Raw genomic sequence first — 57,671 nt, 5'->3', positions numbered from 1 at the left:
CCGTTGTCGGGATGCTCGACAGTCTCGGAGTGGATGGCGAGGCCATAATGTATGATAATTTCGGAGGATAACGGCTGACCGCCATACATACCGCCCGAACGGGACAAAGCCGCTGAATTTCAGCGGCTTTGTCCCGTTCGGGCGGTAATGGTATGCTGTTTTGGGATTACAGCCCATCTATTGTGCGGAAAGTAATAATAAAGTCATGAATTTAACACTTTGTTTTTTCTCGTTCCACGTCGGCTACACGATATACATCGCTATATGCAATGCGGCGGCAGGACTGTCGTGACATGGAATTTTTACATTTTTCTTGCAACGGGACGCTCGTTGGAGTGCGTTCGGCAGCTAATTGGTCTGCGTTTAGACACCCGTTGCGTCCCAACGGGCATCTAAACGCGTCCCAACGAGTATCTTATTGTGAGAAAAGAGACGCTTATGGAATTGTGGATGCTGCGTGCTTCAAGGCACACCGATGTATTTGGCTGGCAGGCAGGTCTTTACGAAAACAGTGAAATACGACGATATTTTCGGTCTTGTGACTTTAATTTCCGGAATAATCGGAATATGGAAACACTTTTGTAATATTATTTCACAACAAACATTGCCGTTCGGATAAAAACCGGCAAACAGATTAAAGGTTGTTAAAATAATATTGTCTTTCGGCCAAAGATTAGTATCTTTGTCGATAAAAATGTACGGTGTATGACGTTGGTGATAGTAATAATACTGTTGTTGGGCTACTTCCTGATAGCCACGGGGCACCTGACAAATATAAACAAGGCGGCAATAGCCATGTTTGTCGGCACGGTCGGGTGGATACTCTACATCTCCTATGGCACGGATTTTGTCATGGAGCGTCATCCGCATGAATATATGGAGTTTCTGGCGGGTAGGTCGCCATCAAGCGAGACCGTCAAGTATTATATCTATGACCATATATTTTTGATGTATCTTGGCAAGACTGCGTCTATCGTATTGTTTCTGCTTGCCACGATGTCCATAATAGAGATATTGAACAACAACGGCTGTTTCGATTTCATAAGCGAATGGGTGCGCACGAGAAACTCCAGGCGTTTCATATGGACGATAACATTGTTCACATTCGTGATTTCCGCCAATCTCGACAATCTGACCACATCGACCATGATGCTTACCATCATGCACAACATCGTGCAGGGCAGGCGTCAGCGCCTCATAATAGGCTGCGCCATTGTGCTTGCGGCGAATACGGGAGGGTGTTTCACGGTAATCGGCGACCCCGCCGGTGTTGCCCTTTGGACAAACGGAGCCGTCACGGCGACCAACTTCTCGGCATATCTTGTGTTGCCGGCAATGGCGGCCTGGGGGTTGCCCACGTATCTGCTTAGCCGCGGTCTTCCCGAACGTCTCGATGTGGAGTGGCCGGCGGCCCGGTACCGGGGCGATGACACCAACCTCACGCGGTGGCAGCGGCTTGTGATGCTGGTGGTGGGCATAGGCGGACTGTGGTTTATTCCAACATTCCATAACATCACCAAGCTCAGTCCTTTTCTCGGGGCGCTTTGCGTCCTGTCTGTGTTGTGGGTCGTAGACGAGGTTATCAACCGTAAGCTTCTTGATGCCGACAGGATGATACAGCGCCGCATGCCGCAGGCATTGCGGTACGACAATATACAGTCCATACTTTTTATCATCGGCATAATGCTCGGAATGGGAGCTGCCTCTGAGACGGGAGTGTTCAGCACTCTGTCCGGATGGATAGACTACAATGTGCATAATGTGTGGTTCTATGGGGTGGTGGCCGGTCTGTTGAGCGGAATGGTAGACATGTTTACCATCGCCATGACCGGCATATCGATGTATCCGGTGCTCGATGGCGGCAATATCGGCATGTGGAGCGATGCCGCTTATATGTCCGACTTTGTGGTCAACGGTGCCTACTGGAAGATCATTGCCTACTCGACAGCCGTTGGAGGATGCCTTGTATGCTTTGCCAATGTGAGCGGTCTGGCACTTATGAAGATCGAGCGTATGCGGATCGGATGGTATGTCAAGCACTGCACGGCCAAGATCATGGTTGGATGGCTTGCCGGGTTGGCCATATTATGGGCTGAGATCACTTTTATGCGGTAGATGTGAGTTTTTTTTAGTAAAAAGATTAAGTATATGGCAAAGATAAAGACAATAGGTGTGCTCACCTCGGGAGGCGACGCTCCGGGAATGAACGCCGCAATCAGAGCCGTCACACGTGCCGGTATATGCAACGGGTTTAACATCAAAGGAATATATCGCGGATATGAAGGGCTGATACATGGAGAGATCAAGCCGTTCACGACTGAAAACGTGAGCGGGATAATCATGCACGGCGGCACGATATTGAAGACTGCCCGCAGCAAGGAGTTCATGACTCCGGAGGGCATGGCAAAGGCCTATGAGACGATGAAAAGGGAGGAGATAGACGCTCTTGTGGTAATCGGAGGAAACGGCTCGCTCACCGGAGCGAGAATTTTCGCGGCCGAGTATGATGTGTGTTGCGTCGGCCTGCCAGGCACGATAGACAATGACCTTTACGGCACGGATTCTACAATAGGATACGACACGACGATGAACACCATCGTGGACTGTGTGGACAGGATACGTGACACGGCGCAGAGCCATGAGCGGATATTCTTCGTTGAGGTCATGGGACGGGACGCGGGCTTTCTTGCGCAGAACAGTGCCATAGCCAGCGGGGCCGAGGCAGCCATCATTCCCGAAGACTCGACAGACGTGGACCAGTTGGTAAGATTTATGGAGCGGGGCATACGCAAGTCAAAGAAAAGCTGCATAGTGATTGTTTCTGAAAGTCCCAAGTGCGGTGCTTTGTATTATGCCGATCGCGTGCGAAACGAATATCCCGATTATGATGTGCGCGTGTCTATTCTCGGACACCTCCAACGAGGCGGGCGTCCAACCGCCCACGACCGTATACTGGCCAGTCGCACCGGTGTGGGCGCGATAGAGGCCATATTGCAGGGACAGCGCAATGTTATGGTAGGCGTGCGCAACAATGAGGTGGTTTACGTGCCTTTTGCCGACGCTGTCAGGACAGACAAGCCGCTCGACATGAAACTGATAAAAGTTCTTGACGAGTTGAGTATCTGACAGAGGGCGTACATGGTGTGTGCCGCCTTATGGAAAGGGTTGTTTCCGTTTTGTTCTGATTTGCGGAAAATGCCGTATTTACCTTGCATATATTTATCGATTTATAAAAAGAGTAAAATGTGCTTGGTTGTGAAAAAAAATAGCTACCTTTGCCATAATATTACTGGAGAGAAAACAAATATCTAAATATAATTAAGCTTATGTCACAAATTATCGGACATATTTCTCAGATAATAGGACCGGTTATCGACGTTTATTTCGATACGAAAGGTCTGGACGCGGAGAAAGTGTTACCTAAAATTCACGAGGCATTGAAAGTAAAGCGTCCCGACGGACGTGACCTTATAGTTGAGGTACAGCAGCATATAGGTGAGGATACCGTGCGCTGTGTGGCAATGGACAATACGGACGGTTTGCAGCGCGGGCTTGACGCCGTGCCTACCGGATCGCCTATCGTGATGCCGGCTGGAGAGCAAATCAAGGGACGCATGATGAACGTAATCGGAGAACCGATAGACGGTATGGCTCCCCTAAGCATGGACGGAGCATACCCCATTCACCGTGAGCCGCCTAAGTTTGAGGAACTCTCGACAAGGAAAGAGATGCTCGCTACGGGTATCAAGGTTATCGACCTGCTCGAGCCTTACATGAAAGGTGGCAAGATCGGACTGTTCGGAGGTGCCGGCGTGGGCAAGACAGTGCTTATCATGGAGCTTATAAACAATATAGCCAAGGGACATAACGGATATTCGGTTTTTGCGGGAGTGGGAGAGCGCACCCGTGAAGGTAACGACCTGATACGAGATATGATAGAGTCTGGCGTTATCCGATATGGCGATAAGTTCAGGAAGGCCATGGATGAAGGAAAATGGGACTTGTCTCTCATCGACCCGGAAGAATTGAAGAAATCGCAGGCTACACTGGTATACGGACAGATGAACGAACCGCCGGGAGCGCGTGCGTCGGTGGCGTTGTCGGGGCTGACCGTGGCCGAGGAATTCCGTGACCATGGAGGAAAAGACGGTGAGGCGGCGGACATCATGTTCTTCATCGACAATATATTCCGTTTCACGCAGGCCGGTTCGGAAGTGTCGGCGCTGCTCGGCCGTATGCCTTCGGCTGTGGGTTATCAGCCTACTCTGGCCAGTGAGATGGGAACGATGCAGGAGCGAATAACGTCCACGAAGCGCGGTTCAATCACGTCCGTGCAGGCAGTCTATGTGCCGGCCGATGACCTGACAGACCCGGCTCCGGCGACGACATTCACCCACCTTGACGCCACGACAGAGCTTAGCCGTAAGATAGCCGAGCTGGGTATCTATCCTGCGGTAGACCCACTGGGCAGTACTTCGCGTATTCTTGACCCTCTGATTGTGGGCAAGGAGCATTATGAGTGTGCACAGCGAGTGAAAGAGATATTGCAACGGTACAAGGAATTGCAGGATATTATTGCTATTTTGGGCATGGACGAACTTTCGGATGAGGATAAGCTGACCGTAAACCGCGCGCGTCGTGTACAGCGCTTCCTTTCCCAGCCGTTTGCCGTTGCCGAGCAGTTTACCGGTCTTCCCGGCGTGATGGTACCGATAGAAGACACAATCAAAGGTTTCAACGCAATCCTCGACGGTGAGGTGGACGACCTGCCTGAGCAGGCTTTCCTTAACGTGGGTACGATAGAAGACGCCAAGGCTAAGGCCAAGGTTCTGTTGGAAGCGGCACAAGGATAATCTTAATAGCGCAAGGATATGAGTTTGAGACTGAAAATCGTATCACCGGAAAAAGTGGAGTTTGACGGAGATGTGGAGAGTGTTACCGTGCCCGGACAGTTGGGACGGTTTGAGGTGTTATCCAATCATGCTCCCATAATATCTTCACTTTTGGACGGTATGGTGGAATACAAGACCCTCTCCGGTACATATCAACTGAATATATCCGGAGGATTTATAGAGGTGCAGAAGAACAACGTGAATATCTGTGTGGAGATCGCGGCAAGTTAGAGGCATCATAGTATCGCAATGTTATCTTGAAGTATGGGTGATATAGACAGGTTAAGCAGAAATTACGCGTTTGGGAGTGCGGCCATTTTTTGTATGTTGTTTCCGGTGGGAGTGTTGCTGATGAATATTTGTGACATTCCCGGAATGATGGCACCTCTGATTGTCAGTGCCGTATTCATGCTTGTGGTAGACATGGCGGATGTGGCGGTATGGCGGTTGATTGCCAAAAGAGCGCCATCGTATCTTCCTACTTTCTACACGTCAGTGTCTGCTTTCAGGATGTTGCTGGCCTTGGCGGCGATGTTTGTCTATTATCTTATAGCGGGACGTGGCGCGATGCTTGTCTTCTTCTTGACTTTCATGGTATTTTATTTGGCATCATTGATACATCATGCGGTTTTCTTTGCTAAAGTGTCTAATAAGTCTTAGTGGAATACGCACAAGATAAAATAAATAAAAAAGAATAATGAAGCAGTTAAAGGTAACTATACTATTGGTTCTGTTAATGCTCTTTCCGGTATTGTCAAATGCGGAAGAAACAAAGAGCGATGGCGGGAAGATAGACATTCCTCACATTGTGCTTGAACACCTTTCGGATTCTTACGAATGGCATATAGCCACTTATGAGGGCAAGCACATTGGCATACCTCTTCCGGTAATCGTGCGTAGCGATAATACCGGTGAGTGGTATTTCGGTACTGCTCATAACTTGCCGGAGCGTTTCTTCTTCAACGAGGAGCATCACGGTAAGATTTATGAAAGGCTGGCGGACGGAAGTGTTGTCAGGCCGATAGATTTGAGTATAACCAAGGCTGTTGCCCAGATCTGGATCGTTGTGGCCGTGCTGGTTATTGTATTTTTGTCATGTGCCCGTTGGTATAAGAGGCATGACGAGAAGAGTGCGGCTCCTTCCGGTTTTGTCGGAATGATGGAAATGCTCGTGATGACCATTCACGATGATTTGGTAAAGTCGTCAATAGGAGAGAAGCATTACAAGCCCTATGCTCCTTACTTGCTGACAGTATTCTTTTTTATATTCACATCCAATCTTGTGGGGCTTATCCCTGTATTCCCGGGAGGTGCGAACGTTACAGGAAATATAAACGTGACGTTGTTTCTGGCAGTATGTACTATGCTCGTTGTCAACCTGTTTGGCAATAAGGAGTATTGGAAGGAGATTTTCTGGCCGGAAGTGCCGTTGTTTTTGAAAGCGTATCCCGTACCATTGATACCTGTGATAGAGTTCTTCGGCTTGTTTACAAAGCCTTTTGCGCTGATGGTACGTCTGTTTGCCAATATGATGGCAGGTCATGCTGTGATACTCAGTTTCACGTGCGTGATATTCCTCGGGTGGTCAATGGGAGTTGGTTATGGTGTCGGATTGAATACGTTCAGTGTCGTGATGCTTCTTTTCATGAACTGTCTTGAACTGCTGGTGGCGTTTGTCCAGGCATACGTCTTCACGTTGCTGAGCGCCGTCTTTATCGGATTGGCGCACCAGGAGCATAGTCATTGACGAGAATAAAGGATTTGTAAACGCATGGTTTGGCTTGTCGGGGCAATGTTATAGCTTGTTAATGGTGTGTCACCGCCTGTTTTAAGGTGAGGCAATGGGGGATTCGAAGCGGACCCGACTGTTAGGCAAGGTGTCAACGGTTAAAAAAGACAGGGTACAGAACTCTAATTATTAAAGGACAGATAGAGAATATAAACAGTATAGATTAATAAATTAAAAGATTAGATTATGATTATTTCAACATTATTGGCTGCGGAAGGTCTGGCACAGCTGGGCTGCGGTCTCGGAGCAGGTATCGCTACAATTGGAGCAGGTTTGGGTATTGGTAAGATTGGCGGTAGCGCAATGGATGCTATTGCACGTCAGCCGGAGGCAACCGGTAAGATCCAGACAAACATGATTCTTACATCTGCTTTTGTCGAGGGTTGTGCTCTTTTTGCCATTGCGGCTTGCGCATTCCTTATATAATAGCAGAACCATAAATATAAATATAACAAAAATAAATGGGATCACTTAATTTGCCATCAATACTAACACCCGACATCGGGTTGTTATTTTGGATGTCCGTAGCGTTTTTAGTGGTCTTTATAGTGCTTGCAAAGTTTGGATTTCCGGCCATTGTCAATATGGTGGAAAATCGAAAGAGATATATAGACGAAAGTCTTCAGAAAGCACATGAGGCGAACGAGAAATTAGCTAATATTCAAAAAGAAGCCGAATCGATATTGCGCGAGGCCCGTGAAAAGCAGGCGCAGATATTGAAAGAAGCTGCTGAGACGCGTGATGCTATCGTGGAGAAAGCCCAGGAGAAAGCACGCGAGGAGGGTGTGCGCCTTATTAACGATGCAAGGCTCGAGATTGAGAATGAGAAACAGGTTGCAATCAACGACATTCGTAATCAAGTGGCTACTCTCAGTGTAGAGATTGCCGAGAGGGTGTTGCGTGAAAATCTTGGCAACGACAAGGCACAGATGGATTTGATAGATCGCATGTTGGATGGTGTATCTTCTTCCTATTCTGATAATTAAGTAAAGACTGATTGATATGGGAGTAATATCGGTAAGATATGCGCGTGCACTGCTCAAAAGTGCCACAGACGCAAAACAGGAGGATAAGGTATATTCGGAAATGCTTACTTTGTCCGATAGTTATGTTAAGGTACCGGAATTGAGACTTACGATCGAGAATCCGATGCTTCCGCAAGAGACCAAGGAGGCGTTGCTGGTTACGGCCGTAGGCGATAATCCTACAGCATTGACAAAGTCGTTCATACGTTTAGTGTTAAGGAATGACCGTGAGAATGTGATGCAGTTAATGGCGAACTCTTATATAACCCTTTACAGGAGACAGAAGAATATCATTCGTGGAAAACTTACGACCGCTGTGCCGGTATCCTCAGAAACAGAGAATAAGATGCGCGCCATGGTGGAAAGTAAGGCTAAAGGAGCTGTGGAGTTTGAGACAGACGTGGATCCGGATATAATCGGCGGATTTATCTTGGAATATGACACGTTTAGAATGGATGCGAGTGTGAAATCAAAGCTTAACGCCATTCTCACAGCATTAAAGAAATAAAACCAAACCATGATGTGTGCCTGCATGCGTCATGAAGTGTAATAAAGATTTTAAGTTTATGTCAGATAAAATTAAACCAAGCGAAGTTTCCCAGGTGTTGCTTGAGCAGCTTAATGGTGTCAGCAGTAGCGAGAAGTTTGACGAGGTAGGTACCGTGCTTCAGGTGAGTGACGGAGTGGCTCGTATTTACGGACTGCGCAATGCCGAGGCCAATGAGCTTCTTGAGTTTGAAAATGGCACGATGGCAATCGTGATGAACCTTGAAGAAGACAATGTCGGTTGCGTGCTTCTTGGTACTACGTCGGGCATTAAAGAAGGAATGGTTGTCAAGCGTACAAAGCGCATTGCCTCAATACGTGTGAATGATAATATGCTTGGGCGTGTTATCAATCCTTTGGGTGAGGCAATAGACGGAAGAGGTGACATTGATCTGACCGAGTCTTTCGAAATGCCGCTTGACCGTAAGGCTCCGGGTGTTATCTATCGCCAGCCTGTCAAGGAACCGCTGCAAACGGGATTGAAAGCCGTTGACTCCATGATACCTATCGGGCGCGGTCAGCGCGAGCTTATCATCGGCGACCGTCAGACAGGTAAAACCGCCATTGCGGTAGACGCGATAATAAACCAGAAGAGCTTTTATGACGCGGGCAAGCCTGTATATTGCATCTATGTGGCAATAGGACAGAAGGCCAGTACGGTGGCGGCTCTTGTATCTACGCTTAAAGAGCATGGTGCGATGCCATATACAATAATCGTGGCTGCGACAGCTGCTGATCCGGCAGCCATGCAGTATTATGCACCGTTTGCCGGAGCTGCAATCGGTGAGTATTTCCGCGATAGAGGCCATTCGGCGCTCGTAGTATATGACGACTTGTCCAAACAGGCTGTCGCTTATCGTGAGGTCTCATTGATTTTGCGCCGTCCTTCAGGCCGTGAGGCATATCCCGGTGATGTGTTCTATCTGCACAGCCGTCTTTTGGAGCGTGCCGCGCGTATTAATGACCAGCAGGAAGTGGCGGAGAAGATGAACGATCTGCCCGAGTGCATGAAAGGTCATGTAAGGGGAGGCGGTTCGCTTACGGCGCTACCCATTATCGAAACCCAGGCTGGAGATGTATCGGCTTATATCCCTACAAATGTGATTTCAATCACCGACGGACAGATTTATTTGGAGACAGACCTGTTCAATCAAGGTTTCCGACCGGCCATCAATGTTGGTATATCAGTATCCCGTGTGGGCGGTTCGGCTCAGATAAAGAGTATGAAGAAAGTTGCGGGAACATTGAAGATCGATCAGGCCCAATACCGTGAACTTGAAAGTTTCTCCAAGTTCTCAAGCGATATGGACTCTGTGACAGCGATGATGCTTGACCGCGGCCGAAAGAACAATCAGCTATTGATACAGCAGCAGTACGCTCCTATGCCGGTAGGGGAGCAAGTCGCTATAATCTACTGCGGTACGAACGGTCTTATGCATGATGTGCCGATAGAGGATGTTCGTGAGTGCCAGGATGCGTTCCTCGACAAGTTGCGTTCCACCCATCCGGAGGTAATAGAGGCTCTGGCATCAGGAAAGATAGACGATGATATTACTGCGGTGATAAAGTCTGTGATGGCAGATATTGCCGGTCAGTATAAAAGCTAACAGCCTATGCCGTCATTGAAGGAAATAAAGACCCGTATAGCCAGTGTCAACAGTACCCGTAAGATTACGAGTGCGATGAAGATGGTTGCGTCCTCGAAGTTGCACCATGCCCAGATACTGATAGAGAATATGCTTCCCTATGAGACAATGCTCGAGCATATTCTTAAAACATTCCTCGCATCAGAGGCCGATGCAACGACGGTATTCAGTATAGAGAGACCCGTCAAGCGTGTGGCACTGATTGTATATGCTTCGAACAGCAGTTTATGTGGCGGATTTAACGCAAATATATTGAAGATGATGCAGCAGGCTGTTGATGAATATGCCGATTTGGGAAAAGAGAACATCATAATCTATCCTATCGGGCGTAAGGTAGCAGAGAGGGTGGCTAAGCTCGGGTTGAAGTCGGCAGGTGATTTCACTGGCCTGGCCGACAGTCCGAATGTGGGTCAATGTATTGAGTTGGCGAGGGAACTTGGGCGTAAATTCATGAGCGGTGAGGTTGACCGTGTAGAGATGATATATCATCATTTCAAAAGTGCCGGTTCGCAGATACTTACCCGCAAACCTTTCCTGCCGATAGACTTGACAAGTGAGCTGGCTCGTGACCGTGAGCGTGACCTGTCTGTCAATATTGTTACTCGACAGACTCAGGAGTATCTTCGCAAGAAGCAGCAGGAGGCTGTGCGCGATACCGAGAGGGCCAAACCGCTCAATGACAATTTTATCGTGGAGCCTGACATGAATACAGTGCTCGGCCTGCTGATACCCAAATTGGCGCATCTGATGCTCTACACGGCCCTGCTCGACAGTAACGCAAGTGAGCATGCGGCCCGTATGGTGGCAATGCAGACGGCTACAGACAATGCCGATGAATTGCTCCGAGAGTTGAATTTGCAGTATAACAAGAGCAGGCAGCAAGCCATTACGAGCGAGCTTCTCGACATCGTCGGAGGGTCAGTCAATAAATAAGATACATTCACGGTATAAATACTATTGTGTATCAAGGCCGCCCGGTGCGGTAAAGATATTTACGAGGAGGGGTTTGCCAAAAAGCAAATCTCTCCTTTTAATTTGCTTTCGACATTCTTGTTTGCCAAATAAATGTGCTAATTTTGTAGTTTCAAACGTATATTGAAATGACAGAAGAGACATTATTGGAGCGGTTGAACGACGGTCAGCGTGCTGCGGTTGAGTATTGCGATGGCGCTTCCCTTGTGATTGCCGGCGCAGGTTCTGGCAAGACACGTGTGTTGACATATAAAATAGCTTATCTTTTGAAGAAAGGTATGCACCCGTGGAACATACTGGCACTTACTTTTACCAACAAAGCGGCTCGCGAGATGAAAGAGCGCATAGGTAAGCTTGTAGGTGCGGACGACGCACGTCGACTGAACATGGGAACGTTTCACTCCGTTTTTTCTCGTATACTGCGTGCGGAGGCAGACATAATCGGCTATAACCGGAATTTCACCATATACGATCAGAATGATTCCCGCTCTTTGATAAAGACCATAATCAAAGAGATGGCACTTGATGATAAAGTGTATAAAGCCTCGACCGTGGCCGACAGGATTAGCATGGCCAAGAACCGTTTGCTGCTGCCGATGGCGTATGCCAATAATACTTTGGAAGTGGCGGCAGACAGGGAAAGGAAGCAGCCGGCCATAAAAGATATTTATATACGTTATGCCGAGAGGTGCAGGCAGGCCAACGCTATGGATTTCGATGATTTACTGGTGAATACTTATGTACTTTTCGATACCAATGAGGATGTGCGTCGGAAGTATTCCGGGCTTTTCATGTATGTTCTTGTGGATGAGTATCAGGATACAAACTATGTCCAGCAGGCCATAGTTATGCAGTTGACAAAAGAGCATCGCCGTATATGCGTTGTTGGGGACGATGCCCAAAGTATCTATGGTTTCCGCGGAGCAAATATTGATAATATTCTTGGTTTTACCGACTCTTATGATGGAGCTAAATTATTTAAGCTCGAACAAAACTATCGTTCTACGCAGGCGATAGTGGAAGCGGCCAATAGTCTGATAAAGAAAAACTCACGTCAGATACCTAAAAATGTATTCAGTGAGAATGCTCAGGGTGACCGTTTGGTTTTCAAGCAGGCATATAGCGACAAGGAAGAGGCTATCATTGTATGCAATGACATACAGCGGATAAAATCGGTGACGCACTGCGGATATTCGTCTTTTGTCATTCTTTACCGCACAAATGCCCAAAGCCGGAGTTTTGAGGAGAGCATGCGTAAGATGAACATCCCGTATAGGATATACGGCGGATTAAGTTTCTATCAGCGAAAAGAGATAAAAGACATTGTGGCATATTTCCGTATGGTTGTCAATCCTGATGATGAGGAAGCGTTGCGCAGGATAATCAATTATCCTACCCGTGGCATTGGCGACACTACAGTGAAGAAAATAATGAATGCCGCCAATGAGGCCGGAGTAGGTCCGTGGGCGGTTATCTGTGAGCCGGACAACTATCCTACAGGTTTGAACAATGGAACATTGAGAAAGCTGGCGGACTTTCGTGCGTTGGTAGACGAATGGAGGGAGCGGTCAGCGACAGACGATGCATATCATTTAGGACACGATATAATCCAAGGCAGCGGAATAAGCAAGGATATTTATGGCGGACGTGAGCCGGAAGACATGTCAAGACAGGAAAATGTAGACGAGTTCTTGTCCGGTATGCAGGATTTTGTGGAGAGTAGAATGGAGGAGGGTATGATAAACCATGTATCGCTTGGTGACTTCTTGCAGGAGATAGCTTTGCTTACAGACCTTGACAGCGATGATGGGGATAATGACGATAAGGTATCGCTCATGACTATTCATAGTGCCAAGGGACTTGAATTTCCGAATGTCTTTATAGTGGGATTGGAAGAGAATATATTTCCTTCTCCTGCCAGTTGTGACAATCCGAGAGAGCTTGAAGAGGAGCGTAGATTACTTTATGTGGCAGTGACAAGGGCAGAGAAAAGATGTGTTATGACATGTGCGAAAAGTCGTTTCAGATATGGGCACATGGAGTTCAGTTCTCCGTCACGCTTCATACGTGATTTCGCTCCCGGTCTGATACGAATAGACTCGGGAAATAAATTTGATGACTCCGAGTATACCGTACCTCAATACAGTCACAGGCATAATTATGACGTTCGACGTCCACAACCGCAAGCGCGACCGGCAGCTACGCGACCGGTGCCTTCGAGATTGAAACCGATAACAGCCACTTCTTCTACTGTCACGGCAAAGCCTTTCGGGCAGGTAGGCGAAGGTTCTGTAATAGAGCATCAGCGTTTTGGAGTAGGACGTATTGTGAAAATAGAAGGAACCGGTGAGAACACAAAGGCGACGGTTGAGTTCAAAAATGCAGGAACTAAACAGTTGCTTTTGAAATTCGCAAGATATAATATCATTGAATGAAAGTTGTCCTAAATCTTTATTATATAGTGACTATTACTTTGTTTTTTAGGTTTATGTGTTTTGGTTGTTAAGTGTATTCACATGTTTCAGCCGAAGTGTATTGGAGTGTTTCGTCAATAATATACCAGTGTCCGGAAGCCACGGTGCATAGACCGTACCCCCCCCCCACCACACACGGTACATAAACGGTAACCACATGTCACATAACGATAAAAACAACACATAATAGTCCACGATATTAAAAACAAGTAAAACAACACACATAAACGGTAAATCACAGTATGGAATTCATAAAGACATGGGAGTTTTGTGTGAGAAACCGCATGGCCTGGATTTTATGGAAAGCCGTGATTAAGAACTTTACGTGTAAATAAGAAAGTCTCAATAATCGGCCGATGAATGCAAAAAAATATCATCTTCCTTATTTATCGGAAGATGATATTTTACTCTTTGGCAGATGTGATCTTTTCTTTTTCAGATATGCGGCCTTTCTGGCTTCGTATTCTTCCCGATGTTTTTCAAGATAGTTGTCTGCCATTATTCCTTTATAAACCTGTTGTATATCACGCTTATCTTTATTGGGTTTCTCGGGTTGTCCTTTCCGCCTACGAGTCGTGTGCTTTTCAGCGACATCTCGTTCGATACGTTGGTCACAGACGATGCCGTTGACGATGAATTGCGTGTTATCGAGATAGGTACAAGTACTACCTTGTTCCAGTCTTCTGATGCTTTCCCACTCATTCTGGCTTCATACATTGCCGAAATAAGCGTTGATATGTTGTTGAAAGTGTATGTGTTGTACGAACTGTTGTAAGAGGCCACGAACGATGTCTTGTAGTTCGGCAGTTCTTTTCTCTCGAAAAATTCGTACAGGCTGTCTTTGTGTACCATAAGCAGGTTCTGCGGTTTTCCGAAGGCGTAGTCTTCATCCGTGGCGTCGTTCATGGCGTTGAACACAATTTTTGCCGAGCTGATGGTGTCTTTATCGTGGTTGAGCTTTATCTCTTCCACGGGAATGGTCACTTCCGTGAATATTCCTGCCGGCGCTTTGATATATGTGCATGTGTTGTCTGCCGCAAGCCGATCTATGGTTTTCCTGTCGTTGACTATGTTTGTTGTCTGCATCACTTCTTCTGTGCCTGATAATAGCAATGTACCATTATATGTACTGTCATTCAAGTATTTGTAATATAGCGCCAGTTCTGTGAGATATACTTCCGACATCACGCCCAATCCGTCTGTAGACTTGATGTAAAAGCCAGGACATACGTTGTGAATGAAGTTGTATGAGTTTTTGAAATCATCGGGATTATCGAAATATTTCCTCATGATGTACGTTCCGTAGTTCTCATATTGGTTTCCGGCCGCGTCAATATACGGCTCGTTCAGCGGTATGCTCACAGACTCCATGTTTGTCTTGTCCACGATTTTGTAGCGTACGCTGTCGCTGAGATTAAGATCTACCGGTGTATATGTCTTGCTTTTCTTTATGGCGTTGGCATCGGTTCTGAGAAGGCCTGCCGTTTCCGGATTATAATTGGTATAGTAGGGGATGCCTTCTTTAATCGGTTGTGCCATTTCGTGTACGGTCAGACGCATGGGGTTCAGCGAGTCGCCGATAGACGAATAGAAATATATATTCAGTTTGCAAGAGTCGGCTATGATGTCATTGTTTTCATTACGGCTTACTATGCTGTCCTGTTCCGGAAGCAGTTTGCTGTCGTCAAACGATTCCAATACGGCGAATTGGGTAGTATAATTGCTCGTGACGTATGTTTTTGTCTCCGGGTCTTTGATGTGTCCCAAATAACTGTATTGGCTACTCGACAAAACGGAATCAATGATTATGGATTTTGTTGTGACGTTGAATGTGTCTGGGATGATGTCGAATTTGTCAACGTCGTTCGTAAGTGAGTTTCCTAATGTATCGGTAGTGTCATCGCATGCGGAAAAGCATACTGCCGCAATGGCAATACAGAATAATTGTTTTATGTTCATCATTATTGAAGTCTTGTGATTCTTAATGATTTAAATTTCTTTCTTTGTTGTCGTTTATTCTCCGCAGATACTGTTATAGAAAGATTCATATTGCTCTGCGAAATCTTCTCCCGGGTATTTGAGCAACGGTATATTGCTGTTTTCCGTATATTTTATCAGTTCACTGTCAACATTACCGTCAGCTTCTATCACGCCGTCTGAATAGTCTATCGCAAGTTTACCAAGCTCCCTGAAATCAAACGGGTCGTTGTATTTGGTAAACAAATCAGCTTTTGCATCCCTGAATTCGAGACATTTTTTGATGTTGCTTCCCAAATCGTTTTTCAGCTCGTTTGTGAAAAGTGAGGTAACAACCTTTGCGTTGGTAAACGACGGCTCGTCGTGGTATGCCGTCTTTACGTATAGTGGAATTACCGAGCTCATCCACCCTTGGCAGTGGATTATATCCGGAACCCAGCGTAGTTTCTTCACGGTCTCCAATACGCCGCGTGCAAAAAATATGGCTCTTTCACCGTTGTCGGTATAGTCATTTCCGTTTTCATCGGCCGCCATGAGGCGCTTTGCGAAGTAATCGTCGTTGTCGATGAAGTAAACCTGTATGCGGGAAGCCTGTATCGAAGCTACTTTTATAATCAGCGGATGATCAGTGTCGTCGATGATAAGATTCATTCCGGAGAGTCTTATGACCTCATGCAGTTGGCCGCGGCGTTCGTTTATGTTTCCCCATTTAGGCATGAACGTGCGGATTTCGTGTCCTTTTTCCTGTATTGCTTGGGGCAGATTACGTCCCATGGTCGAAAGGCCGCTTTCCGGGACGTAAGGAGAAATCTCCTGGTTAATGAATAATACTTTCTTTGTCATGACTTTGTTTTTAATCAAATGCAAAGTTACTAAAATATTTGGCAATTTCGAAATATAATATGTGATTTTAAGCGAATAGGCTTTTTATTTGGCATATTTTTACTCTATTCTTTCCTTTATTTGGCAAAAAAGTTGTTATTTTGCACCCGATTTAAATAAAAGCGTAAAAGCGTTGTTATTGCAATGAAAGTATTTAGTAGGATTGTTGATGTCCAGAACGAGCTTTTTGCTTATCGCAAACAAGCAAAGACGGTGGGACTTGTGCCTACGATGGGTGCCCTCCATGAGGGGCACGCCTCGCTTGTCAGGCGTAGTGTGGCGGAAAACGATGTGACTGTGGTTTCCGTGTTTGTCAATCCGACACAGTTTAACGACAAGAATGATTTGCGTAATTATCCGCGGACACTTGATGCCGATTGTGCTTTGCTTTCCGAGTGTGGCGCCGATATAGTTTTCGCCCCATCAGTGGAGGAGATGTATCCGCAGCCCGACAACCGTTATTTTGAGTTCCCTCCCGTATCTACCGTGATGGAAGGTGCTCATCGTCCCGGCCATTTTAATGGTGTTTGCCAGGTCGTGAGCCGCCTTTTTTATATCGTGAGGCCTGATAATGCATATTTCGGAGAGAAAGATTGGCAGCAGATAGCCGTGATAAAGGCGATGGTTTCCAGTCTCGGGTTAAGAGTGAACATAGTAGAGTGTCCTATAATACGTGACGAGGACGGTCTTGCCCGTTCAAGCCGTAATACGTTGCTGTCTCCGGATGAGCGTCTGATCGCTCCTGAGATATACAAGGTTTTGAGCGGGAGCATATCATATTCGGCAACCCACACTGTTGCCGATACGCACGATTTTGTGGTAGAAAAGATAAACTCCGTTGATGGTTTGGAGGTGGAGTATTTCTCAATCGTTGACGGAGACACTCTGCAGGATGTTCTTTCTTGGGATGAATCGGAACATGTCGTGGGCTGCATAACTGTATATTGCGGTAAAACTCCCATCCGTCTTATAGATCATATAAAGTATAAGTGACTATGATGATAAATGTGTTGAAGTCAAAATTGCATTGTGTCACTGTGACAGAGGCAAATCTTAATTATATGGGAAGTATCACCATTGATGAGGATTTGATGGATGCGGCAGGCATGATAGCTGGTGAGAAAGTGCAGATAGTTAACAATAATAATGGTGAGCGTTTTGAAACATATATAATAAAAGGCGAGAGAGGCTCTGGCTGCATCTGCCTTAACGGAGCCGCCGCACGTAAGGTGCAGGTAGGTGACGTGTGCATTATCATATCGTATGCGCTCATGGACTTTGAAGAGGCAAAGGCATTCAAGCCTACAGTTGTCTTTCCGAAAGAGGGCAATATGTTGTGATAAGGATTGGTTTCATCCTTGTCATTAGACAGTATCGGAACCATTTGAAAACCATTGTCGGAAATAGCTTTTATAGCAACCGATAGTTTGCCGATAAGTCATGATTAATGTTCGATATAGTCGGAATATAAATGTTCGATAAATCATAATTGTAAATGAAAATCCCGGTAAAAGAGCCTTTTACCGGGATTTTCATTTATAATTATAACGCTGTATTGATTATTCCATTATCACGAGATCATCCCCTTCCATAACGCTTTGTCCCGGTTGCACGCATATTGCTTTCACCTTTCCGGACTTTTCCGCATCGAGATTGTTCGCCATTTTCATGGCTTCCAGTACAACAAGGGTATCTCCTTCCTTTATTTCATCCCCTACGTTCACTTTCACGTCCTTTATCACTCCCGGCAGCGGAGCTTTCAAGGCATCCTGGTTGATTATCCTGCGGTTGCCCGACGGACTCGGCTGTTGTACAACCGGACGAACGACAACTTTCGGCTTCTCCGGCTTCACTTCCGGTTCAATCTCTACCTTATAGTCTTCCCCGTTAACCTTTATGCTGGCTATGTTGTCAACGATTTCGTCTATTGTTATTTCGTATTTATTTCCGTTTATCGTATATTTATATTCTTTCATATTACATTCTCCTATGTATCTTTATGGATGTTCGGTCATTGAAAAGGCGTGTCCGTTCCATTGGGTATCATGTTTCAAAATCGTTATCTTGCCCGATTCGTCATCGTGCACATTGTTTCCTTGATACTCATGAATGGCCAGTGCAATGGCTGCGAAAACTTCATTTTGTTGTTTCATGATTCATTTGTTTTATTCTTTAAAAAGAACTGAGAGAACGATATACACGCATTCTCCCAGTTCTTGCTGAAATCTCTGAAATTACATAGGGATGTTTCCGTGCTTCTTGGCGGGCAGGCTCTCGCGTTTTGTGGCGAGTTGAGCCAGTGCGCGGCAGATGCGGAAACGTGTGTTGCGCGGTTCTATCACATCGTCAATGTAGCCATACTTGGCCGCTTGATAAGGATTGGCGAACATCTCTGTGTATTCTTCTTCTTTTTCCGCAAGGAAAGCGTTGGCGTCTTCGCCTGCGTCTTTCTTTGCTTTTGCTTCTTTTGCGCAGAGGACGGCAACAGCTCCCGATGCTCCCATCACGGCAATCTCGGCCGAGGGCCATGCATAGTTGAGGTCGGCACGCAATTGTTTGCAACCCATCACGATGTGACTTCCGCCATAGCTCTTGCGCAGTGTGACCGTAATCTTTGGAACGGTGGCTTCTCCGTATGCGTAAAGCAGTTTCGCACCGTGCAGTATGACAGCGTTGTACTCCTGTCCCGTGCCGGGCAGGAATCCGGGAACGTCTACGAGTGACACGATAGGAATATTGAATGCGTCGCAGAATCTCACGAAGCGTGCGCCTTTACGGCTTGCGTTAACATCGAGAACACCTGCATAGCATGAGGGCTGGTTGGCGACAATACCGACGCTCTGGCCGTTGAAACGTGCGAAGCCGACAATGATGTTCTTGGCGAATTTGGGTTGTACTTCGAAAAACTCACCGTTGTCAACGATAGAGCCGATCACCTTGTACATATCGTATGCCTCGTTGGGGCTCTCGGGAATGATCTCGTTCAGTGTGTCTTCCAGGCGGTCGATCGGGTCGTCGCAGTTCTTTCTCGGAGCCGTCTCCATATTGTTGGAAGGTATGTAGCTGAGCAGGGTTTTAATCATCTGGATACCCTCTTCCTCTGTCGACGCGGTGAAATGGGTCACGCCGCTCTTGGTTGCGTGAACGCTCGCGCCGCCGAGATGTTCCTGGTCGATATCCTCTCCTGTCACGGTCTTCACCACTTTCGGACCCGTGAGGAACATATATGAGGTGTTCTCCATCATAAGCGTGAAGTCTGTGAGTGCCGGAGAGTAAACCGCTCCGCCAGCACACGGGCCGAAAATACCGCTTATCTGTGGGATGACACCGGATGCGAGGATGTTACGCTCGAAGATCTCTCCATATCCGGCCAGGGCGCATATTCCTTCCTGGATACGTGCGCCGCCCGAGTCGTTGATGCCTATCACCGGCGCGCCCATCTTCATGGCCATGTCCATTACCTTGCAGATCTTTTGCGACATGGTTTCCGAAAGCGAACCTCCGTTTACGGTAAAGTCCTGGGCAAAAATGAAAACAAGACGACCGTCGATTGTTCCCGAACCAGTCACCACGCCATCTCCGAGATACAGTTTCTTCTCCATTCCGAAGTTGGTGCAACGGTGCAGTTTGAACATGTCATACTCTTCGAAGCTGCCTTCGTCGAGCAGCATGTCTATACGCTCGCGTGCTGTGTACTTGCCGCGTGCGTGCTGTTTTTCTATTGCTTTCTCACCACCGCCGATACGGGCCTGTTCGCGCTTTTCGATGAGTTGCTTGATTTTTTCTAATTGTTTGCTCATTATTCTTTATTTTTAGTGTTCGCAAAGTTCTGTAAGAATGCCGACAGTAGATTTCGGATGCAGGAACGCGATGTTCAGGTTTTCCGCACCTTTGCGCGGAGCCTTGTCTATCAGCTTAATTCCTTTCTCGTCGCACTCGGCCAAAGCGTTTGCCACACCGTCTTCGATGCAGAATGCCACGTGGTGTACACCGTGGTTGCCTTTGTCAAGCCATTTCTGTATAGTACTGTCGGGTGATGTCGGTTCGAGAAGTTCGAGCTTGACCTCGCCGCATTTCAGGAAGGCTGTTTTCACTTTCTGGTCTGCCACTTCTTCGATATTATAACACTTCAATCCAAGTACGTTCTCGAAATAAGGAAGAGACTCCTCTATGCTCTGCACCGCGATACCGAGGTGCTCAATGTGTGAAATCTTCATAACTTTATTTTTAATTATGTTATCTTTTAAATTCCTGCAAAGTTAATGATTATTATTAATAATTATGTATGTATTTACGAAAATATTGTTAAGCCGTCAGAACTCAAACAGTACCTTTCCGTTTATCTGTCGGCCGGTGAGATAGTTGGGCACGGCATACTGTTGGTTGGTGACATCCGTCACCCAATAGTACGAGTTGACGTTGCTTATGCCGAAAAGGTTCAGGCAGTCTATGCCGAGCCATATATTCTTGAATACGCTTTTTTTCTTTTTGTCTTCATTGTCGTATGCCTTGTAGCTCATGCCCACGTCGGCACGCTTGTATGCCGGAGCGCGAAAATGCTGATATTCCAGTCCTTTGTGCGGTGCTCCGAACGGCAGACCGTCTGCGAAAGCCAGTTTCAGTGTCATTTTCCAGCGTTCCGTTCCGGGGAAATAGTCCGTGAAGTGCAGGTTGACGCCGTATCTCTGGTCGGTAGGCATTGGAACCCACATACCGTTCATTTTCAGTTTTGTGCTCATCAGTGAGAATGTCACCCATGAGTCTGTGCCCGGCACAAACTCACCGTATAGCTTGATATCTATGCCTGCCGAGTATCCGCTGCACTGGTTGCCGTTGTAGTATGTTATTTTCACGTTGTTCACGTTGTAGGGGATTATGTTTCCCAATGCCTTGTAATAAGCCTCGGCCGTGAACTTGTACGGTCTTTCCTTCATTTTGAATTTATAGTCGAATGCCGCCACGAAGTGTATCGAACGTTGGCTTTTGATTTTCTCGTTGAGCGTGACCGTCGTGGCTCCGTTTGCCATCGTGGTGTCTCGCAGTTCTTTGAAAAACGGTGTCTGATAGTAAATACCGGTAGCCAACCTGAATGTTATGTCCTGGTTGAATGCCGGTATGATGGCGAGCGACATTCGAGGCGACACCACCGTCTCCTTGTTGAACGACCAGTGGCTGAACCTCACGCCGAAGTTGAGTGTGTACAGTGTCTGCCGTTCCGTGCCTGTCGAGAATCTGTAAGTGTCTTGTACATATCCTTCGAGACGGTTGCTGCTCAGCGTGTTTTGTGATTTCATGGAATATATCATGTCGAGCCGGTCTGGAGAGTGGGGGATGGAGTATCCGCTGGAATCCCTCATCTCGTATTCGCGTGAGTTCTCTTTTACTTTTTCAATCTTGTATGTCAGTCCTGCTTCGAGGTCGTGCCGTTTCATCTTGTGCTTCATCATCAGTTTGAAGTTCTGTACATCGGCTGTCAGGTAGTTGCGCGCGTGCTCCATATATGTGCCCACTCCGAGATTGGTGCTCGTCTGCGTGTCGTCGAGCCAGTACTGGCCTTGCGTGTCATAAGTTTCCTGCTCTTTTGTGTGAAATGCCGATGCAAGCAGCGACAGGGATGTGTTCGACCCGAAATGGCGCGATATGCTGAGCGTGCCGAACAGGGTCCTGAATATGTCTTTCTCGCGTCCGTCGAAATATACGCGGAACGATTTTACGTTTTCCAGTGTTCCGAACGATGTCTCACGGTCTGTGGGAGTGAAGTTGTAGTGGTTTTCCGATATGTTGCCTATCAGGTCGATCGTCCACCGTTGGTTTGGCCTGTAACTTATGTAAGTCTGATAATCGAGGAAGTTCGGGTCATACTCTCCTTTGGTGTCGAGCGAGCCGAGCAGATACCTGTTTGTCTTGTATCTGACACTGTGGCTCATGGAGAACTTCTTATTGCCGAAACCTATGTATGCCCCGGCGCCGAGCAGCGATGCCGAGACGCTCGCTTCGAACTTCTTCGGACGCCTGTATGTTATGTCGAGAGCCGACGACATCTTGTCGCCATACTTCGCCTCAAATCCGCCCGACGAGAAAGCTATCGACTCTACCATGTCCGGATTGATGACGCTGAGACCCTCCTGCTGTCCGCTTCGTATCAGAAGCGGGCGGTATATCTCCACGTTGTTGATGTACACGGAGTTCTCGTCGAAACTTCCGCCCCTGACATTATACTGCGACGACATCTCATTGTGGGTCGACACTCCCGCCTGCTGCTGTATCAGTTCCTCCACGGCGTTGCCTGTAGCCGTTGGCACTCCTTTGATGTCTTTTATGTCCAGCCGTTCGGTTCCGGTCGTCTGGCGGCGTTTCTCGCTGATTACCACCTCCCCGAGAGCGGCCATCGACGGTAGTGTCACCTCGATGTTGAGTTTTCCTTTCGGCCTGCGGAACACTCTTTTGCGGGCGTTGTAGCCGATCATGGAAAACTTGACTACCACGCTGTCGGCCGAGCTCAGCGTTATGCTGAACTCTCCTTTCAGATTGGTTGCCGTCACCTTGCCCTGTTCAAGACAGGACACTGTTGCCAGTTCTATCGGGTTGTGCTCCTCGTCCACTACCTTGCCGGTAAGAGTGAAGTTGTCTGCAAGGGTTTGCGTGCATGCCGCCATGAGGATGATGAGCGTTATGACATATCTCGGATAAATCTTTTCCATCAAATTAAATAACGCATAATTTCGTTTATTATTGCGTGGTACGGATATTAGCGGTACATCCAGCAGGCCATGGCGTTCAGCCACCTTACCGATATGCGGAACCATCTGAACGTGCTTGCCGGTTTGCCGCCGAAACGCAGGATGAACTCCCTGAACGGGTTTTTGCTGAACGGCAGTCCCACGTCCATGAAAAATATATGGCCGTACCCGTTGTCGTACGCATGTCTGATGGCGTGCCATATCGTCATCGTGTCGGGATGTAGTCTGATGAAGCTCTTTCTCCTGAAAGCCGCATACCACAGGTAAGCATTGCCGTCCGAGTATACGCAGGCGCAGCATCCGATGGTCATGCCTTTGTATTTGGTGATGAAGAGCTTGCCGGAGCCGCTGTCTTTAAGACCTCTGAAAAATATATCGCCGGGTATGTAGCGTTTGGGTTTCAGGATGTTGTGCCTGTGCATCAGTTCCGAGAACGCGGCAAACTCTTCGTCTCCTTCTACCTCCTTTGTCTCCACTCCCTTTTTATATCCGTCTTCTATGTATCGCTTTGTCTTACGGCCGAGCCGTTCTTCCGGTGCTTTGCTGTGCAGTGAGTTGTGTATGCTCATCCAGTGTACGGGGAAATAGCCGGCCGTCCTGAACTGCTTATATCCGAACATCTTTGTACTTATGTGGCTGAACTCGAAATAAAGAACCTTTCCCTGCAACTCTTTTGTCAGCCTGCTTAGCACCAGGCCGAACAGTTCACCTTTCGGATAGCCGGCCTCTTCGGTGCGCTTGTCATTATGGTGGTAGTCGCCCTCTCCGTGTATGCGGCAGTGGCGGTATATGTATGGAGGAAATACTGAAAACCTATGCCGCACAACGGCAAGCATGTTGCATAGCACTTTGCCGTCGGCATCTGTCGCTACGGCCATGTATGGCACATGGCGGGGTGTCTGTTCGTATAGCGCGAACAGTGATTTGCCGTGAAAGAAACTCTTGTATTCCATTGTTGGCAGATCTTCGCTGCGTCGGTATATGGTGACTGCGACATCCTTCATAGTGCAAAAATACGAAAACTTTTGATAAAAACGCTATTATTCAGACATTTAATGCGGATTGGCGCTGTAAACGGTCGTGGGGTGCCTGGCGGGTTTGCGGATGTGGGGATAATGTTTTTATGCCGGTGTGTTTGCTGCCTGTTTCGGATTGTTTTTCCTTCACATAGAGTATGGTTGCGTAAATTCGGAATTATGTTTACAAACAGCCTCTCATATTTCGTTTTTTTTAAAATTAAAGTCAGGGCATTGAAAATAAGCGGATTTTGAGCTGTTTTTATAAAGTATTGATATGTAGTCGGTTACGTGGATGGCGCGGATTCTCCTTATGAAATATGCCGGTTTTCTGTTGTCTTGTTCATTTATATTTTGCAACGGGTGTCCCGTTGGCCCGCATTCGGTATCCCGTTGTATTGTGACGGGACGCTAAACGCAGCGCAACGGAGTGCTAAACGTGAGGCAACGAGCCGCTCGTTGCGAAAAAACTTGTTTCTGGGCGCAGTGTGGTATATGGATGTATATCGTGTTGCCGTTCCGGTTTGAGAAAAAGCATAGTCGTTTTTTTATGATAATATTATTACATGACGTATTATGCGGGCGTTAAAAAAATGCGGTACACACACGTAACAGAAAAAAAACGATTATCTTTGCATACAGGTGTATAAATCATATATATTGTTATGACAGACTTTAAAGAACTTGTGAAACTGCGTCGCAGTCACAGACAATTTGACGGAAACGAGATTGATGCGGATGACTTGAAGACAATAATCCGTGCCGGACTGATGTCGCCAACCTCAAAAGGACAGCGTGGCTGGCATTTCATAGTGGTCGACGATAAGGAAGACATAAACAAGCTGGCCGATGCCAAGGACATGGGGTCGCAGTTTCTCAAAGGCGCTCCGTTGGCGATAGTGGTGCTTGGCGATGCCATGCGGAACGACTGCTGGGTGGAAGACGGTTCGATAGCGGCCATATCCATGCAGTATCAGGCAGAGGAACTCGGACTGGGCACATGCTGGATACAGATGCGAGGCAGGGGGCTGAGCGACGGGATGGATGCCGACTCCATAATACGTGGCATACTCGGCATTCCCGACAATTACAGCGTGCTGTGCGTGCTGGCGGTAGGCAGGAAGGCTGATGAGCGCAAACCGCAGAACGAGGATAAGTTGAAGTGGGAGAATGTGCACATAAACAAGTTCTGACAATGAGGGTCGTCTTAATCGGTGCCGGTCGGCTGGCTCACAATCTGGGGCAGGCGTTGCTATGTGCCGGACATGATATCGTGCAGGTGTTCAGCCGCACCCGTGAGTCTGCCGCAGCACTGGCAGAGAAGGTAGGAGCCTCTTCGGTTACCGATGTCGAGGCCGTGATAAGTGATGCCGACATATATATAATATGTGTCAGCGACTCGGCGTTGCGCGATGTGGCTTCCAGTGTATGTCGCGGGCGGGAGCACAGGCTCTTTGTCCATACGGCGGGTAGCATGCCTGTCGACGTGTTCAAGGGCTTGGCGGAGCGCTACGGGGTGCTTTACCCTATGCAGACGTTCTCCAAAGAGAAAACGGCTGATTTCAGCGTGATACCGTTTTTCATTGAGGCGTCTGACGAGATTACGGCAGGTGAGATAGCGGGATTGGCCGGAACGGTTGGCGGTAGTGTCACAAAGCTGTCGTCGGCTTCCCGCCGCACGCTTCATCTCGCGGCCGTATTCGCTTGCAACTTCGTGAACCATTGCTACGCGTTGTCGGCCGACATTCTTGCCTCTGAGGGAATACCGTTTGATGTTATGCTGCCGCTGATAGACGAGACGGCGCGCAAGGTGCACGGTATGTCGCCGGCATCGGCGCAGACGGGGCCTGCCGTCAGGTACGATGTGAATGTCATCCGCCGTCAGAGCGGCATGCTTGCCGACAGGCCGCTGATGAAAGATATATATGAACTGATGAGTAAAAGTATTCACAGAAAAGAGTTGGACAATGATAAACTATGATTTGAAGAAAGTGCGTGCCGTGATATTCGATGTTGACGGAGTGCTGAGCATGCAGACAGTGACGCTGCATCCGAACGGAGAGCCTATGCGCACCGTCAACATAAAAGACGGTTATGCGATACAGCTGGCACAGAAATCGGGCTTGCGCATCGTTATTCTCACGGGAGGAAAGACTGAGAGCATACGCAAGCGTTACGAGGGACTTGGCGTCGAGGATATATACATGGGATGCTCCGTGAAGTTGAAAACATACGAGGAGTTCCTCGCCAAGTACGGGCTTGGCGACGACGAGGTCATATATATGGGCGACGACATTCCAGACTATGAGATAATGAGGCGTGTGGGCTGTCCGGTATGTCCGGCAGACGCTTGTCCCGATATAAAGGACATTTCGGTTTATGTAAGCGACAAGACCGGTGGAAACGGTTGCGGCCGTGATGTAATAGAACAGGTGTTGCGCGCGAAAGGGCTGTGGCTCAGCGGTGCCAAAGCATTCGGGTGGTGATATGTTGGATAATTTAAAGAAATACAGGATTGTGCTGGCGAGCAACTCGCCGCGCAGGCGTGAGCTGCTTGCCGGACTTGGAATAGATTTCGAAGTGCGGGTATTGCCGGATATAGACGAGAGCTATCCCGAAGGAAAACTCGCCACGGCCGATATCCCCCGGTATATAGCCGAGAAAAAAGCTGAAGCCTATCTTGACCGTATGGGGAGCGATGAGCTTATAATAACGGCCGACACGGTGGTAATTGTGGGCGATGAGGTGCTCGGAAAGCCTGCTGACGGTGATGAGGCGAGGGTGATGTTGGGAAAAATCAGCGGTAGAACCCATCAGGTTGTCACTGGAGTCTGCATCGTCACGTGTGGCAGAAGAACGTCGTTTTCTGTCAGTACGGATGTCACCTTCAAGGTTCTGACAGACGAGGAGACAGACTATTACATATCGGAATACCGTCCGTTTGATAAGGCAGGGGCATACGGTATCCAGGAGTGGATAGGTTATGTAGGTGTTACGGGTCTTGAGGGCAGTTACTTTAATGTAATGGGCTTGCCGGTACAGCGTATATACAGCGAACTGCTCGATTTCTGAGTTTTTTCCGTTGCCGTACTAAACGGCTCGACGCCATAAACAAATTTTCGGCCATCGGCCGCATGGATATCTTTTATTTACGGGATGGTTGTCATCACCGTATATTCATGCGGCCGATGGCCGAAAGTTTGTCGTATTTTGTCCTATTAGTAGCTTCTGGCTATTATCACACGGCACTTGGCAGGTTTGCCGCTTACCATGTCGACACCGGGAGTCTGCTCGTATGCAAACGGCACGCAGCGTATCGTGGCTTGGGTGTCTTCCTTGATTTTAGCCTCGGTCTCGGCCGTGCCGTCCCAGTGGCAAAGGAAGAAACCGCCGTTCTTCACTTTCTCCTTGAATTCCTCGTAGTTGTCGCACTCATACACGCGCTCGTCACGATACTTGCGCGCTTTTTCGAGTATGTTCTTCTGTATGTCATCGAGCAACTTACCGGTATATTCCACTATACCGTCCAATGATACCGTCTCTTTTTCAAGCGTATCGCGGCGCATTACCTCGACGGTGTTGTTTTCAAGGTCGCGTCCGCCCATGACGAGACGTACCGGAACGCCTTTCAGTTCATAGTCGGCAAATTTAAATCCAGGGCGTTTATTGTCCGCATCATCATACTTGACACTGATGCCGGCAGCCCTGAGGGCGCTTATCACGGGAGTGAGCTTCTCGGTGATGGCTTGTAATTGCTCCGCACCCTTGGTTATAGGAACTATGACAACCTGTATCGGAGCAAGTTTCGGAGGCAGTACGAGACCGTTGTCGTCGGAGTGTGTCATGATGAGGGCGCCGATAAGGCGGGTCGATACGCCCCATGATGTGGCCCATACATATTCGGGCTTGTTGTCTTTGTTAAGGTATGTGACGTCAAAAGCCTTGGCGAAGTTCTGTCCGAGGAAGTGGCTGGTGCCGCTTTGAAGGGCTTTTCCGTCCTGCATCATTGCCTCGATGGTGTATGTGTCGAGGGCTCCGGCAAACCGTTCGGTCTCGCTTTTCACGCCCTGCAGTACCGGCACGGCCATCCATTGCTCGGCAAACTCGGCATAGACGTGCAGCATTTTCTTTGCTTCCTCTTCCGCCTCCTCGCGTGTGGCGTGGGCGGTGTGTCCTTCCTGCCAAAGGAATTCGCTCGTGCGGAGGAACGGGCGGGTGCGCATTTCCCAACGCATCACGTTGCACCATTGGTTGCACATCAAGGGCAGGTCGCGCCATGAGTGAATCCAGTTCTTATATGTGTTCCAGATGATGGTTTCCGATGTGGGACGGATGATAAGCTCCTCGTCGAGACGTGCGGCCGGGTCTACCTCGACACCGCTCTTGTCTTCCTTGGCACGGAGACGGTAATGGGTGACAACGGCGCACTCTTTGGCAAATCCTTCGACGTGCTCGGCCTCTCTTGAAAGGAATGACTTGGGTATAAGAAGCGGGAAATAGGCGTTCTGTGCGCCTGTCTCCTTGAACATGTTGTCAAGCTGGCGTTGCATTTTTTCCCATATAGCATATCCGTATGGCTTGATAACCATACATCCTCTGACGGCAGACTGTTCCGCAAGTTCAGCCTTTACGATAAGATCATTGTACCACTGACTGTAATTGTCGGCTCTTTTTGTTAGTTCTTTTAGTTCCTTAGCCATGTTTCTTACTTATTTTATCATAATTTGATTGCAAAAGTACAAAAAAAAGTTGTAAACTGTTCAGTATTGGGATAAATAGACTATCTTTGCATCAAATTCGAGTATTAATTAATAGTTTAATAGCAATATGAAAAAGTTTAAGATTTTTACTTTTGTTCTCTGTCTTGGTATTGTATTGACAGGATGTAATAACACTCAGAAAGGTGCCGCGATCGGTACGGGTGGTGGAGCCGTTTTGGGTGCGATAGTAGGTAAAATAGCCGGTAATACCGGAGTGGGAGCCGCTCTCGGAGCCGCTGTCGGTGCCGGTACGGGTGCTATAATCGGTAATCGTATGGACAAGGCAAAGAAGAGAGCCGAGGCTGTTCAGAATGCCCAGGTTCAGGAGGTTAAAGACGCTAACGGACTTCCTGCCGTGAAGGTGACGTTTGATTCCGGTATCCTTTTTGCCACAAACAAGGCTGACCTTAACACTGCGGCAAAGAATTCCCTGGCAAGTTTCGCCAAGGTGCTTAACGAGTACAAGGATTGTGATGTGGCTATATATGGCCATACCGACAATACCGGTTCTGACGCAATCAACCAGCCGCTTTCCGTAAGCCGCGCCAACAGCGTGTCCAATTACTTGAAGAGCTGTGGCGTTTCCGCTTCACAGATCAAGTCTGTTGAGGGTCAGGGTTCGTCAAATCCTGTTGCCGACAACTCGACTGTTGAAGGCCGCAAGCAAAACCGCCGCGTGGAGGTTTACATGTATGCAAGCGAGCAGATGGTTAAGGCCGCAGAGAACGGAACACTTCAATAATATGCTGTTGTTGAAGAAAATCAAGAAGATTTTAAGATGGATGGTGGTAGTCTTTTTAGGCTCCACCATTCTTTCTGTTGTGGCTTTACGTTTCTTGCCGGTTTATTTCACTCCGCTCATGTTCATAAGGGTGGGGCAACAGGTTATGGAAGGCAAGGAAATACGTTTGCGTCATACGTGGGTTCCGCTTGAAAAAATATCTCCCGATTTGCCCAAGGCCGTCATGGCAAGCGAGGATTCACATTTTCTTTCACATCATGGATTTGACTTTAAGGCTATAGAGAGCGCCGCTCGACGTAATCTCAGAAGCAACGGCAAGCGTAGGTTGGGTGCCAGCACTATATCACAGCAGACGGCAAAAAATGTTTTTTTATGGCCCGGACGCACGTGGACAAGAAAGGCGTTTGAGGTATATTTCACCGCTCTTATCGAATTGATGTGGAGTAAACAGCGCATAATGGAAGTGTACCTCAATTCCATTGAGATGGGCGACGGTATATATGGGGCTGAGGCTGTGGCACGCTCTAATTTCGGATGTAGCGCCGATGAGCTTACAAGCGGGCAATGTGCGCTTATCGCCGCGACTTTGCCGAATCCAATCCGTTTTGATTCTTCTCGTCCGAGTCCTTATGTCATAAAACGTAAAGCAAGGATACTTCACGAGATGAAATACGTAAAAAAACTCCCTCGTGAAGGTGAGGATATAGGCAAATGACGCTCTTTTACTCGATATTGTCTTGTCGGGTGTTTATACATTTTATTTATTGCTTATTCCGTTTTTTTATTTTATAGCTTACCTTAATTATGCCTACCGGCAATTGCCGAGTAGACAATAAGTTTCGTGTATCTTTTCTTTGGGAGTGGGGCAATTGAGTTTTTCTGTTTGTATGCGGTTGACTTTGCCTTGTGTGCACGGTCTTCTTTTGTGCTTTCTGTCATATATGTAAAGCGCACAGAGGCTCCCGGCAATGTGTTCCGGGAGCCTCTGTGAACAGCCGTCTACTGGCTGTCGGGCGCTTTTGCTCTCATATATATAGACTGTGTGTCGGTATTGTTATATCGTTCGCTTTGCGCTGTAGTCTTGCTTATGGCGGCATTCCTGCTTTTTATTATAGCGCGTTTTTTATTGTTGCGCGGTGTTTCCGCTCAGTGCGGCATGTATGAATGTCGGCATCACGTCTTTCGCCAACACCGTTTTCGAACTGTCGAGCATGTATATGGTGGGCATTGCCCTCAGAATGTAAGTTCCGCGCCGCTGTATATCCGAAATGTCGAAGCCTGCGAGCCATTCGGCCGGTAGCGAGTCCTTGGTTTCGTCCCACAGTTTGCGGTCGCCGTCGGAATATATAGCGAGCACGGTCACCCTGTTTTCTTGAGTGGCTTTGCGCAGTGCGGCATCATCTTTCAGCTCTTTCATTATTTCGGTGCAGTGTCCGCAGTCGGGGTCGTAGAACACGAGTACCGTAGTCTCGGCTTTTGTGCCGTGCAGCGAGCGTCGTCGGCCGTGCCTGTCTGTGTATTCGAAGTCGGCCGCAACGGTTCCGAGACGGTTTTTCTTCGCCGCTTTAAGGGCGAAAGCCGGTTTGGTCTTTTCCGTGTCATCGAGCAACGGGCTTCGCATGATTTCTTCGAGGAAAGTGATATACAGTTCTTCGTTGAGCATTGGTGAGTTTGGGTCGTAGAGATATTTCTCTGCCATGTGCTGTGTGCCGTGTGAAGTGACCCCAAAAAGTGAGCTGCACCCCAAAAGTTAGACAAAAAACTTTTGGGTGCAGTTCACGTGTGTCATCGGATGTCAAGGTCTTTTATTACCTGTTCGAGAAGCCCCTCGCATGCATCTTCGAGCAGCTCGATGACAAGCTCGAAGCCTCTGTCGCCGCCATAATAAGGGTCTGGCACGGATGTGTGTCCGGTGTGATTGCGAAGAAAGTCGGTCATCATCACCACACGGCTGCGCTCGTCTTCGTTGCGTGCCATGGCTGTAATGTCGGAATAGTTGTCGTCGTCCATCACCACGATATGGTCGAAACGCTTGAAATCGTCTCTCGAAAACTGTCTCGAACGGCTGCTGAAATCATATCCGTGGTCGGCTCCGTGGCTTCTCATCCGCCTGTCGGGCAGTTCTCCCTCATGCCAACCGCTGACACCGGCCGAGTCTATCTTAATCCTGTCTTCCAGGCCCCTGCGTTCCACGATGTGTCTCATTATTCCCTCCGCGGCCGGTGACCGGCATATATTGCCGAGGCATACGAACAGCAACGATGTGTTTTCTTTTATCTGTTTCATTGTCGTTTTGGTATGATGACGCTCTGCATCGTTAGGCTTTACACACGGTGGCCGGCGTCGGTTTCTATGCCGCAAAGATAGTGATTTTTACGCAAATAACGGCCGTCATGCCCGCAGTGTGCCAAATGGCGTGTGCGTATGGTGGCCGATATGCCCGTTTTTTTATAAAACCGCCGATAAACAATCATGGCGCAACCGGGTTGCGGCCCTGTCGCGCCATGATTATAGTATTAGAACACCTCCTTAACTTTTCTTGAATAATGATGCGATAAACAATAACGAAACGGCTCCGATAACCGCGGTCGCAAGCTGACCGATGGTTCCGCCCCAATAGATCCCCAGAGCATTGAATATCCAACCACCAAACGCTCCACCGACAACACCGAGAAGCAAATTGATCAAGCAGCCGTAACCGCCGCCTCTCATAATCTTACCGGCTAAGAAACCGGCTAAAATTCCGATAATAATCGAACCAATTAATCCTGTCATAACTCTCAAATTTTAATGCGTTAAACAATCTTTTTACTTATCTCATGCATCAGCTTCGGGCATCTGAGGGCAAGCAGTGTTGTGTTAATCATGGTTGCGCTCGACCTCGCGTTCATGCCTTTAAGTCTTGACACAGTGCAAAAATAAGGAAGAAAGACAGAGAAACGAAATATTTATAGATAAGTATTCACAAAAAAAGTTTATCTTTGCCATTATAAAGATAGATTAAGAAAAAAGGGAGCTTATGAACAGAATTTGTGATTTATTCGGCATCAAATACCCTATTATACAGGGCGGTATGGTGTGGTGCAGCGGATGGCGGCTGGCCGCTGCCGTGAGCAATGCCGGCGGCCTGGGACTGCTCGGCGCCGGGTCTATGCATCCGGAAACGTTGCGGGAGCATATAAGAAAGATGAAAGCGGCCACGGACAAGCCTTGGGGTGTGAACGTTCCGCTGATGTATCCTGAGATTGACAGGCTGATGGGAATAATCGTTGAGGAGGGTGTGAGAATAGTTTTCACTTCGGCGGGAAGTCCGAAGAAGTTTACGCCGATGCTCCACCAGGTCGGAATAAAGGTCGCTCACGTGGTGTCGAGCAGCCTTTTTGCACGTAAATGCGAGGAGGCCGGTGTGGATGCTGTCGTTGCAGAGGGATTTGAGGCCGGAGGACACAACGGCCGCGAGGAGACTACGACGATGGTGCTCATACCCCAGGTGAGGCAGGCTGTGGACCTGCCGCTGATAGCGGCGGGAGGAATAGGCAGCGGCAGAGCCTTTGCGGCGGCACGGATGCTCGGTGCCGAGGGCGTGCAGATAGGGACATTGTTTGCCCTTGCGGCAGAAAGCTCGGCCTCGGAGGCATTCAAGCGGAAGTGTGTCTCGCTCTCGGAAGGCGATACCATGCTGTGCCTGAAAAAGATTTCACCGACCAGACTGGTTAAGAACAGCCTGTATGATAAGGTGGCCGAGGCGGAAGCACGCGGGGCAGAAGCGGATGAGTTGCGTGAGATTATAGGCAAGGCGGCTTCAAAACGTGGAATATTCGAGGGCGATACAGACAACGGTGAGCTTGAGATAGGCCAGATAGCGTCGGCAGTGGATGAAGTGATACCCGCCGGTGAGGTTATAGGACGGCTGGTGAGCGAGTATCGTGATACACTCGGTGGGATTGCCGCTGAAGAATAATCAGGTGGTAAGATGAAAATATAAGAAAATCGGCTGAAGATGGAAGCCATCTTCAGCCGATTTTCTTTATGTGCCGCAGGCACTGATTACTCGTCGGCATCGTCAAAAGCGGCGTTGTGCTTTTTCGCCCAGTCGGTCCAGTCGCTGACTTTCACCAGATTGAACGACGCCAGTGTCTCGCCGGTATCCCAATCGTCGAGGTATCCTCTGAAACGCATGCCTCTGCCCACAGAGTATAACTCGTAGTCACGGATTATTATCCGATAGCCGTCATCGTAGTCGAGAAGGATCCGTCCGTTTCTCACTTCCCAATAGAATTTCGAGCGGTACACACGGTTCCAGTAGTATGAATAATCCTCTTCATAGCCGTATCCGCCGTTGGAGAAATCTCCGTCTTGCACGAACTGTATCTCAGTGTCCCACTGTCCGTCACGTCCGTATCTGTCGTTATAGTACTCGCCTTGTATCGTTCCCTGCCAGATACCGTTCATGTCGTATGCCTGATCCACGTCATCGTCAGTGCAACTTGCAAGCGAAAAGACCGTGAACACAGCCATCACAAGCGTCAATGTGTAGTTGTAAACCTTTCTCATATAATTAAGTGTTTATTTATTTGCATGTCGCAAAAGTAATAATTATTTTCCATGCCGCCAAAGTTTTTATCCTATTCCGGCATAGGGTTTCTCCTACTTTTGACAGGGGATTTCTCTTTGCCGATAATATGCGAGCGCTTTTACGACAGACAAAACGTTTGTTATTTGCCATTCGTTTTTTTGCCAAACTCAGGGTCTATTTTCAGGAATGACGACACAATGAACGTGAGTGAGCACGTAAGCATGACTATGATGAAAAACGTTCTGTAGCCCACCGCCTCCTGCAATGCGCCGGCAAAAAGTCCGGGTATCATCATTGAGAGAGCCATGAGGGCGGTGCACAGCGCGTAATGGGATGTTTTGTGCTCGCCCCTGCTATAATATATAAGGTATAGCATGTATGCGGAAAAGCCGAAACCGTATCCGAACTGCTCCACAAATACGCAGGCATTGATTATTATCAGGTCGGAAGGCATCGCATAACTGAGATATACATAAACTGCATCGGGAAGCGTGATGGCGCATACCATTGGCCAGAGCCAGTGTTTAAGACCGTGGCTTCCGGCTGCTATCCCACCGAGAATGCCGCCCAATGTCAGTCCAACTACGCCCACAGTGCCCTGCACAAATCCATATTCGGCGGGCGAGAGGCCGAGTCCTCCGTTATGACCGGGGTCGATGAGAAACAGGGCCGACACCTTTGTGAGCAAGCCTTCGGGCATGCGATAGAATAGCATGAAGCATATACCCGCCCATACCTGTGGCTTACGGAAGAAAGTGACGAAAGTGTATTTCAATTCGGAGACAAGCATGCTGCCCGTCATACCGTCTCTGTCGCTGTCTTCGTCGGGACGCGGCAAAGCCCAGTTGTGATATAGCCAGAGGGCTATTAGCATTCCCGCCATGAAATAAAACATAAGGCTCCACGAGTAGCGTACGTTGCGGGTGAGCACTTCGAGGTTGCCCGCCAGCATCACGAGGAAGCCTTGTCCCACTATGGTGGCTATGCGGTAGAACGTGGAGCGGATACCGACAAACAGTGCCTGGCAGTGCTGGTCGAGCCCGAGCATATAGAAACCGTCGGCCGCGATGTCGTGAGTGGCGCTCGCAAAAGCCATCAGCCAGAAGAAGAACAGCGTGCCTTGCAGCCACCACGGTCCCGGAACGGTAAATGCCACACCGCCCAGCGCAGCTCCGACGAGTAGCTGCATGGCCGTTATCCACCAACGCTTTGTCTTGACAAGGTCTATGAACGGACTCCAAAACGGCTTTATGACCCACGGCAGGTAGAGCCATGATGTGTATAGGGTGATATCGGTATTTGACATACCGAGACGCTTATACATTATCAGCGATATTGTCATCACCGTGACGTATGGTATTCCCTCGGCGAAATATAGCGTGGGAACCCATGCCCACGGACTGCGTGTTTGCTTCATTTGCTTTGCTTATCTTTATATCTTTCTTTTTAAATCGGGAAACATTTGGTTTTCCCGCCGTAAGGTGTTTTGGTTTTATAAAAAACGGACTTTGTGCTTTTTAGCAATGAGATCTGCGCTTTTTCGTAATGTAATCGACGCTTCTTTGTAATGGAATCCGTATTTTTTCTTTTCGTAATCAATATATCTTCTTTATCTCGGCGCCACGGTAATAATGCAGCAGGATACTGTCGTAGCCATATCCCCGGGCACCCATCACGGCCGCTCCGATTTGGCACAGGCCGACACCGTGTCCCCAACCGGCTCCGATTAGCGTGAAACGGCCGGGTATTCCGTTTACTATATCATACTTATCCACGACAAACGCGCTGCTGTAAAGATGCGTATCGCTGAGTGTACGGCGTATTTCCAGCTCTTTACCGATGGTGAACGTCTTGTTAGTGCCGACTATCTTCAACTTTGATATGCGTCCGCTCTTGCCTCGTTCCAACGGCACGAGGTCGGCAATGTCTCCGAAATCGTCTTTCAGTTTGTCGCTTATCAGTTTGGAAAGTTCTTCCTGCGTGTACTCTACGCGCCAGCGATAGAAGTCGGGTGTCTCGCAGTCGTAGTCGTTCAGCACCTGCGACAATATGCTCTTGTCCGCCGTGTTGCAGAAGGCGTCGGGCGAACTGCGCAGCCATGATGATATATCAGCGTATTGTTGATCGGGCGTTGAGGATAGTGATGTTCCGTTGGCATTCGTCATGTCGCCGTTATTCACTTGACATCCGCAATCTTTCATTCCACGTTTGCTTGCTTCGTGAGAAATGTCACGCACCGCCACGAGATACGGTTTCGGAGTGTCTTCCCAGCAATACTGGAACTCTTCCGTTATTCCGCCGCAACACTTGCTGAACCTTGCGTCGCAAATCTCGTTGCCGTATGTGAGTATCCGTCCGCGAGTGGCCTTCACCGCCTCTTCAACCGCACGGTTGTTGGCTCTCGTAATGCCTTGGTATCTCTGGCAGTGATCGTCGGCACATACATCGAAAATGGTGTGGTCTTCACGGTCGTACCACCTTATCAGCTCATCTTCTTTCTTGGTGAATGAGAAAAAGCCGTTATGGCCGTCTTGCAATCGGCCGCGCTTCTCCATCTGAGCCAGCAGCCAGCTGCGTGATATAACGGCGTGGGCTTTGAGCAACTCGGGCGATGACGTGGCTTTCATCTCGCTTGATATCACGCTGGCAAGGTAATCTTCCACAGGCAATATGTTGATTGCCGTTATATTGTCGGCATCCACCACGAGACGCAGGGTGCCGCAGAAAACCTGTGTCTCTTTTCGTTCCCAGTGGAAGTTTACGCCAATAGTCACGTCGTGCAGCGAGAATGAGGCACCGTCGGCCTGCGGCGTAAAGGTCAGTTCGTGGTATTGGTTTCCGTTCCATAGTATGGTACCTTCAAGAAACTCTACCGTTTGCTCACCTTCTATCGTCTCGCCCTTGGCTGTATACGGGGCGTTCAACGAGAAAGATATTTTCCGTCCGCTTACTATGCCCACGTTCACTTCTGGTACGTTGAACGATATCGACACGGTGTTGTCGTCCGTTTGCAGTGCCCTCTCAGTCTCTTTCATTCGTTCAGCCATGCCCTTCGCGTCTTCACCGGTCATAGCCACCTCCCTGAGTATGCCTATGGCGATGTCAGGGGTAAGCCTGTCGAAATCATCGGCTTGCGGCGTTATTATGAGTCCGGCCATGTCGAGCGCACCCGGGCTGACCATAAACCGTGCGTCACCCTCCGCAGAGTAGCATTCAGGACGGTGCTTGCGGCGTGGGAACACCACCGATATATATTCGTCGTCCGACCGCCAGCTCACGATGTTCATCATCGGTTCGGTGTCGTCAGCGCCCATAGGCAGTGCGGAGTATAGTTTGTTGAAAAGCCTTGTTCCGGCCTCGGCCGTGCCGCTGCGCACGAGAAATGCCGTGCAGGGGTAGTCAGTAACCATATAAATGCCTGTGGTATCGTCTTCCGCTATCACAGGCGAAAGGTTGCGGCAGAGCCGCTGCCAGTCGCGCTGCAAAGGCAGCACGCCGCTCGTTCCGGCCTGAAAGTGCGCATGGTCGGGAGCCGACGCCCCGCACTTGGGTCCGTTATAGAATACCATCATGTCGGGATATTTGTCGAGAATGGCATATATCTCGCCGTAGCAACAGCCTATGAGTTGCGGGCGATGCGTGCGTGCAGGTATGGTGAAGTGCATCGGCAATATAGGGAACGGGTTTACAAGCAACTCGAAATCATCGTCTATGGTGCGTTTTATTTGTAGACCGGGGCGGTTTGCCTCGCACAGGAAACAGGGGCGGGCGGCAATGTCGTTTTTGGCGATGCTTGCTCCGGTAGACACGATGCGGGCCGGATTATACTGAGCCACGAGCGTGAATGCACCGCACGGCAGTTCGCGCGTCTGCGCCCCCCTGAGTTCCCTGTAGCGTCTGCGGGCTTCCGGCCATGTCTCCATCTGCCGTGCGAAGAAACGCCTCACCGCAAAGTCTTCCTTACCGTGTTCCCGCTCGCTGTTCATCCTGCGGCGGGCCGCTATCTCTATGGTGCGCAGCCGGTCTTTGTAAGTGTTGTTGGCGTTAATCTTCTCTATGCCGAGAGCCGCGTCGCTGTTGCCAGACCATCGCCGGCATAGATACAGTTCGCTGTATATGCGGCCTATCCTATAATGCCTTGAGAATATGAGTCCGAGGGCGTAATCCTCTCCATAGCTCGTGTTTGGGAACTGCACCTGGCGTAGTAACGGGGTGAAAAACGCCCTTGGGGCACCCAGCCCGTTTATTCGCAGGGCATTGTTTGGCCCGTTTGTGTCCGTCCACTCACGGTGGTCTATCACCCCCGGAGGCAGGGTGTTCAGCTCGAAATCACACATCCTGTAAGAGCCTACTATCATGGCGGCCTTCTGTTCTCGGAATGCATCGACAATGGTTTGAAGCGTGTTTTCGGAACTGTAAAGGTCATCGCTGTCGAGCTGTACGGCAAAGCGGCCGCACCGACAGTCGTTTATAGCCATGTTCCAGCACCCTCCGATGCCCAGGTCCGTACGCTCCGGATGTAATGCGACGAGCCGTCCGGCGGCCTGTTCGGATTGATGATTGGCGATGAGTTCCGTCGTGCCGTCGGTCGAGTGGTTGTCTACCACGATAACGTTGTAGTCGAAATCCGTTTTCTGCGACAGCGCGCTTTTAATCGCGTCGCCGATTGTGCCCACACGGTTTCTCACCGGTATGACTACCGATGCCTCCACGGGGAAGTCCTGCTCGGCGAAGTCGGGGCATGGATATGTGCCGCTGTCTATTCTCGCTCCGATGGCATCGAGGTGTGCCGTCACTGCGTGTTCCATTTCTATCTGTACCTCTCGGTTGGCGGGGTCTACATAGTCAAACTGCTTGATGCCGCTCGCTCTCGTGTCCGTTTCCTCTTCGGTATACAGATATTCGTTGAGATGGAACACCGTTCCCTCACGGCTGAGAAACAGCCGCAGGTCGTAAAGTCCGGCATAGCGGTATGACGATGAGAGCCGGTCGGCGTATTTGCGCAATAGCTCCGTATTGACGAGAAGCACCGAGCCGAAGTCGAAATCATCCCTTACGCTGCCTTCCTGGTAGTCTGTGACCGGATGTGCGACACGCTCCCCGCCGACAGTCTTGTAATGGTCGCTGTATGTCAGAGCCGCCCCTGAGTCTGCCGCCACGCGGAGCATGCGCTCCACTGCTTTCATGCCCAAGGTCACGGATACAGGCTTGGTCAGCAACAGTGTGTATTCGGCTGTGGCTGCTGCGGCCATCCTCTTTATCGTCTCGGTGTCTGCCATGCCGCATGTCTCCATAAGAGTGCAGCCTTCCGGCAGTATGGTGTCTTCCTCATCCGCCCTGCAGGCCATTATGTTGATATGGCGTACGACACCGCTGCCAAGCAGTGCCTCTGTCATAGGCTTTAATGCGGCGAAATCGCCGCAGGCGAGGAAGCAATCTATCTTTCCTGTCATGATGCTTGTATGATTGTTTATGTTTTTATCTTTCGTAAAATCTCTAAGTAGCGCAAAATTAATTAAAATAGGTGTAATAAACGAATATTCGGTCGGCGAAAATGGAACGTGGGTGGCGAAACATGCCGTTTGCGACATAAAACGATATATAAGGAAAGGATTTTATTCCGTTAGCTGTTTGGTCTAAATAAAAGATAAATAATTACAGTCACTTAATCGGTGGGCCGGAATATTTAATTAACTTTGCAACATCAAATAGCAGAATGGACAAGTTCAACCCTTACATATCAGAAATTGATATTGATTACTGGCGTGGCCTATGTGTCAGGGAGGGAGTACTGCGCCATTACCGGGCAGGTGATTTTTTCTTGCAAGCGGGAAAGACAGGACGTTTTATCGGTTTTGTCAAGACCGGTATTCTCAAATACATTGTAACTGATTCCGATGGTAATGAGCATATCATCAATCTGGAATTTGCAGGAGAGTTTGTGGCCGATTTCCCTGATTCTATTTATGGCATTCCATCAAAAGTTTCAATCAAGGCAATTTCTCCGTGTGAGATTTATTGTGTTTCGACCGGTATGTTGCGCAACCGCATGTATGCTGACAGTGAATTTCAATTTATAGTATCCAGGACAAGCGAAAAACTTTTCAGGCAAGTTTACGAAAGACTGATTGAATCATATACAATTGCGCCGAGGGAGCGGTATGAGCAACTTGTCGCCAAATATCCGGGATTATTTGAAATGTTCCAACTCAAAGACATTGCTTCTTTCCTGAGAATTACGCCGGGGCACCTTAGTCGATTGCGTAAAGAAATTAAAGAAAAATATCCGGATTAACAAATGTGAAGCCTTATGTGAGTTTTTAAACATAACTTTGCCGAAAAAATCAATCAGGTATGAACAGAACTATATGTATTTTTACAGCGATGTTTTGCTTTTTTATTGGATGTAATGCGCAGAAAGAGGGTACGGATTCTATCCAAGCACATGAATTAGAAGAAGTTGTGGTTAAGGCACAACTTCAACATACATCTGCCACCGGCACAACTTATATACCAACTTCCAGACAGAAAAATTCGGCACAGAGTGCCATGGATCTTCTTAAAGTGATGGGTATTCCTCAAATTAGAGTTAATCCGATAGACGAAAAAGTGACAGATAACTTTGGTGGTGATGTTGGGATATACATCAATTATCTCCAAGCGTCAAAAGAAGAAATGGATGGTCTTCGTACAGCCGATGTCAGGAAAGTAGAATACCTTGAATTCCCGACAGATCCTCGTTTTCGTGGGCAATATAAAGTGATCAACATCGTTGTCAGGGAATATGTTTACGGAGGATATACCAAACTGGCCGCTAACGAGAATTTTTTGCTTGGTTTGTCAAGTCATGTTAATGTCTTTTCCAAGTTCACATACAAACGGATGACATACGATTTATATTTAGGAGCGAGCAACAGGAGCGACAGTCATGATGGGAGTTCCACCAAAGGTATTTATTCATTACTTAAAGACGGAAAACCGTTTATTGTAAACAGGATAGAAACCCTTGAAGGTTCCAAGTTCAAACAAAATCAATATCCCATAACTTTCCGGGCAACATATAGTTCGGATAAAATACAGATCCGCAACACTTTAGGTTTTCAGCACCTTGCCAATCCCTGTATTTACCGAAAGGGCACGCTTGATTATATTCCAGAAACGGTAGGTGGAGGGGATAATACTTTTGAACGAAATAATCCGCAACGGAAAAATTCATGTTCATATACCGGCTCTTATTTCTTTGTTCTCCCTAAAAACTTTTCTTTCGATGTATCACCGGTATTCAACTATACACATACTGATGATTTTACAGAGTACTCGGCAAGAAACTCCACTCCTATTTTACGGCAGGCAAGGGAAGATGCCTATAATTTCAGAATAGACGGGTATCTGAGAAAGAGTATCGGGCAAAAACACTCCCTTATGTTGGGAGCAAATGGAGGACAATGGAGTAATAATCTTCATTATACCGGAACCAATGTTTACAACGATAAATTCAGTAATGGTTTTGCTGCATGTCTGGTTGGGTATAATTTTCAGATACCGAAAATAGCGGTAAATTGTGATGCCGGATTTGCCTGGGAGAACAGTTACATCAATGGACAAAAGAAAGATGACAGATATCCGTTTGCCCATATAAATTTGCGATATTCCTTGAACAACAAGAATATGTTCTCGGCCTATTTTCAATATGCGAGCAACACCGCTGGCATAACAGAAAAAACGACAGACATATTACAGGAAAATGAACTGATGTATATCTCTGGGAATCCTGATTTGAAAAACAGCCGGCATATGACGGTGAACCTTGCCTATACATGGTTGCCGTCAAATTCTTTCGGCATGAGTGCCTATGGACGTTTTTTCGGCTTGTATGACCGAATGTTCCAGACTTATACTCATTACAATGATGGCTTGGCTTTGCTCAGAAATTGGGTTAATGACGGAGATTATCTATCAGGCGTGGTTGGAATGGCTTTCAGTTGGAAACCGCTAAATGGGAAACTTCAACTTTACGCTAATCCCGAAATGGGTTTTCATAAAATAACAGGGACTTGTCCGTTGGATTATAATCCTTTCCAACTCAGCATTAGGGTTGCATACTACATTAATCAATTCTATTTTCAAGGATTATATGAAACGCCGCAAAAAAGTTTGAGTCTTAACACAAACACCATCTATCACAAAAGTAACTATTACAGCTTGACCGCAGGTTGGTCAGATTTGGATTGGAATATCAGACTTTCTGTCTATAATTTCTTAAACAAGGGGTGGGAAAACTCTACATCGGAATTCAAAACTACATTATATTCGGAAGCGAGCACTAACTATGGCAACAATTATCATCCACGCATAAATATATCAGTTACCTATACTTTCGGCTACGGCAAAAAAGTACAGCGTGGCAACGAAGTCGGTGAACAGTCTGGTGCGGCTTCCGCAATATTGAAATAGAAGCAGTTACAATATTTCCCAATGAAAATTTTCTATATAATAGCCCAAACGTGAAAGTTCCTAATCACAGCATCTCCATGGATTGTTTTTTATAAGTTTGGAAGATAATGTCGGTAAACGGCCTTTACCAGTGTATAACCAGGTTGTTCCTTCCGTATTCGCTGAAGGTAGATTGCAAAAGTAATGATACGGCAAAACACACGGTTTATTTTCGATACTTAACCATCATCAATGGTAAGGCACAGGCAAAAAGACACAAAACAAATGATTTATTTTGTCATTCGGATGATTTGCAGTAACTTTGCAAGTTAAAGGAAAGACATAAATACGATGAAAATCGGAAAGAAAACACTCATGGGAATGACTGACAGCGAGCTGAAAGCGGTTGTCGACGTTCTTGGTATGCCTCGTTTCACGGCCGGGCAGATTGCACGTTGGCTATATACGGCGCACGTGAAAAGCATCGACGAGATGACAAACCTGTCGAAAGCCAACAGGGCACGGCTTTCCGAAGAATACACCGTGGGGGCTATGGAGCCGGCAGACTGTCAGCGGTCTGTTGACGGAACGGTGAAATACCTGTTTCCGACGGCGGCCGGCAAGTTCGTGGAGACTGTTTTCATACCCGATAAAGAACGTGGAACGCTGTGCGTATCGTCGCAAGTGGGATGCAAGATGAATTGTCTTTTCTGTCAGACTGGCAAACAGGGATTTGAAGGTAACCTCACAGCCGGAGACATAATAAACCAAATATACTCGCTGCCCGAGAGGGAACGGCTTACCAACGTGGTGTTTATGGGGCAGGGAGAGCCGATGGATAACCTCGACAACGTGTTGAGAGCCACACGGATACTCACGTCAGCCTACGGCTATGCATGGAGCCCTAAGCGTATCACGGTGAGCAGCGTGGGTGTGAAAAACAAACTGCGCCGCTTTCTCGACGAGAGTGATTGCCATGTGGCGATAAGCATGCACTCGCCGTTGCATGAGCAGCGGTTGTCTCTCATGCCTGCGGAACGGCAGATGCCGATAGCCGACGTGGTGGAACTTCTGAGACAATATGATTTCACAGGGCAACGGAGAGTATCGTTTGAATATATAGTCTTCGACGGTGTCAACGACACTCAGGCACACGGACGTGAGATAGTGAGACTGCTCGATGGTCTGGAATGCCGCATGAATCTAATCAGATTTCACGCCATACCTGACGTGGCGCTCCGCACTACGGACGACAGGAGGATGGAAGCGTTGCGCGATTATCTGACATCGCACGGAGTGTTTACTACCATAAGGGCAAGTCGGGGGCAGGATATTTTCGCGGCCTGCGGATTGCTATCCACGGCTCATAAGAACCAGAATTAGGGATGATGAGATTTTTTTGGGGGAGCGTATCGCTGGTGCTTGTCCTGTCGCTTGCGGGGTGTGATGGCGGAATATCTATTCGACCCAAAAGCGGAGGACACCCATACGAGGTTCTTGTCACAGGAGATGATCCTGCGGCCGTGGCTTTGCTGAAAAGCATTATAGAAAAAGATGCGGTACCTGGACTGCCGCAGAGCGAACCGAAATTTGACGTTTCGACGGTAAACGGTGAAATAGGGCAAGTCATTAAATACGCCCGTAACATGGTAGTCGTTGTAATAGACGGTAACGAATATACGGCAACGAGTGTAAGATACGAGAGAAACGTTTTTGCCGAACCGCAGATTACAATATATGTGGGGGCACCCTCGGTAGAGCGACTGAAAGCCGATTTGGAAAGAACGGGCAGGACGGTAAGCGGTCTTATAGAGCGTTTCGAGACGGCGACGGCAATATCGGAACTTAAAAAAACAAGCGACAGGAAAGTCGGGAAAGAGGTGGCTAAGTCATTCGGAGTGGACATTTATATTCCGATGGGGTTGAAACCTGTGAGACGGAGCCGGCATTTTATGTGGTTATCTGACAATTCGGCCACATCGATGCGCAACATCTGTATATATACTTACGTAGGAACAGACATGTCGCCGGAAACCGTAATCGTAAAGCGGGACAGCATATTGCGGGTAAACATGCCGGGAGAGACCGATAGCATGTATATGAGGACGGAACGGAAAGCGGTAGCGCAAGCGGCCGGGATTGTCGAAAACGGACAGGTGAGGACCGTGGTCAAAGGGTTGTGGCAGATGGAAGGAGACGCAATGGGAGGACCGTTTGTGGCGCACGCCGTGGCAGACAGCGTGAACGGGCGGGTAATCGTGGCGGAAGGATTCGTATATGCACCCGGAAAGAAAAAGAGAAACATTATAAAGCAGCTCGAAGCTGCACTATATACACTAAAATAACACGTTTTTATGGAAGACAGACTGATACGCGTGGCTATCACGCACGGCGACACTAACGGCGTCGGATATGAGGTAATACTTAAAACATTTGAAGAGCCGGGCATGCTCGAATTGTGTACACCTATTATATATGGTTCGCCGAAAGCGGCGGCATATCATCGCAAGGCACTTAACATTGAATCGAATTTCAGTATCATCAGCAATGCGGAAGAGGCTCAGGACGGGCGTGTAAATATGCTGACCACATTTGATGAAGAGGTGAAAATAGACATGGGGCAACCTTCGACAGAGGCGGGAGAAGCCGCTCTGAAAGCTCTCGACAGGGCAATGACCGACTACCGGGCAGGACTGTACGACGTGCTTGTGACGGCTCCGATAAATAAAAATACGATACAGAATGAGATGTTCAGTTTTCCGGGGCATACGGAATATATCGAACATTGTATCGGCGATGGCAAGAAAGCTCTGATGATACTGATGAACGGTAATCTGAGGGTGGCTCTCGTGACGACCCATCTGCCGATAAAAGATGTGGCAAAGGCTGTTACCAAGGAAGCCGTAATAGAGAAAACAAGAATATTTCACGAGACGCTGAAGCGCGATTTGCGTATTGATAATCCGCGTATCGCCGTACTTGCGCTGAATCCGCATGCCGGAGACAATGGACTGCTGGGCACGGAAGAGCAGGAAGTGATAGCGCCGGCAATAGAAGAGCTTGAAGCCGAGGGAATACAGGCGTTCGGTCCTTATCCGGCAGACGGCTTTTTCGGTAGTGGCGCTTACAACAGATTTGATGGCGTGGTGGCAATGTATCACGATCAGGGACTGGCTCCGTTTAAAGCTCTCGCGGTGGAAGACGGTGTGAACTATACGGCCGGACTGCCGGTGATCCGCACATCTCCGGATCATGGTACGGCATACGATATAGCCGGAAAAGGTGTAGCCGATGAGAACTCTTTCCGTCAGGCAGTATATACAGCGATAGATATTTTCCGCAACCGCAAGAACCATGATGAGCCGATGGCTAATCCACTGCCAAAGCTATATCACGAAAAAAGGGATGACAGCGAGAAGACACGCTTTGCAATTCCTAAGGCAAGAGAACAGTTTAAACGCGAGGAGAAACAGCAAAAAGAGGAATGAAGAAGAAATACCAAAACGGATTTTTCATCTTCGGACTCGCTGTCCTTGTAATAATGGTCACGCAACTCGACATCGCTCAGGTTTGGGCCGGGTTGCAGAGGGCTGGCTATTGGTTTCCGGCAGTGATAGCACTGTGGTTTTTTCTGTATATCTTCAATACATCGGCATGGTATATAATCATCAATTCGTCAGATGGAAGGGATAAAGCGAAGAACGGATATGGGAAAGATGACGCAGGAAGTGAAGAGGCAAAAGCGGATGGTGGCGGTAGCAAGGTCGCTTTTTGGTGGCTTTATAAAATCACAGTATCTGGATTTGCGCTCAACTATGCCACGCCGGGCGGACTGATGGGAGGCGAGCCTTACCGTATAATGTCGCTTTCGCCGAAGATAGGGACAGAGAGAGCGTCATCATCGGTGATACTGTATGCCATGACGCATATATTCTCGCATTTCTGGTTTTGGCTGTTATCCATATTTCTTTATATACTTACTCAACGGGTAAACTTTTTCATGTGGATAATGCTTTCGGCTGTTGGGGCATTCTGCCTGCTGGCTATTTGGTTTTTCCTAAAAGGCTATAAGAAAGGCATAGCCGTGAGGTGCATGAACGTGCTGAGACGCTTCCCGATGATCAGGAACAAGGCGCAAGGCTTTTTCGAACGGCATAGAGAACAGCTCTCGACGATAGACATGCAGATCGCGGCACTGCACAATCAAAACAGGAGGACATTTGTGACTGCCGTTTTTCTCGAACTTGCCTGTCGTGTGTTGTCGGCATTGGAGATATATTTTATTCTGTTGGTTATCATGCCTGACGCAAGTTACGTAAGCAGCATACTTACGTTGGCTTTCACATCGCTGTTTGCGAACATGCTTTTTTTCATGCCTCTGCAACTCGGCGGACGGGAAGGAGGGTTCCTTATGTCGGCAAACGGACTGGCAATGACTGCAAACGCAGGTATATTCGTGGCGCTGATTGTAAGGATCAGGGAATTGATATGGACCGCGATTGGGCTTCTTCTCATCAAGTTCGACAAGAGGTGAGCATATTGCCGCACACTGTCGTAAATGTGTGAAATTGTAAAAAAGCGATAAGTATAGGTTTGAAGTCAAATAAATTTCGTAATTTTGTAGGCTGAATGAAAGTCTCCGAACTGCAAAATATCAAACAAAGATACAACATCGTGGGAAACTGCGAAGCGTTGAATCATGCGCTTGACGTGGCTCTGCAAGTCTCGCCAACAGATTTAAGTGTGCTTATAGTGGGAGAAAGCGGTGTCGGAAAGGAGATAATTCCGCGGGTGATACACGACAACTCGCCAAGGAAACGCGAGAAATATTTTGCCATCAACTGCGGATCCATACCAGAAGGAACTATTGACAGCGAGTTGTTCGGACATGTGAAAGGTTCTTTTACTGGTGCCATAAACGACAGTCTGGGATATTTCGGAGTGGCAAACAAAGGAACATTATTTCTTGATGAGGTGGGGGAGCTGCCTTTGGCGACACAGGCCAGGCTGCTGAGAGTGCTCGAAACGGGTGAATATATTCCCGTGGGAGCCACGGAAGTGCGGAAGACCGATGTGCGTATAGTGGCCGCCACGAACGTGAACATACGCAAAGCTATCAGCGAGGGGCGTTTCCGTGAAGATTTGTATTACCGCCTTAACTCAATACCGATACAGATGCCTCCGCTCCGTGATCGCGGTGAAGACATCGCGTTGCTTTTCCGACTGTTCGCGATGCAGATGGCGGAGAAGTACAGAATGGAGAAAGTGACGCTCACGGAAGATGCCAAACAGATGTTGATGAAATATAAATGGCCGGGAAATGTGAGGCAGTTGAAGAACATCACAGAACAAATCTCAATCCTGAGCACAGAGCGTTCCATAACGGCGGATATACTGAAAAGGTTTATTCCACAGGATCAGGAGAGCACACAGCTCATAGCCATAAATAAAGGAAGCGATCACAGTTTTGAGAACGAGAGGGAAATTCTCTATAAGATACTGTTCGAACTGCGCGGAAACGTGAATGACCTGAGACGTGAGGTGGGAATGTTGAAAAAACAACTCGATGACAAACAGGGCGGAGCAATAGTATCAAAGGAAGACAAGAAGATCGCCGTAAATAATGCTACACCAACAATCACCACTCCGCAAATATATATACAACAGCCCCAAAAGCCGGTGGCGGAAGATGCAATAGCGGAAGAATATATAGAGCCGGAAAGAGAGCCTGAAAGTCTCAACCTGAGTGACGTGGAGCGACAAATGCTCGAAAAGGCATTGGAGAGGAACGGAGGCAACCGTAAAAAAGCCGCATTGGAACTCGGTATATCGGACAGGACACTGTATCGGCGTATCAAACAATACGGACTGGAATAAAGGATATATGATAATACAATACAAACAAGCCAAAAGAATATATCAGACAAGCTGATGACAAATATTTTATCATACATAAAACAGATGTCCCGAACCGGACAAAAGTCCGGCTCGGCACTTTTGTCTTTACTGGTATGTATCGCTATTATTACCGTAACCTCATGTTCAATATCATATAAATTCAATGGAGCGAGCATTGATTACAGCAAGACAAAGACCATACAGATAGCCGACTTTCCTATACGGTCGAATTATGTATGGGGTCCGATGGCGAGCATTTTCAATAATCAACTAAAGGATATATATGCCAACCATACGCGACTGATACAGGTTAAACGTAACGGGGACATGAAGGTGGAAGGTGAAATAACGAGATATGAACAGCGAAACAAGGCCGTGTCGAGTGAAGGCTACTCGGCACAGACGGAACTGTCAATGACCGTGAATGTCAGATTTACCAATAACGCAAACCACTCGGAAGACTTTGAAAGGCAGTTTACGGCGACTTCAACATACGAAACGACACAGTCGTTGAACTCTGTCCAGGAAGAGCTTGTGACACAAATGGTAAAAGAAATAACAGATCAGATATTCAACGCTACGGTAGCTAACTGGTAAGAAGAAATGGACATAACAGAGCTTATAAAACATCCGGAACAACTTGACAGGGAGACACTGTACGAACTACGCTCCACACTTGCGCTGTATCCATACTTTCAGACGGCAAGATTGCTGATGCTGCAAAACCTATACCTGTTGCATGATCCATCGTTTGATGAGGAATTGCGCCGTGCGGCAATATATATCACAGACAGAAAAGTCATCTTCCGGCTTGTCGAGGCGGCGCACTATCGGTTGCCACAGAGACATAGAGATAACGAAGCGGAAAAAGAAAAGTCGGAAGAGGATATTAACAGAACCATAAATCTTATTGACAACTTTCTTGATTCCATACCGAAAGAAGAGGTAAAGGAAGGGAAAAAGAAACGTCGTCCCACACCGGCTGATGCTGCGGTAGACTATGTCGCGTATCTTCTTGAAAGCGAGGAAGACAGCGATAAAGACGGTGAAAACGTTCCACTGTTGAAAGGGCAAAGCCTGATAGATACTTTTATCGAAAACGATAAAGGTAAGATTGTGCTGAGCGAAACACCGCAATTCACGCCTGAGACGGAAGCGAATGGTATCAATGAGGAAAAAGACGGAGATGAAAGCTATTTTACAGAGACACTGGCCAGAATTTACATAAAACAAGGCAGATATTCAAAGGCTTTGGAAATTATTAAGCGATTAAGTTTGAATTATCCAAAAAAAAATGCTTACTTTGCAGACCAAATACGTTTCTTGGAGAAATTGATAATAATAAATAATAATAAAATAAAGTAAAGATGTACACATTATTAGTAATTCTTATTGTATTGGCAGCCATTCTGATGATTGGCATTGTGCTGATTCAGGAATCAAAAGGAGGAGGACTTGCTTCCAATTTTGCCTCTTACAATCAAATTGGCGGTGTCCGCAAAACAACTGACGTAGTGGAGAAGACCACATGGGGATTGGCAGCCGCAATGGTTGTCATCAGTATTTTTTGTGCTTATGTGGCTCCGCAGGCTACAACAAACAGTTCTGTAATGGAGAATATAGAGAATCCGACGGCAAATCCTAATAATTTGCCTGGTTTCGGTGCAAGCCAGACGCAGGAGACTGCCCCGGCCAAAGAAACAGCGACTCCGGCTGAAGGAACAACTCAGAATGTGGCTCCCGCAGCATCACAAGATGCTCCCGCACAGCCCGCTCAGTAATAAAAAGATAAAAAAGTACATGATTTATTTGGTTAATTCAAATAAATCATGTACTTTTGCACTCGCTTTAAAAGAGCAATCAACAACACGGTGGATGTAGTTCAGTTGGTTAGAGCGTCAGATTGTGGTTCTGAATGTCGTGGGTTCGAGCCCCACCACCCACCCGGTAGTAAATAAGCGGAAATCCCATAAATAAAGGGTTTCCGCTTGTTCTTTATAATTGGAAAAGCGCAATAAGTATTATACAAGTGACATAAAAAGCTACAAGTAATAAGATATTTTTCCCCATTTTTTTTCCCTAATAATAAAGATGTCATGGCAACATTCAAGGCAACGATAAAAAAAGAGAAAATGAGAGCCGATAAAACATGGCTTGTTCTTATACGATTTTCGCATTCCGGTGAAAGCAGATATATACCGACCACCATGTATGTGACAAAAAAAGACCTTACGGCCTCGTGGAAAATCAAGAACACTGAAATATTAGATAGGTGTGATTATCTTATACAGGAATACAAGAAGAAGATGTATAAACTAAATATGGAGATAAATAATGTTGGTATTTAAAAGAAAATAATAAGATGAAAAAAACTAAAGTAATATTTGCATTTTTGCTACTTATCCTATGTGGTTGCAGTAGTGATGAAACTTTTGTTGATACGCCCACGACAGATGAAGAAGAAATAACAGATGACAGCACAAAGATATTCAAGACAGAATATGCGGATGGGGAATATACTCAGCCCTTATATTTTGATTTTGAGTTGACTGATAGAATTGCTAATGTGGGGTTGCTTTACATTATGTCCTTGGATAATCGTTTAGTATATTCTAATTATGATATTGGTAGGTTGCCAGGCCGCTTGTTGCCCCCAATCGATGATCCCACTTATGAATGGAAAAAAAAGTACGTTGAAATTCAAAAGATAAATGAAACCATATCCGAAGGCTATAAATACTATCTTGTTTCAAATTTTACATTTTCAGTTCTAAATGAGTATAAAATAATCTTTCTGTATAACATAAAGCAAAATGACATTTGGCGTATATGGCGAGGTCATGAAGTACCCTATGTATATAAGACTAAGCAGTACAATGGCATTGTGTTGGATGAGGAGGTAAGGCTCGAAGATATTATGCCAACGGACACGGCTACATCTGTCAAATAATTCACAAATAATTGTAAATAGTTTATAAAATATCACAAATTTATTTGTTGGTTTATAATTTAATAATTACCTTTGCTTTATACAAACAAGCAAACATAAATCCTATACATAAACCGAGTGCCAAAGAGCCATAATTTATCATCATGGGACAAAAAAAAATACATAAAAATAAGAACATCCAAAGTAATGTGAATAACAAAACGACTTTGAATGAAAGATTTGTACTCACTGATGTGTCTAAGGATGAATTGAACAAAAGAAGAATACCAGTATATTCTTACCTATTATAAATGCTTGATAGCTCCTATCCCTTTTATTTTGTCATGAATGAAAAAGGAGATGCCGATAATGGCATACTCACCGTCAAGTTGTATCGGTTTAAATCAACAAAATCGAAAATTACATATATTGTTCGTGTGGAAATTTACCAAAACCATGTTTATGCAGTAAAATTCTATACAAAAAATTCAAGACATTCAAAAAACAAATACAGTCTTATGACTAATACAAATGAGCCAAGGTTTATAATACATACTTGCATAAACATTATGTTATCCATATATAAAAATGACAAAATGGCCTCATTTGGATTTATAGGAGCAAGCAGTATTAATGAAGATAGTACATATTGTACTAAACGGTACAGGGTTTATTCTAAAATTGTTGCAACATATTTCAGCGATGAGAATTTCTACCATAAGGAAAATAAGAATAAAAGTGCATATATGCTTATAAACAATAAAACATTGGCGAATAATCCTAAGCTCATAGAGGACATTGAAAGTTTCTTTATTGAACAATATGATTATTTTAATTAAACCAAAGCGACACGTAGTATTTGGCTCTTTCTGTTCGTAAGGTAAAAAAGAATTAAACATTTAATATATCGCAAAAATAATGGAACTTAATACCAAAAATCACACAAATTACAATATAGACACTTGCATTCATGAGTGCGAATATATGAACCGAAGCGAGGCAATGATATATTTACGTCAATTAATAGAAGACTGTTCCAGTGATGATGAATTGATTGAGTTTGCCAATAATGCAATCTTTTGCCTCGGTACCGGAAACAGAGATGTAGTGTTTAACGATTATCTGTATAAAGACGAATTGGCTCACATCTGTAACGTTGTAGATAATAGAAGTTTGAAATAGGTGCAATATATTCCCTATATTTTCCCCTCTAAAGAGCTTTTTAAATCATAAATAATTAACAATCAACAAATTAAAGCATTGAGAGTCTCCGCTTCCGGTTCTGAAGGTCGAGGGTTTGAATCCCTCCGGGATCACAAAAAGATTCCACTACCACCCGGTAGTAAATAAGCGGAAACCCTTTATTTATGGGATTTCCGCTTGTTCTTTATAATTGGAAAAGCGCAATAAGTATTATACAAGTGACATAAAAAGCTACAAGTAATAAGATATTTTTCCCCAATAATAAAGATGTCATGGCAACATTCAAGACAACAATTAAAAAAGAGAAAATGAGAGCCGATAAAACATCTATTTTACGGAACAATATCATAGAGCGTACTGTCATTGTCTTGGAATATGGTTTGCATTAGCTGTATGCCCACTTTTGCTATGCTGTCTGTATCCGTATCTATTCGGAGGCTGAGGACAGGAGCATGTGTCATATCGTGATAATCAATAGGAGTGTTTCCGTAAGTATTTTCCACAGTCGGGTAGCCGTGTTCTGAGGCAAACAGTTTGATTTTTGTAAGATACGGGAGCTGACTTTTAGTGATTGCCTCATAGTCGATATAAAACTTACCGTTCTCCTGCATGAAATAGATACATGCCACGGGGCTGGAACAAATTCCGACGAAGTCATATTCGGTTTGCCTGTTTTTCAATCTCTCCAACACAATCGGCAGCTCGTTAATCGTAATTTGTTCGGCATACATCACAGCAGGAACATCGACCACTTCATGTGACACCTCACTACGTCTTACTCCATTTCCACACCCTGTAAGCCACAATACAGAAGCCGTTGCCACAATTATTATGGTAATAAAATCCTTCGTCATACAGATGTCTGTTTATCGGTAATCTGTTTGCGAAATTACTCTTTTTTTTTGTTTATTCCGTCACTCCACAGATGAAAATATTCCAGACATATAATTATTAAAAGTTCTTTTTGTGGTATTTGTATTATGTGATGTACCGAATTGTCTTTTTATTTCATTCGTCATCAATGCTGACGTGTATAACCGGCCCAGATTTCAAAATTATCGGTAATTTGTATTTTAGTCCATGATCAATATCTTTGGAGAACACAATTCTGACGTAATTGTTTTCAACATGACATTGGCAATCGTGTCTTTAGACATAGCATTCCGGGTTGGCAATTTATTGTTATTTGGTTGAAAATTCATTTTCAGTAAATTACAACAGGGATCTATTCCGTTATGCAAACATCTGGTTTGCCAGAGACTGTTGATCTCAGGCTTTTGTTTGATTATACTGTTTTTATTGATGTTTATTATAGTGTAAATATAAAGTAAGGGTCTTTTTTGTTTGGTGTTTAGCGCAAAAGAGACTATCTTTGAAGGCAAACAGATATTTTTTCCTATAATATTATTATATTTGAAATGAAACGATTTAAAAAGATAGTTGCGATAGAGCCTGTGAGCATGGTTCCTTCTGCCGAAAAGCGATTGCACGACTATGCGGATGAAGTGGAGATGTATGGCGATATACCTGTTGATGCCGATGAGATAGTAAGGCGTATAGGGGATGCCGATGCCGTCTTACTCAGCTATACCTCAGCCATGACGAAGGAAGTGATTGCCAGATGCGGCAATGTGAGATATATAGGCATGTGCTGTTCGCTCTACTCCCCTGAGAGTGCCAATGTGGATATTATGTATGCCGGTGAGCATGGAATAACGGTAACCGGTATACGTGACTATGGCGATGAGGGAGTGGTGGAATATGCGGTCAGTGAACTTGTGCGTTGTATGCATGGATTTGGCGGGAAAGCATGGTTCGGTGAGCCAAGTGAGATGACGGGATTGAAAGTTGGAATCGTAGGTCTGGGTAAATCAGGCGGTATGATAGCGGATGCCATGCATTTCTTTGGTGCTGATATAGCTTATTTTGCCCGTAGCGAAAAAGCCGATGCCGGAGCCAAGGGATACCGTTTTATGCCGCTTGGCGACCTTTTGGAACGGAGTGATGTGGTGTTCTGTTGTCTTAACAAGAATACCGTTTTGCTGCATGAGGCCGAGTTTGCCAGGTTAGGACAACATAAGATTCTATTCAACACCGGTTTGTCTCCCGCATGGGACGAGGATGCTTTTGCCAGATGGATAGACGGAGACAATATTTGTTTCTGCGATACGGAAGGAGCATTGGGTGGCCGGCGTTTCCTTTATCATCCTAATGTACGTTGCATGTGTGTTTCGACAGGCCGCACTCGACAGGCCTTTGTAAGGTTAAGTAATAAAGTTTTGGATAATATCGAAAACTATCTGAACGAGGCGTGAGGCCGGATGTCTATGAATGAGTCTGCCCTAAGACATTGAGAACTATGTTTAATGTCTTAGGGCAGACTTATTTATTGCCGTGCCGACAGGATTTGCCTGCTTAGCAGAATACTATCGGTGATGTGATATTGCGTAACGTGTTTATCACAGACCATGCGGCAATCTCGGCCGTAGCGCTGTATACATCTATTACGGCATGTACTTGCTCGTTGCGTATTTCCACACGTTGTGTATCGCCTTTGAAACCGGGCGTGGAGCGCATGGTTACTTTCATGCTATCCGGTCCGACCGATGCGCGGGCAGCGGCGACGGTCACATTAACCTTGGTTGGGAATTGCATGATGGCTTCAGATGCCGTGCCGCTGAATACAGTGCGTTCTTCTTTTTGCAGGGAGTCGTCGTATACAGGTGTGCCTTTCAGTGCATCCGGTCCTTTTTCATTGAAAAATTCAGCTTTGGCATTGCCCATAAGTGTTGCTGTTTGGAGCACGTCAAACCCTCCCGTTGCTCCCGATGCGATGTAAACCTGCGCGTTATGGTCTTTTGCCGTGTGTCTCACCTCATCATAGAATTCATCGTCCGCGAAAGCACCGATTGACAGAGTTACGATTGATATTCCGTGTTTCAGTGCCGTGACAGCCCATTGTCTCATTGCGGCCGGTGAGGCGGCCTCGACCATTATGTCGGGGTTCAGGTCAATCAGGTTATCGAAACTCTCCGCAATGCGGCATTCAATTCCTTTTTCATGAGCCTTGTTTGCTATGGCTTCAGCTTTTTTCGCTGTTCGAGAGAATACCCCTATAAGTTCATATTCGGGTAAAATTCCGTTCAGAACGGCATCCGCCACTATCGTGCCCAATTTTCCGCATCCAGCTATTACCAGTCTTTTCATTTCTTTTCCTTTGGTGTGTATTATCTGATGAACAGCAGTTCTCGGTATTTCGGTAGTGTCCACAGGCCGTCTTCTACAATCATTTCGAGGCTGTCAATCTCCTTGCGTATGGCTTGCATCTTCGGTTCCACTGTGTCGTGATATGCTATCGCACGGCTGTGTATGTTGTCGATGCGGTTTGCCACGCGGCGTGCTTCGGTCAGTTCCTCCACGAGTTGTTCTATTGTCTCGGTCCGTTGGGCAATCTCTTCAATGAGTTTCAGGTTGCGGGTGCTCAGTTTCAGTGCCTTGTTCTCCGGAAAAACGGCTTTCATGCTCTGCACGTTGCGTATAAGGGTGCTCTGGTAGTGGGTTGCTACCGGTATGATGTGGTTCATTGACATGTCGCCCATCACGCGCGCTTCTATCTGTACACGCTTCACGTATGTCTCCCATTTCACCTCGTTGCGTGCTTCGAGCTCTTTCCTTGTCATCACGTTTGTGCTCTCAAACATGTCTATGCTTGTCTCGTCGAGATAGCGTTCGAATACTATCGGACAACTCTTCTCGCAGTCGAGGCCTCTTCTCTCAGCCTCTTTCACCCACTCGTCGCTGTATCCGTTGCCGTCAAACCGTATCGGTTTGCATGCCTTTATGTCTTCCCTGAGCACGTCCAGTATCGCGCTAATCTTGCTTTCCCCCTTCTCTATCAGTGTGTCTACACGGCGTTTGAAGTCCGTAAGCGCTTCGGCCACTGCCGAGTTGAGGGCTATCATGGCCGACGCGCAGTTGGCCTCGCTGCCTATCGCCCTGAATTCAAAGCGGTTTCCGGTGAACGCGAACGGGCTTGTGCGGTTGCGGTCTGTATTGTCTATTATCAGTTGCGGTATCTGCGGTATGTCGAGTTCCATACCCTGCTTGGCTTTCAGGTTGAACAGGTCTTCCTTGTCCGCCAGCTCGATGTGGTCGAGCAGCTCGCTGAGCTGCTTGCCGAGGAATGACGAGATGATTGCCGGCGGTGCCTCGTTTCCTCCGAGCCGGTGCGCGTTCGTGGCGCTCATGATGCTCGCTTTGAGCAGGCCGTTGTGCCGATGGACGGCCACGAGCGTCTCGACGATGAACGTCACAAACCTTAAGTTTTCCTCCGGCGACTTTCCCGGGGCGTGCAGCAGCACTCCGTTGTCTGCGCACAGGCTCCAGTTGTTGTGCTTTCCCGATCCGTTTATTCCGTCGAAAGGTTTCTCGTGCAGCAGCACCCTGAATCCGTGTTTGCGCGCCACCCGCTTCATCATCGACATGAGGAGCATGTTGTGGTCTATCGCAAGGTTGCATTCCTCGTATATCGGAGCCAGCTCAAACTGGTTTGGCGCCACCTCGTTGTGTCTCGTCTTGCATGGTATTCCCAGTTCGAGGGCACGTATCTCGAGGTCTTTCATGAACGCCTGCACCCTGTCCGGTATCGTTCCGAAGTAGTGGTCGTCCATCTGCTGGTTCTTCGCGCTCTCGTGCCCCATCAGCGTCCTGCCTGTAAGCATAAGGTCCGGGCGTGCCGAGTACAGTCCCTCGTCCACGAGAAAGTACTCCTGTTCCCATCCCAGGTTGCATCTGACCTTTGCCACTTCCGGATAGAAGTATTTGCATACGTCTGTTGCCGCCTTGTCCACCGCGTGCAGCGCTCTGAGCAACGGCGCCTTGTAGTCGAGCGCCTCTCCTGTGTATGATATGAATATCGTTGGTATGCAGAGCGTGTCATCCATTATGAATACCGGCGAAGTGGGGTCCCATGCCGAGTATCCGCGCGCCTCGAATGTGTTTCTTATTCCTCCGTTGGGGAACGAGCTTGCGTCCGGTTCCTGCTGCACGAGCAGTTTCCCGCTGAAGTTTTCCACCATGCCACCCTTTCCGTCGTGCTCCGTGAAGGCGTCGTGCTTCTCGGCCGTGCCCTCTGTCAGTGGCTGGAACCAGTGTGTGTAGTGTGTCACCCC

55 protein-coding genes and 1 tRNA gene (1 of these 56 running past the window's edge) are annotated in these 57,671 nt (G+C 47.2%); 37 read left to right on the top strand and 19 right to left on the bottom strand.

The genetic code is table 11. The annotated features are described in order from the left end of the window. From nqrF to HPS53_RS00215, 13 genes are all read left to right on the top strand, one after another. A protein-coding gene (gene nqrF / locus HPS53_RS00275) for an NADH:ubiquinone reductase (Na(+)-transporting) subunit F (protein ID WP_172203741.1) crosses the window boundary here: on the top strand, nucleotides 1-71 show its 3' portion. The gene continues 1,201 nt to the left of window position 1, outside the view; the window shows 71 of its 1,272 coding nt (coding positions 1,202-1,272); the start codon falls outside the window, past its left edge; the stop codon is at nucleotides 69-71. Nucleotides 72-705: 634 nt separating this feature from the next. Continuing rightward, the gene (locus HPS53_RS00270) at nucleotides 706-2,115 is read left to right on the top strand and encodes an SLC13 family permease (RefSeq protein WP_104368906.1); all 1,410 of its coding nucleotides are present in this window, start codon (nucleotides 706-708) and stop codon (nucleotides 2,113-2,115) included. 33 nt (nucleotides 2,116-2,148) lie between these two features. Then, on the top strand, nucleotides 2,149-3,126 hold the full coding sequence (pfkA, locus tag HPS53_RS00265) for a 6-phosphofructokinase (RefSeq protein WP_104368905.1): 978 nt from the start codon (nucleotides 2,149-2,151) through the stop codon (nucleotides 3,124-3,126). A 200-nt stretch (nucleotides 3,127-3,326) separates the two neighbouring features. Further along, nucleotides 3,327-4,853 carry a F0F1 ATP synthase subunit beta gene (gene atpD / locus HPS53_RS00260; RefSeq protein WP_104368904.1) on the top strand — a complete coding sequence of 509 codons (1,527 nt, stop codon included), beginning with the start codon at nucleotides 3,327-3,329 and terminating at the stop codon, nucleotides 4,851-4,853. 18 nt (nucleotides 4,854-4,871) lie between these two features. Further along, nucleotides 4,872-5,123 (top strand): ATP synthase F1 subunit epsilon, encoded by a 252-nt coding sequence (gene atpC, locus HPS53_RS00255; protein WP_172203739.1) that lies wholly within the window; start codon nucleotides 4,872-4,874, stop codon nucleotides 5,121-5,123. 93 nt (nucleotides 5,124-5,216) lie between these two features. Further along, the gene (locus HPS53_RS00250; protein ID WP_253942786.1) at nucleotides 5,217-5,552 is read left to right on the top strand and encodes a hypothetical protein; all 336 of its coding nucleotides are present in this window, start codon (nucleotides 5,217-5,219) and stop codon (nucleotides 5,550-5,552) included. Nucleotides 5,553-5,589: 37 nt separating this feature from the next. Next, nucleotides 5,590-6,639: a F0F1 ATP synthase subunit A gene (atpB, locus tag HPS53_RS00245; RefSeq protein ID WP_172203735.1), complete on the top strand. Its 1,050-nt coding sequence runs from the start codon at nucleotides 5,590-5,592 to the stop codon at nucleotides 6,637-6,639. 228 nt (nucleotides 6,640-6,867) lie between these two features. Further along, nucleotides 6,868-7,107, top strand: coding sequence for an ATP synthase F0 subunit C (atpE, locus tag HPS53_RS00240; RefSeq protein ID WP_104368900.1), 240 nt, complete (start codon nucleotides 6,868-6,870; stop codon nucleotides 7,105-7,107). A gap of 35 nt (nucleotides 7,108-7,142) precedes the next feature. Next, nucleotides 7,143-7,667 carry a F0F1 ATP synthase subunit B gene (gene atpF / locus HPS53_RS00235; protein WP_172203733.1) on the top strand — a complete coding sequence of 175 codons (525 nt, stop codon included), beginning with the start codon at nucleotides 7,143-7,145 and terminating at the stop codon, nucleotides 7,665-7,667. 10 nt (nucleotides 7,668-7,677) lie between these two features. Next, nucleotides 7,678-8,214: a F0F1 ATP synthase subunit delta gene (locus HPS53_RS00230; protein ID WP_104368898.1), complete on the top strand. Its 537-nt coding sequence runs from the start codon at nucleotides 7,678-7,680 to the stop codon at nucleotides 8,212-8,214. Nucleotides 8,215-8,272: 58 nt separating this feature from the next. Beyond that, on the top strand, nucleotides 8,273-9,859 hold the full coding sequence (gene atpA, locus HPS53_RS00225; RefSeq protein ID WP_172203731.1) for a F0F1 ATP synthase subunit alpha: 1,587 nt from the start codon (nucleotides 8,273-8,275) through the stop codon (nucleotides 9,857-9,859). 6 nt (nucleotides 9,860-9,865) lie between these two features. Then, on the top strand, nucleotides 9,866-10,831 hold the full coding sequence (locus HPS53_RS00220; RefSeq protein WP_172203729.1) for a F0F1 ATP synthase subunit gamma: 966 nt from the start codon (nucleotides 9,866-9,868) through the stop codon (nucleotides 10,829-10,831). 167 nt (nucleotides 10,832-10,998) lie between these two features. Continuing rightward, the gene (locus tag HPS53_RS00215) at nucleotides 10,999-13,305 is read left to right on the top strand and encodes an ATP-dependent helicase (RefSeq protein ID WP_172203727.1); all 2,307 of its coding nucleotides are present in this window, start codon (nucleotides 10,999-11,001) and stop codon (nucleotides 13,303-13,305) included. Between the two features lie 421 nt (nucleotides 13,306-13,726). Here HPS53_RS00215 and HPS53_RS12535 read toward each other — a convergent pair whose 3' ends face one another. Genes HPS53_RS12535 through HPS53_RS00205 form a run of 3 tightly spaced genes read right to left on the bottom strand, consistent with a single transcriptional unit; the run spans nucleotide 13,727 to nucleotide 16,164 of the window. Continuing rightward, nucleotides 13,727-13,843, bottom strand: coding sequence for a dehydrogenase (locus HPS53_RS12535; protein WP_253942785.1), 117 nt, complete (start codon nucleotides 13,841-13,843; stop codon nucleotides 13,727-13,729). Beyond that, on the bottom strand, nucleotides 13,843-15,306 hold the full coding sequence (locus tag HPS53_RS00210; protein ID WP_104368893.1) for a DUF4270 domain-containing protein: 1,464 nt from the start codon (nucleotides 15,304-15,306) through the stop codon (nucleotides 13,843-13,845). The genes HPS53_RS12535 and HPS53_RS00210 overlap by 1 nt, the downstream gene beginning before the upstream one ends. Before the next feature lie 51 nt (nucleotides 15,307-15,357). Then, nucleotides 15,358-16,164, bottom strand: coding sequence for a glycogen/starch synthase (locus tag HPS53_RS00205; protein WP_104368892.1), 807 nt, complete (start codon nucleotides 16,162-16,164; stop codon nucleotides 15,358-15,360). A 183-nt stretch (nucleotides 16,165-16,347) separates the two neighbouring features. On the opposite strand from HPS53_RS00205, the gene panC reads away from it, so the two are divergent. Continuing rightward, the gene (panC, locus tag HPS53_RS00200; protein WP_172203725.1) at nucleotides 16,348-17,196 is read left to right on the top strand and encodes a pantoate--beta-alanine ligase; all 849 of its coding nucleotides are present in this window, start codon (nucleotides 16,348-16,350) and stop codon (nucleotides 17,194-17,196) included. A gap of 2 nt (nucleotides 17,197-17,198) precedes the next feature. Beyond that, entirely contained in the window at nucleotides 17,199-17,543 is a 345-nt protein-coding gene (gene panD / locus HPS53_RS00195) for an aspartate 1-decarboxylase (protein WP_104368890.1), read from the top strand. 219 nt (nucleotides 17,544-17,762) lie between these two features. On the opposite strand, the gene HPS53_RS00190 is transcribed toward panD, so the two are convergent. The 6 genes from HPS53_RS00190 to HPS53_RS00165 all read right to left on the bottom strand — a co-directional run bounded on the left by HPS53_RS00190 (nucleotide 17,763) and on the right by HPS53_RS00165 (nucleotide 23,947). Next, nucleotides 17,763-18,179 (bottom strand): biotin/lipoyl-containing protein, encoded by a 417-nt coding sequence (locus tag HPS53_RS00190; protein ID WP_104368889.1) that lies wholly within the window; start codon nucleotides 18,177-18,179, stop codon nucleotides 17,763-17,765. A 21-nt stretch (nucleotides 18,180-18,200) separates the two neighbouring features. Continuing rightward, complete coding sequence (locus tag HPS53_RS00185) at nucleotides 18,201-18,356, bottom strand: hypothetical protein (RefSeq protein ID WP_172203723.1); 156 nt, start codon at nucleotides 18,354-18,356, stop codon at nucleotides 18,201-18,203. Between the two features lie 81 nt (nucleotides 18,357-18,437). Then, nucleotides 18,438-20,003, bottom strand: a complete 1,566-nt coding sequence (locus HPS53_RS00180; protein WP_104368888.1) for an acyl-CoA carboxylase subunit beta — start codon at nucleotides 20,001-20,003, stop codon at nucleotides 18,438-18,440. Between the two features lie 12 nt (nucleotides 20,004-20,015). Then, a complete protein-coding gene (gene mce, locus HPS53_RS00175) occupies nucleotides 20,016-20,420 on the bottom strand; it encodes a methylmalonyl-CoA epimerase (RefSeq protein ID WP_104368887.1) in 405 nt (134 codons plus the stop codon). A gap of 96 nt (nucleotides 20,421-20,516) precedes the next feature. Next, on the bottom strand, nucleotides 20,517-22,904 hold the full coding sequence (locus tag HPS53_RS00170; protein WP_371741716.1) for a carboxypeptidase-like regulatory domain-containing protein: 2,388 nt from the start codon (nucleotides 22,902-22,904) through the stop codon (nucleotides 20,517-20,519). 47 nt (nucleotides 22,905-22,951) lie between these two features. Next, nucleotides 22,952-23,947, bottom strand: coding sequence for a GNAT family N-acetyltransferase (locus HPS53_RS00165; RefSeq protein WP_104368886.1), 996 nt, complete (start codon nucleotides 23,945-23,947; stop codon nucleotides 22,952-22,954). A gap of 677 nt (nucleotides 23,948-24,624) precedes the next feature. Between HPS53_RS00165 and HPS53_RS00160 the strand changes: the two genes are divergently transcribed. From HPS53_RS00160 to HPS53_RS00145, 4 genes are read left to right on the top strand one after another with little or no spacing between them, the layout of a single operon-like run. Beyond that, nucleotides 24,625-25,152, top strand: coding sequence for a nitroreductase family protein (locus tag HPS53_RS00160; protein ID WP_172203721.1), 528 nt, complete (start codon nucleotides 24,625-24,627; stop codon nucleotides 25,150-25,152). Between the two features lie 2 nt (nucleotides 25,153-25,154). Beyond that, nucleotides 25,155-25,940 (top strand): Rossmann-like and DUF2520 domain-containing protein, encoded by a 786-nt coding sequence (locus HPS53_RS00155; RefSeq protein WP_172203719.1) that lies wholly within the window; start codon nucleotides 25,155-25,157, stop codon nucleotides 25,938-25,940. Beyond that, nucleotides 25,927-26,445, top strand: coding sequence for an HAD family hydrolase (locus tag HPS53_RS00150; protein WP_104368883.1), 519 nt, complete (start codon nucleotides 25,927-25,929; stop codon nucleotides 26,443-26,445). Before HPS53_RS00155 ends, HPS53_RS00150 begins: the two co-directional genes overlap by 14 nt. Before the next feature lies 1 nt (nucleotide 26,446). Continuing rightward, entirely contained in the window at nucleotides 26,447-27,031 is a 585-nt protein-coding gene (locus HPS53_RS00145) for a Maf-like protein (RefSeq protein ID WP_104368882.1), read from the top strand. A gap of 146 nt (nucleotides 27,032-27,177) precedes the next feature. Here HPS53_RS00145 and proS read toward each other — a convergent pair whose 3' ends face one another. Then, a complete protein-coding gene (proS, locus tag HPS53_RS00140) occupies nucleotides 27,178-28,659 on the bottom strand; it encodes a proline--tRNA ligase (RefSeq protein WP_104368881.1) in 1,482 nt (493 codons plus the stop codon). A 127-nt stretch (nucleotides 28,660-28,786) separates the two neighbouring features. Between proS and HPS53_RS00135 the strand changes: the two genes are divergently transcribed. Beyond that, the gene (locus tag HPS53_RS00135) at nucleotides 28,787-29,461 is read left to right on the top strand and encodes an OmpA family protein (RefSeq protein WP_104368880.1); all 675 of its coding nucleotides are present in this window, start codon (nucleotides 28,787-28,789) and stop codon (nucleotides 29,459-29,461) included. A 1-nt stretch (nucleotide 29,462) separates the two neighbouring features. After that, a complete protein-coding gene (mtgA, locus tag HPS53_RS00130) occupies nucleotides 29,463-30,176 on the top strand; it encodes a monofunctional biosynthetic peptidoglycan transglycosylase (protein ID WP_172203717.1) in 714 nt (237 codons plus the stop codon). A 408-nt stretch (nucleotides 30,177-30,584) separates the two neighbouring features. Here mtgA and HPS53_RS00125 read toward each other — a convergent pair whose 3' ends face one another. The 3 genes from HPS53_RS00125 to HPS53_RS00115 form a co-directional block, all read right to left on the bottom strand. Continuing rightward, the gene (locus tag HPS53_RS00125; protein WP_172203716.1) at nucleotides 30,585-31,160 is read right to left on the bottom strand and encodes a DUF5106 domain-containing protein; all 576 of its coding nucleotides are present in this window, start codon (nucleotides 31,158-31,160) and stop codon (nucleotides 30,585-30,587) included. 86 nt (nucleotides 31,161-31,246) lie between these two features. Continuing rightward, the gene (locus HPS53_RS00120) at nucleotides 31,247-31,747 is read right to left on the bottom strand and encodes a low molecular weight protein-tyrosine-phosphatase (RefSeq protein WP_172203714.1); all 501 of its coding nucleotides are present in this window, start codon (nucleotides 31,745-31,747) and stop codon (nucleotides 31,247-31,249) included. Nucleotides 31,748-31,990: 243 nt separating this feature from the next. Next, nucleotides 31,991-32,236 (bottom strand): GlsB/YeaQ/YmgE family stress response membrane protein, encoded by a 246-nt coding sequence (locus HPS53_RS00115; protein WP_104368877.1) that lies wholly within the window; start codon nucleotides 32,234-32,236, stop codon nucleotides 31,991-31,993. Between the two features lie 244 nt (nucleotides 32,237-32,480). Between HPS53_RS00115 and HPS53_RS00110 the strand changes: the two genes are divergently transcribed. Beyond that, nucleotides 32,481-33,422, top strand: coding sequence for a nitronate monooxygenase family protein (locus tag HPS53_RS00110; protein WP_172203712.1), 942 nt, complete (start codon nucleotides 32,481-32,483; stop codon nucleotides 33,420-33,422). Between the two features lie 86 nt (nucleotides 33,423-33,508). On the opposite strand, the gene HPS53_RS00105 is transcribed toward HPS53_RS00110, so the two are convergent. The 3 genes from HPS53_RS00105 to HPS53_RS00095 form a co-directional block, all read right to left on the bottom strand. Beyond that, complete coding sequence (locus HPS53_RS00105; protein ID WP_104368875.1) at nucleotides 33,509-34,015, bottom strand: hypothetical protein; 507 nt, start codon at nucleotides 34,013-34,015, stop codon at nucleotides 33,509-33,511. A 161-nt stretch (nucleotides 34,016-34,176) separates the two neighbouring features. Then, complete coding sequence (locus HPS53_RS00100; protein ID WP_104368874.1) at nucleotides 34,177-35,454, bottom strand: MFS transporter; 1,278 nt, start codon at nucleotides 35,452-35,454, stop codon at nucleotides 34,177-34,179. 178 nt (nucleotides 35,455-35,632) lie between these two features. Further along, a complete protein-coding gene (locus HPS53_RS00095; protein WP_172203702.1) occupies nucleotides 35,633-39,490 on the bottom strand; it encodes a DUF4922 domain-containing protein in 3,858 nt (1,285 codons plus the stop codon). A gap of 263 nt (nucleotides 39,491-39,753) precedes the next feature. Here HPS53_RS00095 and HPS53_RS00090 point away from each other — a divergent pair, with 263 nt between their 5' ends. The 14 genes from HPS53_RS00090 to HPS53_RS00025 all read left to right on the top strand — a co-directional run bounded on the left by HPS53_RS00090 (nucleotide 39,754) and on the right by HPS53_RS00025 (nucleotide 52,136). Then, a complete protein-coding gene (locus HPS53_RS00090) occupies nucleotides 39,754-40,332 on the top strand; it encodes a Crp/Fnr family transcriptional regulator (RefSeq protein WP_104368872.1) in 579 nt (192 codons plus the stop codon). Between the two features lie 59 nt (nucleotides 40,333-40,391). After that, complete coding sequence (locus HPS53_RS00085; RefSeq protein ID WP_172203700.1) at nucleotides 40,392-42,491, top strand: hypothetical protein; 2,100 nt, start codon at nucleotides 40,392-40,394, stop codon at nucleotides 42,489-42,491. A 330-nt stretch (nucleotides 42,492-42,821) separates the two neighbouring features. After that, nucleotides 42,822-43,853, top strand: coding sequence for a 23S rRNA (adenine(2503)-C(2))-methyltransferase RlmN (rlmN, locus tag HPS53_RS00080; protein WP_172203698.1), 1,032 nt, complete (start codon nucleotides 42,822-42,824; stop codon nucleotides 43,851-43,853). Nucleotides 43,854-43,855: 2 nt separating this feature from the next. Beyond that, nucleotides 43,856-44,815 carry a DUF4837 family protein gene (locus HPS53_RS00075; protein ID WP_172203696.1) on the top strand — a complete coding sequence of 320 codons (960 nt, stop codon included), beginning with the start codon at nucleotides 43,856-43,858 and terminating at the stop codon, nucleotides 44,813-44,815. A 9-nt stretch (nucleotides 44,816-44,824) separates the two neighbouring features. Further along, entirely contained in the window at nucleotides 44,825-45,958 is a 1,134-nt protein-coding gene (gene pdxA, locus HPS53_RS00070) for a 4-hydroxythreonine-4-phosphate dehydrogenase PdxA (protein ID WP_172203694.1), read from the top strand. Continuing rightward, the gene (locus tag HPS53_RS00065) at nucleotides 45,955-47,004 is read left to right on the top strand and encodes a lysylphosphatidylglycerol synthase transmembrane domain-containing protein (protein ID WP_172203692.1); all 1,050 of its coding nucleotides are present in this window, start codon (nucleotides 45,955-45,957) and stop codon (nucleotides 47,002-47,004) included. Before pdxA ends, HPS53_RS00065 begins: the two co-directional genes overlap by 4 nt. A gap of 95 nt (nucleotides 47,005-47,099) precedes the next feature. After that, complete coding sequence (locus HPS53_RS00060) at nucleotides 47,100-48,347, top strand: sigma-54-dependent Fis family transcriptional regulator (protein ID WP_104368866.1); 1,248 nt, start codon at nucleotides 47,100-47,102, stop codon at nucleotides 48,345-48,347. A 54-nt stretch (nucleotides 48,348-48,401) separates the two neighbouring features. Further along, a complete protein-coding gene (lptE, locus tag HPS53_RS00055) occupies nucleotides 48,402-48,965 on the top strand; it encodes an LPS assembly lipoprotein LptE (protein WP_371410497.1) in 564 nt (187 codons plus the stop codon). 6 nt (nucleotides 48,966-48,971) lie between these two features. Then, nucleotides 48,972-49,733 carry a tetratricopeptide repeat protein gene (locus HPS53_RS00050; RefSeq protein WP_104368865.1) on the top strand — a complete coding sequence of 254 codons (762 nt, stop codon included), beginning with the start codon at nucleotides 48,972-48,974 and terminating at the stop codon, nucleotides 49,731-49,733. A gap of 2 nt (nucleotides 49,734-49,735) precedes the next feature. Further along, nucleotides 49,736-50,149: a preprotein translocase subunit SecG gene (secG, locus tag HPS53_RS00045; RefSeq protein WP_104368864.1), complete on the top strand. Its 414-nt coding sequence runs from the start codon at nucleotides 49,736-49,738 to the stop codon at nucleotides 50,147-50,149. Nucleotides 50,150-50,239: 90 nt separating this feature from the next. Further along, a tRNA-His gene (locus tag HPS53_RS00040) sits at nucleotides 50,240-50,313 on the top strand. 151 nt (nucleotides 50,314-50,464) lie between these two features. Next, nucleotides 50,465-50,716, top strand: coding sequence for a hypothetical protein (locus tag HPS53_RS00035; RefSeq protein WP_172203690.1), 252 nt, complete (start codon nucleotides 50,465-50,467; stop codon nucleotides 50,714-50,716). 14 nt (nucleotides 50,717-50,730) lie between these two features. After that, nucleotides 50,731-51,318: a hypothetical protein gene (locus tag HPS53_RS00030; RefSeq protein WP_172203688.1), complete on the top strand. Its 588-nt coding sequence runs from the start codon at nucleotides 50,731-50,733 to the stop codon at nucleotides 51,316-51,318. Between the two features lie 323 nt (nucleotides 51,319-51,641). Next, the gene (locus HPS53_RS00025; protein WP_253942784.1) at nucleotides 51,642-52,136 is read left to right on the top strand and encodes a hypothetical protein; all 495 of its coding nucleotides are present in this window, start codon (nucleotides 51,642-51,644) and stop codon (nucleotides 52,134-52,136) included. Nucleotides 52,137-52,832: 696 nt separating this feature from the next. On the opposite strand, the gene HPS53_RS00020 is transcribed toward HPS53_RS00025, so the two are convergent. Then, nucleotides 52,833-53,354, bottom strand: a complete 522-nt coding sequence (locus HPS53_RS00020; RefSeq protein ID WP_104368800.1) for a hypothetical protein — start codon at nucleotides 53,352-53,354, stop codon at nucleotides 52,833-52,835. Between the two features lie 564 nt (nucleotides 53,355-53,918). Between HPS53_RS00020 and HPS53_RS00015 the strand changes: the two genes are divergently transcribed. Continuing rightward, a complete protein-coding gene (locus HPS53_RS00015; RefSeq protein WP_172203684.1) occupies nucleotides 53,919-54,815 on the top strand; it encodes an NAD(P)-dependent oxidoreductase in 897 nt (298 codons plus the stop codon). Nucleotides 54,816-54,915: 100 nt separating this feature from the next. Here the strand turns inward: HPS53_RS00015 and HPS53_RS00010 are convergent, their stop codons facing one another. Together HPS53_RS00010 and HPS53_RS00005 are read right to left on the bottom strand one after the other, a co-directional pair. Beyond that, nucleotides 54,916-55,707, bottom strand: coding sequence for an aspartate dehydrogenase domain-containing protein (locus tag HPS53_RS00010; protein WP_172203682.1), 792 nt, complete (start codon nucleotides 55,705-55,707; stop codon nucleotides 54,916-54,918). Nucleotides 55,708-55,727: 20 nt separating this feature from the next. Continuing rightward, a partial coding sequence (locus HPS53_RS00005; RefSeq protein WP_172203680.1) for a glutamine synthetase III occupies nucleotides 55,728-57,671 on the bottom strand: 1,944 nt, incomplete at its 5' end.

Origin of the sequence: Prevotella sp. PTAC (assembly GCF_013166535.1) — a bacterium.
Taxonomy (GTDB): Bacteria; Bacteroidota; Bacteroidia; order Bacteroidales; family Bacteroidaceae; genus Prevotella.
The sequence above is the reverse complement of the archived record's forward strand: the minus strand, read 5'-3'. Positions and strand labels throughout refer to the sequence as shown.

Bases quoted from the DNA above. Each gene is read 5' to 3' on its own strand.
- HPS53_RS00270 (WP_104368906.1), top strand. From the start codon at position 706: ATGACGTTGGTGATAGTAATAATACTGTTGTTGGGCTACTTCCTGATA.
- pfkA (WP_104368905.1), top strand. From the start codon at position 2,149: ATGGCAAAGATAAAGACAATAGGTGTGCTCACCTCGGGAGGCGACGCT.
- atpD (WP_104368904.1), top strand. From the start codon at position 3,327: ATGTCACAAATTATCGGACATATTTCTCAGATAATAGGACCGGTTATC.
- atpC (WP_172203739.1), top strand. From the start codon at position 4,872: ATGAGTTTGAGACTGAAAATCGTATCACCGGAAAAAGTGGAGTTTGAC.
- HPS53_RS00250 (WP_253942786.1), top strand. From the start codon at position 5,217: ATGTTGTTTCCGGTGGGAGTGTTGCTGATGAATATTTGTGACATTCCC.
- atpB (WP_172203735.1), top strand. From the start codon at position 5,590: ATGAAGCAGTTAAAGGTAACTATACTATTGGTTCTGTTAATGCTCTTT.
- atpE (WP_104368900.1), top strand. From the start codon at position 6,868: ATGATTATTTCAACATTATTGGCTGCGGAAGGTCTGGCACAGCTGGGC.
- atpF (WP_172203733.1), top strand. From the start codon at position 7,143: ATGGGATCACTTAATTTGCCATCAATACTAACACCCGACATCGGGTTG.
- atpA (WP_172203731.1), top strand. From the start codon at position 8,273: ATGTCAGATAAAATTAAACCAAGCGAAGTTTCCCAGGTGTTGCTTGAG.
- HPS53_RS00220 (WP_172203729.1), top strand. From the start codon at position 9,866: ATGCCGTCATTGAAGGAAATAAAGACCCGTATAGCCAGTGTCAACAGT.
- HPS53_RS00215 (WP_172203727.1), top strand. From the start codon at position 10,999: ATGACAGAAGAGACATTATTGGAGCGGTTGAACGACGGTCAGCGTGCT.
- HPS53_RS12535 (WP_253942785.1), bottom strand. From the start codon at position 13,843: ATGGCAGACAACTATCTTGAAAAACATCGGGAAGAATACGAAGCCAGA.
- HPS53_RS00210 (WP_104368893.1), bottom strand. From the start codon at position 15,306: ATGATGAACATAAAACAATTATTCTGTATTGCCATTGCGGCAGTATGC.
- HPS53_RS00205 (WP_104368892.1), bottom strand. From the start codon at position 16,164: ATGACAAAGAAAGTATTATTCATTAACCAGGAGATTTCTCCTTACGTC.
- panC (WP_172203725.1), top strand. From the start codon at position 16,348: ATGAAAGTATTTAGTAGGATTGTTGATGTCCAGAACGAGCTTTTTGCT.
- panD (WP_104368890.1), top strand. From the start codon at position 17,199: ATGATGATAAATGTGTTGAAGTCAAAATTGCATTGTGTCACTGTGACA.
- HPS53_RS00190 (WP_104368889.1), bottom strand. From the start codon at position 18,179: ATGAAAGAATATAAATATACGATAAACGGAAATAAATACGAAATAACA.
- HPS53_RS00185 (WP_172203723.1), bottom strand. From the start codon at position 18,356: ATGAAACAACAAAATGAAGTTTTCGCAGCCATTGCACTGGCCATTCAT.
- HPS53_RS00180 (WP_104368888.1), bottom strand. From the start codon at position 20,003: ATGAGCAAACAATTAGAAAAAATCAAGCAACTCATCGAAAAGCGCGAA.
- mce (WP_104368887.1), bottom strand. From the start codon at position 20,420: ATGAAGATTTCACACATTGAGCACCTCGGTATCGCGGTGCAGAGCATA.
- HPS53_RS00170 (WP_371741716.1), bottom strand. From the start codon at position 22,904: ATGGAAAAGATTTATCCGAGATATGTCATAACGCTCATCATCCTCATG.
- HPS53_RS00165 (WP_104368886.1), bottom strand. From the start codon at position 23,947: ATGAAGGATGTCGCAGTCACCATATACCGACGCAGCGAAGATCTGCCA.
- HPS53_RS00160 (WP_172203721.1), top strand. From the start codon at position 24,625: ATGACAGACTTTAAAGAACTTGTGAAACTGCGTCGCAGTCACAGACAA.
- HPS53_RS00155 (WP_172203719.1), top strand. From the start codon at position 25,155: ATGAGGGTCGTCTTAATCGGTGCCGGTCGGCTGGCTCACAATCTGGGG.
- HPS53_RS00150 (WP_104368883.1), top strand. From the start codon at position 25,927: ATGATAAACTATGATTTGAAGAAAGTGCGTGCCGTGATATTCGATGTT.
- HPS53_RS00145 (WP_104368882.1), top strand. From the start codon at position 26,447: ATGTTGGATAATTTAAAGAAATACAGGATTGTGCTGGCGAGCAACTCG.
- proS (WP_104368881.1), bottom strand. From the start codon at position 28,659: ATGGCTAAGGAACTAAAAGAACTAACAAAAAGAGCCGACAATTACAGT.
- HPS53_RS00135 (WP_104368880.1), top strand. From the start codon at position 28,787: ATGAAAAAGTTTAAGATTTTTACTTTTGTTCTCTGTCTTGGTATTGTA.
- mtgA (WP_172203717.1), top strand. From the start codon at position 29,463: ATGCTGTTGTTGAAGAAAATCAAGAAGATTTTAAGATGGATGGTGGTA.
- HPS53_RS00125 (WP_172203716.1), bottom strand. From the start codon at position 31,160: ATGGCAGAGAAATATCTCTACGACCCAAACTCACCAATGCTCAACGAA.
- HPS53_RS00120 (WP_172203714.1), bottom strand. From the start codon at position 31,747: ATGAAACAGATAAAAGAAAACACATCGTTGCTGTTCGTATGCCTCGGC.
- HPS53_RS00115 (WP_104368877.1), bottom strand. From the start codon at position 32,236: ATGACAGGATTAATTGGTTCGATTATTATCGGAATTTTAGCCGGTTTC.
- HPS53_RS00110 (WP_172203712.1), top strand. From the start codon at position 32,481: ATGAACAGAATTTGTGATTTATTCGGCATCAAATACCCTATTATACAG.
- HPS53_RS00105 (WP_104368875.1), bottom strand. From the start codon at position 34,015: ATGAGAAAGGTTTACAACTACACATTGACGCTTGTGATGGCTGTGTTC.
- HPS53_RS00100 (WP_104368874.1), bottom strand. From the start codon at position 35,454: ATGAAGCAAACACGCAGTCCGTGGGCATGGGTTCCCACGCTATATTTC.
- HPS53_RS00095 (WP_172203702.1), bottom strand. From the start codon at position 39,490: ATGACAGGAAAGATAGATTGCTTCCTCGCCTGCGGCGATTTCGCCGCA.
- HPS53_RS00090 (WP_104368872.1), top strand. From the start codon at position 39,754: ATGGACAAGTTCAACCCTTACATATCAGAAATTGATATTGATTACTGG.
- HPS53_RS00085 (WP_172203700.1), top strand. From the start codon at position 40,392: ATGAACAGAACTATATGTATTTTTACAGCGATGTTTTGCTTTTTTATT.
- rlmN (WP_172203698.1), top strand. From the start codon at position 42,822: ATGAAAATCGGAAAGAAAACACTCATGGGAATGACTGACAGCGAGCTG.
- HPS53_RS00075 (WP_172203696.1), top strand. From the start codon at position 43,856: ATGATGAGATTTTTTTGGGGGAGCGTATCGCTGGTGCTTGTCCTGTCG.
- pdxA (WP_172203694.1), top strand. From the start codon at position 44,825: ATGGAAGACAGACTGATACGCGTGGCTATCACGCACGGCGACACTAAC.
- HPS53_RS00065 (WP_172203692.1), top strand. From the start codon at position 45,955: ATGAAGAAGAAATACCAAAACGGATTTTTCATCTTCGGACTCGCTGTC.
- HPS53_RS00060 (WP_104368866.1), top strand. From the start codon at position 47,100: ATGAAAGTCTCCGAACTGCAAAATATCAAACAAAGATACAACATCGTG.
- lptE (WP_371410497.1), top strand. From the start codon at position 48,402: ATGACAAATATTTTATCATACATAAAACAGATGTCCCGAACCGGACAA.
- HPS53_RS00050 (WP_104368865.1), top strand. From the start codon at position 48,972: ATGGACATAACAGAGCTTATAAAACATCCGGAACAACTTGACAGGGAG.
- secG (WP_104368864.1), top strand. From the start codon at position 49,736: ATGTACACATTATTAGTAATTCTTATTGTATTGGCAGCCATTCTGATG.
- HPS53_RS00035 (WP_172203690.1), top strand. From the start codon at position 50,465: ATGGCAACATTCAAGGCAACGATAAAAAAAGAGAAAATGAGAGCCGAT.
- HPS53_RS00030 (WP_172203688.1), top strand. From the start codon at position 50,731: ATGAAAAAAACTAAAGTAATATTTGCATTTTTGCTACTTATCCTATGT.
- HPS53_RS00025 (WP_253942784.1), top strand. From the start codon at position 51,642: ATGAATGAAAAAGGAGATGCCGATAATGGCATACTCACCGTCAAGTTG.
- HPS53_RS00020 (WP_104368800.1), bottom strand. From the start codon at position 53,354: ATGACGAAGGATTTTATTACCATAATAATTGTGGCAACGGCTTCTGTA.
- HPS53_RS00015 (WP_172203684.1), top strand. From the start codon at position 53,919: ATGAAACGATTTAAAAAGATAGTTGCGATAGAGCCTGTGAGCATGGTT.
- HPS53_RS00010 (WP_172203682.1), bottom strand. From the start codon at position 55,707: ATGAAAAGACTGGTAATAGCTGGATGCGGAAAATTGGGCACGATAGTG.